Source organism: Collinsella sp. MSK.8.10 (assembly GCF_019041915.1).
In the GTDB taxonomy this organism is placed as follows: Bacteria; Actinomycetota; Coriobacteriia; order Coriobacteriales; family Coriobacteriaceae; genus Collinsella.
The window spans coordinates 1-57,671 of the sequence record NZ_JAHPYF010000006.1 but is presented as its reverse complement, the minus strand read 5'-3'; the positions used below and the strand labels follow the sequence as shown (position 1 = coordinate 57,671).

At 57.8% G+C, this 57,671-nt stretch carries 50 protein-coding genes and 1 tRNA gene (1 of these 51 running past the window's edge); 26 read left to right on the top strand and 25 right to left on the bottom strand.

The genetic code is table 11. The annotated features are described in order from the left end of the window. The 4 genes from KTF55_RS07415 to KTF55_RS07400 form a co-directional block, all read left to right on the top strand. A protein-coding gene (locus KTF55_RS07415) for a radical SAM protein (protein ID WP_195404845.1) crosses the window boundary here: on the top strand, positions 1 to 913 show its 3' portion. 176 nt of this gene lie to the left of the window's left edge; the window shows 913 of its 1,089 coding nt (coding positions 177–1,089); its start codon lies off the left edge, out of view; the stop codon is at positions 911 to 913. After that, positions 914 to 1,117 (top strand): hypothetical protein, encoded by a 204-nt coding sequence (locus tag KTF55_RS07410; RefSeq protein WP_195404844.1) that lies wholly within the window; start codon positions 914 to 916, stop codon positions 1,115 to 1,117. After that, on the top strand, positions 1,114 to 1,455 hold the full coding sequence (locus KTF55_RS07405; RefSeq protein WP_217108213.1) for a hypothetical protein: 342 nt from the start codon (positions 1,114 to 1,116) through the stop codon (positions 1,453 to 1,455). The genes KTF55_RS07410 and KTF55_RS07405 overlap by 4 nt, the downstream gene beginning before the upstream one ends. A gap of 272 nt (positions 1,456 to 1,727) precedes the next feature. Beyond that, positions 1,728 to 3,365 (top strand): ABC transporter ATP-binding protein, encoded by a 1,638-nt coding sequence (locus KTF55_RS07400; RefSeq protein ID WP_195404842.1) that lies wholly within the window; start codon positions 1,728 to 1,730, stop codon positions 3,363 to 3,365. A gap of 36 nt (positions 3,366 to 3,401) precedes the next feature. Here KTF55_RS07400 and KTF55_RS07395 read toward each other — a convergent pair whose 3' ends face one another. From KTF55_RS07395 to KTF55_RS07375, 5 genes are all read right to left on the bottom strand, one after another. Further along, complete coding sequence (locus KTF55_RS07395) at positions 3,402 to 3,650, bottom strand: hypothetical protein (protein WP_217108212.1); 249 nt, start codon at positions 3,648 to 3,650, stop codon at positions 3,402 to 3,404. A 277-nt stretch (positions 3,651 to 3,927) separates the two neighbouring features. Beyond that, complete coding sequence (locus KTF55_RS07390; RefSeq protein WP_217108211.1) at positions 3,928 to 5,118, bottom strand: IS256 family transposase; 1,191 nt, start codon at positions 5,116 to 5,118, stop codon at positions 3,928 to 3,930. A 202-nt stretch (positions 5,119 to 5,320) separates the two neighbouring features. Next, on the bottom strand, positions 5,321 to 5,638 hold the full coding sequence (locus KTF55_RS07385; protein ID WP_226790639.1) for an integrase core domain-containing protein: 318 nt from the start codon (positions 5,636 to 5,638) through the stop codon (positions 5,321 to 5,323). After that, positions 5,545 to 6,252 (bottom strand): DDE-type integrase/transposase/recombinase, encoded by a 708-nt coding sequence (locus KTF55_RS10155; protein ID WP_217108209.1) that lies wholly within the window; start codon positions 6,250 to 6,252, stop codon positions 5,545 to 5,547. Before KTF55_RS10155 ends, KTF55_RS07385 begins: the two co-directional genes overlap by 94 nt. Further along, complete coding sequence (locus tag KTF55_RS07375; protein WP_217108208.1) at positions 6,231 to 6,533, bottom strand: transposase; 303 nt, start codon at positions 6,531 to 6,533, stop codon at positions 6,231 to 6,233. Before KTF55_RS07375 ends, KTF55_RS10155 begins: the two co-directional genes overlap by 22 nt. A 100-nt stretch (positions 6,534 to 6,633) precedes the next feature. Between KTF55_RS07375 and KTF55_RS07370 the strand changes: the two genes are divergently transcribed. Beyond that, positions 6,634 to 7,671, top strand: coding sequence for a hypothetical protein (locus tag KTF55_RS07370; RefSeq protein ID WP_217108207.1), 1,038 nt, complete (start codon positions 6,634 to 6,636; stop codon positions 7,669 to 7,671). A 192-nt stretch (positions 7,672 to 7,863) separates the two neighbouring features. Here the strand turns inward: KTF55_RS07370 and KTF55_RS07365 are convergent. Then, positions 7,864 to 7,939, bottom strand: a tRNA-Thr gene (locus KTF55_RS07365). 157 nt (positions 7,940 to 8,096) lie between these two features. Here KTF55_RS07365 and KTF55_RS07360 point away from each other — a divergent pair. Next, entirely contained in the window at positions 8,097 to 8,576 is a 480-nt protein-coding gene (locus tag KTF55_RS07360) for a PTS sugar transporter subunit IIB (RefSeq protein WP_217108206.1), read from the top strand. Positions 8,577 to 8,660: 84 nt separating this feature from the next. Here the strand turns inward: KTF55_RS07360 and KTF55_RS07355 are convergent, their stop codons facing one another. Further along, complete coding sequence (locus KTF55_RS07355) at positions 8,661 to 9,713, bottom strand: aldose epimerase family protein (RefSeq protein WP_217108205.1); 1,053 nt, start codon at positions 9,711 to 9,713, stop codon at positions 8,661 to 8,663. Between the two features lie 205 nt (positions 9,714 to 9,918). On the opposite strand from KTF55_RS07355, the gene KTF55_RS07350 reads away from it, so the two are divergent. Beyond that, positions 9,919 to 10,683, top strand: coding sequence for a DeoR/GlpR family DNA-binding transcription regulator (locus KTF55_RS07350; protein WP_217108204.1), 765 nt, complete (start codon positions 9,919 to 9,921; stop codon positions 10,681 to 10,683). Positions 10,684 to 10,955: 272 nt separating this feature from the next. On the opposite strand, the gene KTF55_RS07345 is transcribed toward KTF55_RS07350, so the two are convergent. Beyond that, a complete protein-coding gene (locus tag KTF55_RS07345; RefSeq protein WP_217108203.1) occupies positions 10,956 to 11,693 on the bottom strand; it encodes a GntR family transcriptional regulator in 738 nt (245 codons plus the stop codon). Between the two features lie 54 nt (positions 11,694 to 11,747). Beyond that, positions 11,748 to 12,647, bottom strand: a complete 900-nt coding sequence (locus KTF55_RS07340) for a hypothetical protein (protein WP_006234814.1) — start codon at positions 12,645 to 12,647, stop codon at positions 11,748 to 11,750. Between the two features lie 377 nt (positions 12,648 to 13,024). On the opposite strand from KTF55_RS07340, the gene KTF55_RS07335 reads away from it, so the two are divergent. Together KTF55_RS07335 and KTF55_RS07330 are read left to right on the top strand one after the other, a co-directional pair. After that, positions 13,025 to 14,719 (top strand): PTS lactose transporter subunit IIBC, encoded by a 1,695-nt coding sequence (locus KTF55_RS07335; RefSeq protein ID WP_217108202.1) that lies wholly within the window; start codon positions 13,025 to 13,027, stop codon positions 14,717 to 14,719. Between the two features lie 162 nt (positions 14,720 to 14,881). Continuing rightward, complete coding sequence (locus KTF55_RS07330) at positions 14,882 to 15,277, top strand: hypothetical protein (protein ID WP_226790635.1); 396 nt, start codon at positions 14,882 to 14,884, stop codon at positions 15,275 to 15,277. A 110-nt stretch (positions 15,278 to 15,387) separates the two neighbouring features. Here the strand turns inward: KTF55_RS07330 and KTF55_RS07325 are convergent, their stop codons facing one another. The 4 genes from KTF55_RS07325 to KTF55_RS07310 form a co-directional block, all read right to left on the bottom strand. Then, positions 15,388 to 15,693 (bottom strand): type II toxin-antitoxin system RelE/ParE family toxin, encoded by a 306-nt coding sequence (locus KTF55_RS07325; protein WP_117583553.1) that lies wholly within the window; start codon positions 15,691 to 15,693, stop codon positions 15,388 to 15,390. Next, positions 15,683 to 15,949, bottom strand: a complete 267-nt coding sequence (locus KTF55_RS07320) for a type II toxin-antitoxin system Phd/YefM family antitoxin (protein WP_217108201.1) — start codon at positions 15,947 to 15,949, stop codon at positions 15,683 to 15,685. The genes KTF55_RS07325 and KTF55_RS07320 overlap by 11 nt, the downstream gene beginning before the upstream one ends. Before the next feature lie 378 nt (positions 15,950 to 16,327). Continuing rightward, complete coding sequence (gene lacG / locus KTF55_RS07315) at positions 16,328 to 17,749, bottom strand: 6-phospho-beta-galactosidase (protein WP_217108200.1); 1,422 nt, start codon at positions 17,747 to 17,749, stop codon at positions 16,328 to 16,330. A 77-nt stretch (positions 17,750 to 17,826) separates the two neighbouring features. Next, positions 17,827 to 19,605 carry a PTS lactose transporter subunit IIBC gene (locus tag KTF55_RS07310; protein WP_217108199.1) on the bottom strand — a complete coding sequence of 593 codons (1,779 nt, stop codon included), beginning with the start codon at positions 19,603 to 19,605 and terminating at the stop codon, positions 17,827 to 17,829. Between the two features lie 285 nt (positions 19,606 to 19,890). On the opposite strand from KTF55_RS07310, the gene KTF55_RS07305 reads away from it, so the two are divergent. Further along, on the top strand, positions 19,891 to 20,892 hold the full coding sequence (locus KTF55_RS07305) for a LacI family DNA-binding transcriptional regulator (protein WP_217108198.1): 1,002 nt from the start codon (positions 19,891 to 19,893) through the stop codon (positions 20,890 to 20,892). Between the two features lie 184 nt (positions 20,893 to 21,076). Here the strand turns inward: KTF55_RS07305 and lacG (KTF55_RS07300) are convergent, their stop codons facing one another. Together lacG (KTF55_RS07300) and KTF55_RS07295 are read right to left on the bottom strand one after the other, a co-directional pair. Further along, positions 21,077 to 22,516 (bottom strand): 6-phospho-beta-galactosidase, encoded by a 1,440-nt coding sequence (gene lacG, locus KTF55_RS07300; protein WP_022094685.1) that lies wholly within the window; start codon positions 22,514 to 22,516, stop codon positions 21,077 to 21,079. A gap of 66 nt (positions 22,517 to 22,582) precedes the next feature. Further along, positions 22,583 to 24,349, bottom strand: a complete 1,767-nt coding sequence (locus KTF55_RS07295; RefSeq protein WP_217108197.1) for a lactose/cellobiose PTS transporter subunit IIB — start codon at positions 24,347 to 24,349, stop codon at positions 22,583 to 22,585. Positions 24,350 to 24,706: 357 nt separating this feature from the next. Here KTF55_RS07295 and KTF55_RS07290 point away from each other — a divergent pair, with 357 nt between their 5' ends. The 7 genes from KTF55_RS07290 to KTF55_RS07260 all read left to right on the top strand — a co-directional run bounded on the left by KTF55_RS07290 (position 24,707) and on the right by KTF55_RS07260 (position 30,946). Beyond that, entirely contained in the window at positions 24,707 to 25,711 is a 1,005-nt protein-coding gene (locus tag KTF55_RS07290; RefSeq protein WP_217108196.1) for a LacI family DNA-binding transcriptional regulator, read from the top strand. 213 nt (positions 25,712 to 25,924) lie between these two features. After that, positions 25,925 to 26,263 carry a PTS lactose/cellobiose transporter subunit IIA gene (locus KTF55_RS07285; RefSeq protein ID WP_006234827.1) on the top strand — a complete coding sequence of 113 codons (339 nt, stop codon included), beginning with the start codon at positions 25,925 to 25,927 and terminating at the stop codon, positions 26,261 to 26,263. 285 nt (positions 26,264 to 26,548) lie between these two features. Then, positions 26,549 to 27,550 (top strand): hypothetical protein, encoded by a 1,002-nt coding sequence (locus KTF55_RS07280; protein ID WP_217108195.1) that lies wholly within the window; start codon positions 26,549 to 26,551, stop codon positions 27,548 to 27,550. Positions 27,551 to 27,855: 305 nt separating this feature from the next. Then, positions 27,856 to 28,284, top strand: coding sequence for a galactose-6-phosphate isomerase subunit LacA (lacA, locus tag KTF55_RS07275; RefSeq protein WP_006234830.1), 429 nt, complete (start codon positions 27,856 to 27,858; stop codon positions 28,282 to 28,284). Positions 28,285 to 28,347: 63 nt separating this feature from the next. Then, positions 28,348 to 28,872, top strand: coding sequence for a galactose-6-phosphate isomerase subunit LacB (lacB, locus tag KTF55_RS07270; protein ID WP_006234831.1), 525 nt, complete (start codon positions 28,348 to 28,350; stop codon positions 28,870 to 28,872). 203 nt (positions 28,873 to 29,075) lie between these two features. Beyond that, positions 29,076 to 29,957: an aldose 1-epimerase family protein gene (locus KTF55_RS07265; RefSeq protein WP_195521882.1), complete on the top strand. Its 882-nt coding sequence runs from the start codon at positions 29,076 to 29,078 to the stop codon at positions 29,955 to 29,957. 53 nt (positions 29,958 to 30,010) lie between these two features. Then, positions 30,011 to 30,946, top strand: coding sequence for a hexose kinase (locus tag KTF55_RS07260; protein WP_217108194.1), 936 nt, complete (start codon positions 30,011 to 30,013; stop codon positions 30,944 to 30,946). A 358-nt stretch (positions 30,947 to 31,304) separates the two neighbouring features. On the opposite strand, the gene KTF55_RS07255 is transcribed toward KTF55_RS07260, so the two are convergent. Continuing rightward, positions 31,305 to 32,933, bottom strand: coding sequence for a UDP-glucose--hexose-1-phosphate uridylyltransferase (locus tag KTF55_RS07255; protein WP_226790633.1), 1,629 nt, complete (start codon positions 32,931 to 32,933; stop codon positions 31,305 to 31,307). Further along, complete coding sequence (locus KTF55_RS07250) at positions 32,924 to 34,129, bottom strand: galactokinase family protein (protein ID WP_217108193.1); 1,206 nt, start codon at positions 34,127 to 34,129, stop codon at positions 32,924 to 32,926. The genes KTF55_RS07255 and KTF55_RS07250 overlap by 10 nt, the downstream gene beginning before the upstream one ends. Before the next feature lie 383 nt (positions 34,130 to 34,512). On the opposite strand from KTF55_RS07250, the gene KTF55_RS07245 reads away from it, so the two are divergent. Beyond that, a complete protein-coding gene (locus KTF55_RS07245) occupies positions 34,513 to 35,499 on the top strand; it encodes a LacI family DNA-binding transcriptional regulator (RefSeq protein ID WP_217108267.1) in 987 nt (328 codons plus the stop codon). A gap of 129 nt (positions 35,500 to 35,628) precedes the next feature. Continuing rightward, on the top strand, positions 35,629 to 36,789 hold the full coding sequence (locus KTF55_RS07240; RefSeq protein WP_226790631.1) for an FprA family A-type flavoprotein: 1,161 nt from the start codon (positions 35,629 to 35,631) through the stop codon (positions 36,787 to 36,789). 74 nt (positions 36,790 to 36,863) lie between these two features. Here the strand turns inward: KTF55_RS07240 and KTF55_RS07235 are convergent, their stop codons facing one another. Further along, positions 36,864 to 37,667 (bottom strand): DeoR/GlpR family DNA-binding transcription regulator, encoded by an 804-nt coding sequence (locus tag KTF55_RS07235; protein ID WP_217108191.1) that lies wholly within the window; start codon positions 37,665 to 37,667, stop codon positions 36,864 to 36,866. A gap of 335 nt (positions 37,668 to 38,002) precedes the next feature. Here KTF55_RS07235 and KTF55_RS07230 point away from each other — a divergent pair, with 335 nt between their 5' ends. Next, positions 38,003 to 38,860: a class II fructose-bisphosphate aldolase gene (locus KTF55_RS07230; RefSeq protein WP_022095149.1), complete on the top strand. Its 858-nt coding sequence runs from the start codon at positions 38,003 to 38,005 to the stop codon at positions 38,858 to 38,860. Between the two features lie 224 nt (positions 38,861 to 39,084). On the opposite strand, the gene KTF55_RS07225 is transcribed toward KTF55_RS07230, so the two are convergent. From KTF55_RS07225 to vsr, 3 genes are all read right to left on the bottom strand, one after another. Next, positions 39,085 to 39,708 (bottom strand): HAD family hydrolase, encoded by a 624-nt coding sequence (locus KTF55_RS07225; RefSeq protein WP_217108190.1) that lies wholly within the window; start codon positions 39,706 to 39,708, stop codon positions 39,085 to 39,087. A 56-nt stretch (positions 39,709 to 39,764) separates the two neighbouring features. Then, on the bottom strand, positions 39,765 to 40,694 hold the full coding sequence (locus KTF55_RS07220) for an AraC family transcriptional regulator (protein ID WP_158566328.1): 930 nt from the start codon (positions 40,692 to 40,694) through the stop codon (positions 39,765 to 39,767). A gap of 497 nt (positions 40,695 to 41,191) precedes the next feature. Then, positions 41,192 to 42,181 carry a DNA mismatch endonuclease Vsr gene (gene vsr / locus KTF55_RS07215; RefSeq protein ID WP_217108189.1) on the bottom strand — a complete coding sequence of 330 codons (990 nt, stop codon included), beginning with the start codon at positions 42,179 to 42,181 and terminating at the stop codon, positions 41,192 to 41,194. A 148-nt stretch (positions 42,182 to 42,329) separates the two neighbouring features. Here vsr and KTF55_RS07210 point away from each other — a divergent pair, with 148 nt between their 5' ends. Continuing rightward, the gene (locus KTF55_RS07210; RefSeq protein WP_302052953.1) at positions 42,330 to 43,115 is read left to right on the top strand and encodes an ABC transporter ATP-binding protein; all 786 of its coding nucleotides are present in this window, start codon (positions 42,330 to 42,332) and stop codon (positions 43,113 to 43,115) included. Further along, complete coding sequence (locus KTF55_RS07205; protein ID WP_217108188.1) at positions 43,105 to 45,327, top strand: ABC transporter permease; 2,223 nt, start codon at positions 43,105 to 43,107, stop codon at positions 45,325 to 45,327. The genes KTF55_RS07210 and KTF55_RS07205 overlap by 11 nt, the downstream gene beginning before the upstream one ends. Positions 45,328 to 46,088: 761 nt before the next feature. Here KTF55_RS07205 and KTF55_RS07200 read toward each other — a convergent pair. The 4 genes from KTF55_RS07200 to KTF55_RS07185 all read right to left on the bottom strand — a co-directional run bounded on the left by KTF55_RS07200 (position 46,089) and on the right by KTF55_RS07185 (position 52,367). Beyond that, positions 46,089 to 47,120 carry a 3-deoxy-7-phosphoheptulonate synthase gene (locus tag KTF55_RS07200; RefSeq protein ID WP_217108187.1) on the bottom strand — a complete coding sequence of 344 codons (1,032 nt, stop codon included), beginning with the start codon at positions 47,118 to 47,120 and terminating at the stop codon, positions 46,089 to 46,091. Positions 47,121 to 47,698: 578 nt separating this feature from the next. After that, positions 47,699 to 49,555: an ABC transporter ATP-binding protein gene (locus tag KTF55_RS07195; RefSeq protein WP_217108186.1), complete on the bottom strand. Its 1,857-nt coding sequence runs from the start codon at positions 49,553 to 49,555 to the stop codon at positions 47,699 to 47,701. Next, positions 49,555 to 51,921 carry an ABC transporter ATP-binding protein gene (locus tag KTF55_RS07190; protein WP_217108185.1) on the bottom strand — a complete coding sequence of 789 codons (2,367 nt, stop codon included), beginning with the start codon at positions 51,919 to 51,921 and terminating at the stop codon, positions 49,555 to 49,557. Before KTF55_RS07190 ends, KTF55_RS07195 begins: the two co-directional genes overlap by 1 nt. Then, positions 51,918 to 52,367 (bottom strand): MarR family transcriptional regulator, encoded by a 450-nt coding sequence (locus KTF55_RS07185; protein WP_217108184.1) that lies wholly within the window; start codon positions 52,365 to 52,367, stop codon positions 51,918 to 51,920. The genes KTF55_RS07190 and KTF55_RS07185 overlap by 4 nt, the downstream gene beginning before the upstream one ends. Before the next feature lie 290 nt (positions 52,368 to 52,657). On the opposite strand from KTF55_RS07185, the gene KTF55_RS07180 reads away from it, so the two are divergent. From KTF55_RS07180 to grcA3, 4 genes are all read left to right on the top strand, one after another. Beyond that, entirely contained in the window at positions 52,658 to 53,407 is a 750-nt protein-coding gene (locus tag KTF55_RS07180) for an SDR family NAD(P)-dependent oxidoreductase (RefSeq protein ID WP_217108183.1), read from the top strand. Between the two features lie 108 nt (positions 53,408 to 53,515). Beyond that, on the top strand, positions 53,516 to 54,535 hold the full coding sequence (locus KTF55_RS07175; protein WP_138340124.1) for a 2-keto-3-deoxygluconate permease: 1,020 nt from the start codon (positions 53,516 to 53,518) through the stop codon (positions 54,533 to 54,535). 465 nt (positions 54,536 to 55,000) lie between these two features. Further along, positions 55,001 to 57,052, top strand: a complete 2,052-nt coding sequence (gene pflB / locus KTF55_RS07170) for a formate C-acetyltransferase (protein ID WP_055310750.1) — start codon at positions 55,001 to 55,003, stop codon at positions 57,050 to 57,052. Between the two features lie 85 nt (positions 57,053 to 57,137). Beyond that, a complete protein-coding gene (gene grcA3 / locus KTF55_RS07165; protein WP_006234861.1) occupies positions 57,138 to 57,389 on the top strand; it encodes an autonomous glycyl radical cofactor GrcA3 in 252 nt (83 codons plus the stop codon). Positions 57,390 to 57,671 lie beyond the last annotated feature (282 nt).

Genomic DNA, 57,671 nt, shown 5'->3' with positions numbered 1-57,671 from the left:
AATGGCAGACATGTCGCTTTACAGCATGTGTTTCTGTGGAGGAGAAACCTTGTTGCGCAGTAAAGATATCTTGCGCTGCCTTCCCATATTGCGAGATGGGAATGTTGCAGCGAGCCTGGTAACCAACGGGCTTCTCCTCACGGAATCCCTTCTCCGAGATTTAGAAGATTCCGGACTCAAAAGCATCCAATTTAGCCTAGACGGCATTGGGTCAGCTCACGATAGGCTGAGGGGACATGAGAGAGCCTTCGAAATCGTCGAAGAAGCAGTTGCCACCGTACTCAACCATTCCGATTTGCACCTTGCTATCGCATTTACGCCCACGTCGTTCAACACCGAACAGTTTCCCGATGTCATCTCACTATTAGATGAGATTTTCACCAAATCTAACAGGCCGAAGAGGACGCCGGGTGACTTTATCGAACTACGTGTCCAACCCCTCATGGTTTTGGGCCGTGCGCGAAAGAACACATTTATTAGACCGGACTATTCCCAATACCGTACGTTGATTCACGCCATTCAAGAGGACGACTTCCTTCGGAAGCACCCGAATGTCCGACCGCAATGGGGCGACCCCGTCGACCATCTAATTCGCTTCTCTGACAACCGATATCTATTAGATCAGGTTTCAGTGCACGCAAACGGCGACATCGTCGTTTCTCCGTATATCCCGTTAGTGGTTGGCAACATCAGAAACCACCCTCTTGAGGATTACTGGAACAACGGACTTAGCTCAATTTGGTCCACAAAACTGGTTCAAGACCTCTGTAACCACATGTGGACCATTGACGACATGGAGCGTATGTCCGACACAATTTGCGATATAGATATGGGAGGTGATCTACACGTTGACCTGATTGATGATACCGCGGATGAACTGTTGAACTCATCGTTGAAGGAGATGTTGGGTTAAATGTACGAGAAGCCCGTAGTAGACAACATGAATCCGACCAGAGCATCGACTCTTGGAACGGAAACTTGGTTCGACATGTATTACATCGTGTGGGGAGCAAATGTGGCGGTCGGAGTCACCGCAGTTGGAGCCTATGAACTGGTCCTCATCACTTTTGCCGCAGCACTTCCCCTCAGCGAGCAAGGTGGCCAAGACGAGCAATGAGTCCTGAAGCGCTAAGATCATCCATTGGCGGCATGGTAGGAGGAATCTGCTTTCTCGTTGTCGGGGTGTTAATGGTAAAGACCGGCAATCCCGGCCTGATTCACAGTTACCATATCGCTCATATTCCAAGCGAGAAGATTCCTCTTGTTGCCAGATTGGTCGGACTCGGAATAGCGTTGACGGGAGCCGGTCTCGTTCTCGCGGGCATCATTGCCTTTGCGTCCCAAATCCCATTATCGGCATCGGCGGCTTTCATTCTGCCGCTCATCATAATCTTTGCCGGTCTTGGCGTCTCCTTGCTAACGATCGTAGTGTTCACATTTCGACCATGGTCATAATGGATTTCCTATTGCATGAAACTTCAGGCGCATGCCCAACAAACAATGCAAAAAATTACAGCTTTAGTCGGACGGCTGTTTTATTTTTCAGCCGTCCGACTGCCGTGCGCGGCCTATTGATCGAACATAAAATTCCCGTTTCTATGAGGATCCAGCTCGCAAAGACTCTCTATGGAAGCGCTCGTGCCGATTAGTCGCCGCTTCGTTTCCACCGAACCGCGGTGTAAGGTGTCATCAGTTGGTATTTCATACCTGATAGATTGGGGCCATTCTTGATTCGGTACGTCTTATCGAAGTTTAGTAAAACAAAGGGTGCTTTCACGTTCATTGCCATCACGACGATTGGAATCGCCCTTTCCTATGCCGCACCATATGTGAACGGAAAGTTCTTAGATTTCCTTCTTGCCAATCGCAGCGAGAAGGATGCTGTGCTTTTTGCGCTCCTCGTAGCTTCAATAGGGGTCTTTTCTGCCTTATTTTCATATTTTGCAGGAACGTTATCTATCCGTATATCCACAAAGCTTTCTTTTGACCTACTCAGGGAAACCGTCTTGCGCTTTGAGCGAGTTAATTTTCTGACGAACCGAACAACCGACTCAGCCTATACGACGCAAAGGATTTTCACTGACTCAGGTGTTGTTTCTTCTTTCGTTCTAACAAACTTTATCAGCGCTCCCCTGTCTGTTGTCGCCATTCCTTTCGTGTTGCTCGTCATATGGTCGGTTGATCCACTCCTCGCACTATTCTCCATCCTCCTTCTTGTGGCATATCTCTTCGTTATTACCGGATTGCGAAAGCTTCTATATAAAGTCATGTACGAGAAGAAGGAGGCAGATAGCGCTTTCTATGCCGTAATAGCATCGCAGTTGAATCAGATTCTCAACATTCAGTTAACGTCTTCATACAATAAAAGCGAGCTAGCACTTGACACCGGATTTGAAAAGTATTTTCCAAAGGTCTTGCACTCGGGAAAGCTCTCATTCTCACTAACATCGATTGACAGCCTTTTTGCTGCCGTGTTTCAAGCGATAATACTCATCGTATCCGGAGTGCGAATCATCAATGGAACCATGACGATAGGCGAATACACCATCGTCGGTGCATATTTTGCCGTCCTATTTAAAACCTTGAAAAACACGATGAACCTGTTCAAGTCCTATCAGGATGCCAAGGCTTCGTGGGACAGGATGAGCGCCATGGGAAAGGTAGGACCGGAACCAGAGCAAGATCAGACAGGTTTAGTCAAGATTGACACAATAAATCGCATTTCTGTTTCCAAGTTGGATTTTACGGTACCCCTTCCAGACGGATCTCCCCGAAAGGTTCTTGACGGATTTTCCTTCGATTTCTCCGGCCCTGGAACATACTGCATAACCGGAGAAAATGGAAGAGGAAAAACGTCGCTCCTTTACCTGCTCCTTGGGCTGTATCCATCGGCAGGCAAAGTAACATACAACGACATGCCGATTGAAAAATGCAATTTGGATTACATACGTTCAGACACGATATCGTGCTGCCCCCAACCGTGCTTCGCTCCAGATGAGACGGTTCGGGACCTGTTGGATTATTTCAACACCCCATTTTTTACAAAGCACCAGCATATGAATGAGCTACCGTCGTTGACAACCAGCATAGAGGGCTTGCTTGAGAAACGTTGTCCTGAACTTTCGGGTGGTGAGCTGCGCCGTGTATACTTGTGGTCGGCAATTTCCCGTAATCCATCAGTCTTGGTGCTCGATGAGCCTACAACTGGATTGGATGAAACAAGCCGAGCCGAACTCGCTTCGTATGTCAGAAACAACAAATTGAAACAGCTCATTATCATTGTTTCACATGATAATGAGCTGGCAAATGCAGCGGAAACGATCGTCAGTCTAGATAACGCGTCACACCGTTGCGCAAATCGATAGGACCGCATCGAATCGCAGCAATTGCAGAAGGCTAAGCTATAAAGATTGCCCTTTACCCATGCGTATCTCAAGGCCTTCGATGATGATCCTTGATACCGTGGTGTTGTGTTCCGCCGCGTAGGTGCTCATCTCTTGCTTCTGCTCTTCCGTAACCCAAAAGGTGATGCACTCCCCTTTCTTGCGACTTGTCGAATCCTCTTTGTTTCGTGTGTCTTGATTACCCATGAGGGTCATGCTCGCCTCTCCAACGGGCATGACGCGGCGAGTTGGCTTCTTAATTGCCACCGTAAATCTCCTTATCCTCCTCGATGCTCTCCTTCACCTGTTTGAGTAATCGTCCTCTTTGACACCGGCGATATTGCGCTTACGCACCGTCCGCTCACATCCCGAATATTCCCGTCGGCACCGTCCCCCTGGTACGTTCTGGCTGTCCATGCAGCCGAGACCAAGGAGGTACAGCATGGCGAGAAGGATAAGGGCCAGGGAGGCCCTCAGGCGCCGTGCGTGGTACCGTCAAGATTCTTTCGCAAATTGATCGAGGCGGCCTCGGCCCCGCCTTGCTCTAGCCCTCCGCCTTCTTGCCCAGCTCGTCCATCTCCTCCAGCTTCGACATGTCCAGGTACCTCCTCTTGCCCCATTCGTGCTCCACGATGTACTTCAGCCTCGCCGTCACCGGCATCAGGGCCGAGTTGCCGTCCGGGAAGGTCCCTACGACCCTCGTCCTCCGCCTGATCTCGCGGTTGATGCGCTCGATACCGTTATTAGTCCGGATTCTGCGCCAGCGCTCCGGCGGGAAGTCCGTGTGGGCAAGCGTCTCGGAGAAGCCGTCGCGCACCGTCCTTGCGGCCGCGCCGAGCCTCATCCCGTCCAGCTCGCCCGCCACCTCCGCCGCCTTCCTCGAGCACGCCTCGCGCGACTCCTGCGCGTGGATCGCCTTCAGCATGCGCGCCGCGGCCTTCCTCCTGGTCACGGGCACCCTTCCCAACACGTTGCGGTAGAAGTGGACCGTGCGGCGCCGGTGGCGTGCCCCGGGGAACGCCTCCCCGGGCGCACCGAGCATCCCCGCGCACCTGTCGCCGGCGACGAGCCGCGCGCCGGAGAGCCCGCGCCCCTTGAGCCATGAGAAGAACTCGCGCCACGAGTCCGCCGACTCGGTGTAGCCCTCCGCGCAGCCGATGACCTCCCGGTCGCCGGCGGAGTTGACGCCGATGGCCACCGGAACGGCCGCGTTCTCGTAGGACCCTCCCCAGCCGCGCTTGAGGTAGATGCCGTCGACGAAAACGTAAGGGCAATCGCCCTCGAGCGGCCTCTGGCGCCAGGCCTCGATGGACGCGAACGCCTTCTCGTTGAGGTTGGAGACGGTGCCGGGGGACACGGGCGCTCCCCAGAGGAGTTCGGAGACGTCCTCGATTCTCCTGGTCGAGACGCCCGCGAGGTACATCTCGACGATGGCCTCCTCGACCGAGGTCTCGCGCCTGCGGTGGCGCTCGATGACGGCCGTCTGGAAGGTCGCGCCGCGCAGCTTCGGCACGCTGGGCTCGACCTCTCCGGCCCCGGTGACGAGCTTTCTCGCGTAGTGGCCGCTGCGGTATGCCTCCCGGCCCGCCGTCCTCTCGTAGCGCCCGGCCCCTGCGAGCTCGGACGCCTCCTCGTCGAGCGGCGCGTCGGGCGTCTCCTCGACGGTCCTCCTCACCAGATTCTCTATGTCCTTGCGCAGCGACTCCTCGTCGGCTGTTACGATGTTCGCAGACACGGCCCGTGCCCCCTTCGTCGTTGATTTGTTGTTTAGCCGCTAGAAATCATATGACGGGGCGCGGGCCGTGTTCCGCTATGCGGTTGTCAATTTGCGAAAGAAATTATGCGTCACCCCGTGCGTCCGGCCTGTCGCAGAACGCGATAGGCCGCGCGGCGCACATTGACCTGTGTCAAGATTTCGGACACGGAATTGAGAGGAATCATGCTGCCATAGGCATCGCGTCGGGCTTGGGATCGGGCCGCTCGAAGAAGGCGGGCTTGGGATCGGTCCGCTCGAAGAAGTCGGCCATGGCTTCGGCCGGCACCCTGTAGCCTATCGAGGAATGCGGCCTCCGCCTGCTGTAGTACGCCTCGATGAACTCGACGACTGCGTGCCTGGCCTCGGCCCCGGTGGCGAATCGCCTGCGGTAGTGCATCTCGTTCTTCAGCGTGGCGAAGAACGACTCGGCGACGGCGTTGTCGCGGCAGCTTCCCGTGCGGCTGCAGGAAAGCCGCACGGGAAGCTGCCGCGCGCCCATTCGGCCGGAAGCCTGCTGGCGTGCTGCGCGCCGCGGTCCGTGTGGAATATGGCGTTGCCCGCCACGTATCCTCGCGATTTGGCGGATTCCAGCGCCGCCGCCGCGATGTCGGCGGTCATGCGGCCCGACAGCGACCACCCGACCACCATGCGCGTGTTCAGGTCGATCGCGGTCGCCAGGTGCAGCCGGCCCTCGCCGGTGCGCAGGTAGGCGATGCCGCCCACGAGCTTGCAGGTGGGGACCGGGCTCGTGAAGTCGCGGCGCACCAGGTCGGGCCTGGGCTCGGCCTTGGGGTCGGGAATCGCGGCGCGCTTGCGCCGGTTTGGCGTGCAGCCGCGTATGCCCAGCCCGCGCATCAGCCTGCGCACCCGATACGGGGTCAATCCGGAGAACTCGGCGGGCAGGAAGCACTCCGCGAACCTCGCGCCGAACCTGCGGTCCGACTCCAGCCAGACGCGCCCCACGGCCTCGCGCTCGGCCGACCGGTCGTCTTCGGGGCAGCCGTTGGAAAGCCACGAGTAGAAGCCCGACCTGCTCACGCAAAGGATCCTCGCCATGGGCGTGATTGGGTATTCGGCCTTCTCCGCCAGCATCAGCCGGTAGCGCGCGGCCACCCCTGCTCTCTGGCGAAGAAGGCCGCGGCTTTTTTCAGGAAGGCGCTCTCCATCTCGAGCTCGCGTATGCGCCTCCTGGCCTCGCGCGGCTCGCGGTCCTCGGCCTTGGGGTCGGGCCCGCCGGAAAGCTCGCGCCTGCGGTCCTGCACCCACTTGTTCACCGTCTTGGAATCCAGCCCGAGCTCGGCGCAGCACTCGGTGATGGGCCTGCCCGTCGAGATGATGTAGCCGGCCGTCTCGCGCCTGAACTCGTCGGTGTATTTCGCCGGCTGGTTTGCCATGGCTCGTCCTTTCGTCCGTTGCCCTGCATTCTAGGGGAAAATAGGTTCCTCTTGAACGCGTGTCCGAAAAGACGATACAGGTCATTGATTGGAAGGCTGTATGGACGTCAGGCTGCTTGGAAAGAAAAACGTGGGCGAGGGCCTTGGGGTCGCTGTTCTCGTTGATTCGGCTTTTGCAGAGTTAAAAGACAAGAGCGATGAGCAGTTGGCGGAGGCCCAGAGATTTTTGATTGACTTTATGAAAAAAGTTGCTCGGCTAAAGGGAGTGAGAATTGATCGGCCCCATTTCCTCCGCTCGGAGCTGAGGAGGAAGGGTGTCCATAAAGATGTCGTCGAGTTTGCCGTGGAAACGACCCCCGTTACCGCCGGAATCGATGTGGGCCTGATCGATAGAATTGCTAGAGAAGTAATTGATTTTGAGGCAAAGAAGTCAACCGCCTTTTCCTTTGCAGCGGGTCTTCCCGGAGGTGTCGCGATGGTGGGCACCATTCCTGCCGATATTACGCAATACTACGTGCACGCATTCAGGATTATGCAGAAACTGGCATACCTGTATGGCTGGCAGACCTTTTTTGAAGAATGTGACGACGTTGATGACGAGACTCTCTGCGAAATGGCAGTGTTGCTCGGTGTGATGATGGGTGTAGGCAGCGCGAATTCGATGCTAACCGTAATCGCCAAAAACGCCCAAGAGGCGGTCGCGAAAAAGGTCGCTCGCCAGTCGCTAACCAAGACCAGTTGGTATCCGATCCTGAAGAAGCTCTTGAGCTTCATGGGTATCAAGATAACAAAGCAGACGGTGGGGGATGCCGCTGGCAAGGTAGTTGTGGGCGTCGGTGGCGTAATCTCTGGTGCTATCACCTTTATGGGTCTTTCAAAGGGGTCGGCGCGCTTGTGTAGGCAGCTTAAGTGCTTGCCGCAGGCAAACGAGCGGATTCCTGGCACTGGGTACTATGAAAAGGATGAGGCCGCGGTTGCCAAGAAGAGGATTGACGAAGCGGAACCCCTCTTTATCGAAAAGTTCGGATTTACTCCCATGTTCTACGGCTCTATTGTTGAATATGCTGACCGGCTGGAGGAGTCACTGGCGACTGGAGAAGCGAAGCTGGATGCATATAATCCGGACGTTCTTCTCTGATACTCAGCGGAATTAGGCTATGCGTAACAGGATTGTTGTTCGATCTAATGTGAACGTTGGATGATGCTAACTATTTATGGAAAACAGTTAAAAAAGTTATTCACCCCTTTTTCACTCCTCGGAGAAGGAGGAAAGAGACGCGAAAACAAAAAAGCCCAGAAGCAATTACGCTTCTGAGCTGCACTAATGCAATGGAGCCAGCGACCGGGCTCGAACCGGTGACCCCCGCTTTACGAGAGCGGTGCTCTACCAACTGAGCTACGCTGGCGGCCATATGATGACGCAACTGAGGCGTCAACGGCTGTCTATGATACGGGACATCGCACATCCGCGCAAGGGTTCTGACGGCTTTTCTCACTTTAAATGCACTAATATTGGAGACGTGATGTCTTGCTCTTACGGGTCTCAAAGAGAATGGGGCAGCGATGGCTCAACCCAAGATTCTTCTCACACGCATCGATGACCGATTTATTTACGGGCAAGACGTTGAGCTGTGGAATGAGGCGACTGGTTCCAACCTTGTCCTGATCGTCAACGATGAGATCGCGGCGGATTCGCGCCAATGGGCACCCATGAGGGTGGCGGCGCCAGAAGGCGTTTGGACGCGGTTTTTCTCGGTGCAAAGGACTGTCGACATCATTTATACCGCAACGCCGCGCCAATGGATTCTTATCATGGTGGCGTCGCCCACGGATGCGCTCGCACTGGTTAAGGGTGGTGTGCCGATCACCAAGATCAGCATTGGCCATATGCAGGCAGGGGAGGGCAAGCACCCCATAACGCCCGCAGTCGCCGTAGACGGCGCAGATGTCGCCTCCCTCAAAGAGCTGCAAAAGCTCGGCATAGAACTAGAAATTCGCTACCTCCCCAGCTCCAATCCCGACCCCATCCAACTAGTCATTTAAGAACGTCCCCAATGACTAGGTAGCAAAGCGCCCGTCGGCGGTGGTGCCGGCGGGCGCTGCTGTGCGATATGTCGCGCTGTGGGCTTAGTGCCTCATAAAGTGGTATTCGATCACATTGCTGTAGGGGTGACCCGGGCCCACAATGCCCTGCGGGAACAGCGGCTGGTGCGGCGTGTCAGGGTACATCTCTGCCTCGAGGGCAAAGCCGGCGCCCCAGCCATAGTTGGCATCGTCCTTGGCGTGCTCGTCGCCCAGCCAGTTGCCGGTGTAGAGCTGCACGCCCGGGGCGGTGGTGTAGTAATCCAACTCACGACCGGTCCACATCTCCTCGACGTGCATCGCGCGGCGCAGATTACGGCCGTACTGATAGCCATCGATGCACAGGCAGTGATCGTAGCCACGGGCCTGCTTAATCTGCGGGTCGTCGGCTTCCATGCCAGGAGCGACGGGGCGCAGCTCACGGAAGTCAAACGGCGTGCCTTCGACCGGAGCGATCTCGCCGGTGGGGATGTTCTGCTCGTTGATGGGCAGGTAGTGGGCAGCGTTGGCAACAAAGAAGTGCTCGCAGTCCATGCCGGCGTTATGGCCGGCAAGGTTAAAGTACGTGTGGTTGGTCATGGACACGTAGGTGGCGCGGTCGCTCTCGCAGCCATACTCGATGCGAAAGACGCCGGTGCGTGTAACGGTAAACACGGCCGTAAAGGTGCGGTTGCCGGGAAGGCCCAGTTCGCCATCCTCAAGCGAGGTGGTCATGCGCACGGCGTTATGGGCCTCGTCGAGCTCAACGTCCCACACGCGTTTATGCAGACCGTGCTCAAGATCGCTGTGCAGGTTGTTGGCGCCCTCGTTGGCGGGCATATGCCAGTCCGTGCCGGCGATGGTGATCGTGGCGCCCGCGGTGCGGTTTGCCACGGGGCCGATGGTCGCGCCAAAGCAGGCGGGGTTGTCAAAGTAATCCTCGAGCTTATCGAAGCCCAGCACCACATCGCGCACGTTGCCGGGAATGTCGGGCACGTCGATGCCCAACACGGTGGCACCATAGTCCATAATGCGAACGCAGATCTCGGGCCCGTTGAGGGTGTAACGATGAACGGGGGTACCGCACGGCGCGGTGCCGAAAAGCTCGGAAGTGATCATTTGGTTCCTAACATCGAGGTATTTCCGACAAACTGTAGCGCGAACAGGCGAGATTATCACTACACCCCACTAAAGCAGGGGATATTTTTCTCAAAAAAGTGATGATTGGAGCTGTGCGGGCGTTCATTTTTGACGCGCGCGAGTCTGATACAATTTGTTCGTTATTGTTTGAATTGACGTGAGCGTGGAACAGCGAGGACTCATCGTGATTAAAGCGGAGCGACAGGATAAGGTTCGGCAGCTGCTCGAGGAACAGGGAACGGTCTCGGTCAAGGAGATTTCGGATGCGTTAGGTGTCTCGGATATGACGATCCGCCGTGACCTTGAGGAGCTTGCGAGCCTGGGCGAGATCGAGCGCGTGCACGGCGGAGCCCGCAGTGCGCAGAGCCGTCCACACGCTATGCTACGCCATGAGTATTCGCACAGCGAGAAGCGCACGAAACATGCCGAGGAAAAGTTGCAGATTGCGCGCCGTTCTGTGGAGCTTATCGAGGAAGGCTCGACCATCTTTTTGGGCACGGGCACCACGGTTGAGCAGATGGCCTCGATGCTGCCGGCGTTTCGCCTGCGCATTGTGACCAATTCGCTTTCGGTGTTTAACCTGCTCGAGGCGCGCGAAGACTGCGAACTGTGCCTGGTGGGCGGCGTGTACCGTCGCCGCACTGCCGCCTTTGTGGGCCCCACGGCCGAGGACACCTTGCGCGCGCTGGGAATCGACGCAGCCTTTATCGGCGCAAACGGCATTTTGGACGGCGACGTGTCTACGTCTAACATGGAAGAGGGCCGCATCCAGCAGCTCGCCTTTAGCAAGGCCGACTCGCGCTATCTGATCGCCGATTCCAGCAAGATTGGCAAGCGCGACTTCTACACCTTCTGCCGTCTGGACAGCCTGGACGCCGTGGTGTGCGAGCCGGGCATCGCCGCCGAAGATCGTGCCGCCATCGAGGAGCATACGCAGGTCATTTGCTAGCTAGCGCTACGGGATTGCCAACGGGCGATGCGGGAGGACTTTTACCTCCTGTCATTGTGGAAACCAGCGCGTCAGCGCTACGCGATATGACGTGCAAATGAGGACTCCACTATCAAATCGTCTCAACCTGTGACATCTAGACGTCCAAAACCGGTCTTAGTGTTACAGATTGAGACAATTCGGCGGGGTCTACCTTGTTTGTCTCGATCTGTAACGGTTAGGACTTAAAAACTCGGCTACGTGTTACAGATCGAGACAAAAGAAAAAGAACATTAGGACTTGAAAATAAAGTTTTGATAAGGGATTCGCCCAGTTAAGACGGTGCGGCAGACAATTGAGATTAGTTTGCCTCCGGAGTCGTAAGCATAATGAGTCAGTTCGATGACCGGAAGTTTTGCAACACCATAATTACTGGCTTCGGAATCGCTAAGCAGACGTGCTCTATAGCTTTCCCTAACAGATTGGATAGACTTGGACAAGTCGTCCATGATTCTGCTAAATGCCTGAAAATCTAACTGGTTATTCGGAACGCGCGACTTTGAAATGAAGAACGTATCAGCGCCTATGAAGCTGCCTTCAAGTTCGTAGGTCAATTCAAGACGCTGAATTTCATCGCGACTTTGACATCCAAATTGTTGGAGCATCATTACGGAAATTGGACGACCTGATGTGAGGCCGCCGAAATGTTTGGTGATGGCATCCGGATCAACGCCATCGCAATGGCTTGCAAAGTCAAAGTCTAAAAGTGAATTGAGCTCGCTAACGCGTTTCGGTGCAACAAACGATCCCTTACCTTGGATTCGATAGATACTTCCACGACGCTCCAGCTCACTCATGGCAAGTCGGACGGTTGTTCTGCTTACGGCGTATTCGTCGCAGAGTTCCATTTCTGTTGGAAGTTTATCGTCTGCTTCATATTCATCGACGATCTGCTTGAGCAGCGCGTCGGTGAGCTGTAAATAGAGTGGCCGTTTTTCGTGTGTATCGAGCATTAGAGCCTCAGTTTGCATGTTGGTTATACCTGATGGTTGCCTCAGTCGGGATGTAACGTGGGCAAGGTAACCTTAACGTATCACAGAGCGGCTCAGCATGACGATCTGATGCCTGTATCCACGAAGGGCTTGTCCGAGCGTGAAGATATTCTGGGGTAGGCAAATACCGTTCATGGAGTCCCCGATATGTTGGAGGTCAGCGCCGGCTGCTTTTGCTGCAAGGCCTATTTTCTTAATGGTCTCGCTGTCGCAGGAGTCTTGACTCGTCCCGTTTGCCGCCATGACGAGAACCTTCTCTTCAATTGACTTGCCTACGTTGTGGGATCGTACAAAGTCTACGATGGCGCGCAGGTCTGCTTCTTGGAAGCAAGGGACGGTGTAGGGGGCTGGCACGAGAAGGATATCGACGCCGAGGTCAACAAACTTGCGCGCAATTTCGAGCGTCATGACAGGTTCTGCAACGCCCGCTCCATGCATTTTTCCGGCTATGACCAGGCCATTGAAATGCTCTTTGGAGAGTTTAATCGAATGGGCGATTGCATCGTTGGAGACGCCGGTTCCAGGGTTGCCCGTCAGGCAGATAAAATCAAATCCGAGTTCGTTAGCCTTTTCTAAGGTCTTGGGAGAGACGCGACGACCCATGGGGATTTCCGTTCGGGATTCAGACATCTCTGCCTCGTTATCAACTGGCTCCAGATTGACGCCAATGGGCCTTCCGCATGCTCGCTTCACCCAAGTGACCGGGTTTTCATTGAGATCATCTGGAATACCGGCAATAACTGGATCGAACACATCGAGCGCGTTAAACAGAAGCAGGTCGGCACCTGCGGCACGTTCGATTTCTGCATTAGTAACGCCGCCGAGAAATTGGGAAGAGGGTACGTTTTCCGCCATGATGGTACGTCCCTCGGAAGCCAGAATTGCCTGTTTTAGATCCATGGGTGACGTGGCGGCAAAATCGGATGCGGACATGTTCAGTAATCGTTTGGGCATTGTTACTTCCTTTGACTAGAACGACAGGCTTGTGACATTGTCTCTAATATTGTTACAACAATATATTCAATATGTTATATCCAATCGGTGAACGGTTGCAAACTTATTGTACTGCTCGGAAAAAATAGCCCCTAGCTGGGAAAACCTTAAATTAATCAACTACCGTTCACCGAATAAGTATTTGAATTCTTGACATATCGACAAAGCGGAAAAAGAATTGGTTATGACAAATCGCGCAAATGATATTACATTTCGCACAAGAACGTATTCACTTACATAAGTGGATACAAACGGGGACGACGACGGTTGAGTCCGGATAAATCGTTGTGTGCCCGGGAATCATGAAAGGATGTGTTATGGACGCTATCGTCAAATTCCTTGAAAAACACCAGCCCCTCTTCGACAAAATCTCGAGGAACATTTATCTGGTGGCGATTAAGGATGGCTTTCTCTCGAATATGCCAATTGTGCTGTTCTCGAGCCTGTTCCTTCTTCTTTCGACGCTCCCTGCCTATGTAGGCATCACGCTTCCGTCTGAGGTGCTGGATTTCTTCAATAAAATCTATGCATATACCATGGGACTTCTTGGCATTATGGTGGCCGGCACCACGGCGAGCTCACTTGCCATGTCGATGAACCGTCGCATGCCTTCGGGTAAATCTCTCAACCCCACCTCGTGCATGGTTTGTGCCATGTGCGGCATGCTCTTGCTATCGGTGACAAACGATGTTGTCTCGATTGGCGGAGCAGATACATCTGTTTTTGAAACCGGCTATATGGGAACCAAGGGTTTTCTCGCTGCGTTCGTAGCCGCATTCTTGACCGTTAATATCTATAAGGTGTGCATTAGCCATAATGTGACGATCAAGCTTCCCAAAGAGGTCCCTGGCTCTATTGCGCAGAGTTTTCGCGATATCTTTGCATTTGGGTTTTCGATCCTTGCGTGCGCTTTTATCGATCTTGCGAGCCGCAAGCTGCTTGCTGTGCCGTTCGCCAATTTGGTATCCGCTCTCATCTCGCCGCTGTTCTCCGCGGTCGACACCTATCCTGGCATGGCGCTTATCGAAGGCGCGGTCGCGCTTTTCCAATTTATGGGTATCCACGGTGCTTCGGTTGTCATGAGTCCGATCAATGCTGCGCTCTACGGCAATACCGTTACCAATCTTGAGGTTTTCCAAGCAGGTGGACACCCGTCAATTGCTCTCACGCAGGACTTTACAAGCTTCATCGGCGGTCTGGGCGGTTCTGGCTGCACGTTCATCGTTCCTATTATCCTGATCATGTTTATGCGCTCCAAGCAGCTTAAAGCCATGGGCAAGGCATCGATTATCCCGGTGATTTTTGGAGTTAACGAGCCCGTTCTCTTCGGTATGCCGATCGTTCTCAATCCCTATATGTTCGTGCCCTTCCTAGCGGCTCCTATGGTCAACGCCATAATCGGTAAGTTTTTCATTGACGTAATTGGAATGAACGCCCCCATGTATACCATGCCGTGGGCGCTTCCCGGCCCAATTGGTGCGTTCCTCACCACGGGTCTCGATCTGCGTTCTCTCGTATTGATGGCAGTGCTGTTGGTCGTTGACTTTGTGATTTACTATCCGTTCTGCAAGGCGTATGACCATCAGCTTTGTTTGGAAGAGTCTGCAAAGGAGACTGCAGGAACCTCGGATGCAGATGCTATTGCCGCACAGGAAAATGTCGCAAAAGCTCTCGAGGCGGTAAAGGACAAGGCGGAGCAGATCCGCGTGCTTGTGCTTTGCCAGGGTGCCGGCACTTCGACTCTCTTGGCAAATGCTCTTCGCGAAGGTGCCGCTGCTAAGGGTATCGATCTGGTTTCTCAGTCCGGTGCGTACGGAAGCCACTATGAGACGATGAATCAGTACAACGTGATTGTTCTGGCGCCCCAGGCACGCATGTACTATGACGCTATGAAGGCCGATACCGATCGCCTTGGAATTAAACTGCTCACCACAAGGGGCAAGCAGTATATCGACCTTACCAACGATCCCGAAGGTGCAATTGACTGGATCGTTCAGGAGCTGGCCAAATAGTAGATGCACTTCGTCGTTGATCCGTCGGTGTATGGTACGGCCCCGCAGCTTATTGAGCTGCGGGGCCGTATTTCGTTGAGTAGCTAATTGAGACAATGAGCGCAGCCGTCGTGAGATCGCATTGGCGCTCTCCGAGTCACCGACAAGCTGCCTTCCATCTATGTGACCAATTCGCTTTCGGCCTTTAGCCTGCTCGAGGCGCGCGAGGATTGCGAGCTGTGCCTGGTGGGCGGCATGTACCGCCGCCGCACCGCCGCCTTTGTGGGGCTCACGGCCGAGGATACCCTGCGCGCACTAGGGATTGACACGGCTTTTATCGGTGCCAACGGCATTCTGGACGGCGACGTGTCCACGTCCAGCATGGACGAGGGCCGCATCCAGCAGCTCGCCTTTAGCAAGGCCGATACGCGCTACCTCATCGCCGACTCCAGCAAGATCGGCAAGCGCGACTTCTACACCTTCTGCCGCCTGGACAGTTTGGACGCCGTGGTGTGCGAGCCAGGTATCGCCGCCGAGGATCGCACTGCCATCGAGGAGCACACGCAGGTCATCTGCTAGCTAACGCTGCAGACGATACTTCTGTTCTCTGCCGGCGCGGGGATTATCGCTTCACAATGACGCGCAGAATGACATGCATATGCGCTCGGGCCAGGTATTCAGCTTGTGGGCTAGACCAGGCGGGCGTAGTCCTGTGACTGATGAAAGATGTGGGCGATATAGATTGTTTCGTGCTCAAACTTGTATAGACACACGTAGTTGTTGACGGGAAACGATCGGTAATTACGTGCCGCCAGCTCTTGCATGTGCGAGAGGGGACGTAGGAGTGGCTGCTCGCGAAGCAGATCAAGCTGATATTCAAACTCAGCGACAAAATTGCCTGCTGCGCGCGGATTCTTGAGAATCTGGGCAAGGTATCCGACGATACTCTCGTACTCATATCGCGCGCTTTTGAGTATGACGACGTTATAGGTCATATTTGTCTCGTATCGCGGTCGCGAAGGAGTCGTAGTCGCTGTAGTCGCCTTGCGATATTTCGTCTTCTGCCAACATCATACGAGACAGCAGTTTTGCCTTGGCGATTTCTTCTTGCATGAGGCGATACTGGTCGCTGCTGATGCAGTGCATGGCCTCGTAGCCGTTCTTGGTAACGGTAACGTCGCGCTCAGACTCAACAAGTGCGGTGAATGTGGCAGTATCCTTCATATCTCGGACGGGCACACAAGCGGACATGGGAACCTCCTTTGCGTCGTGACATAATTGTACCACGGTGTGTCCAAGCGACCGGTACCGTCGGATCGTCTCGATCTGTAACAGGTAGGGACCAAAAACTCGGCTAGATGTTGCTGATCGAGATTTTGTCTATCCAGCCATCACCTTTGTCTTGATCTGTAACAGTTAGACGGCTAAAAGCGAGTTAGATGTTACAGATTGAGATATTTCTGTCCGGGCGTTCTGCTTGTCTCGATTTGTAACAGTTAGGGTCGAAAATCCCTGCTAGATGTTACAGATCGAGACAAACGGCCTGCTCGGGCCGAGCCAAAACAAAAAGGCCGCATGCGAACCCGTGGAGGGATTCGCATGCGGCCGACAGGGGGTATGCGGCGGAAACTAGGCCATAAGCAGGCCGGTCTCCGCGACGTTCTTGTACCAGTACGCGCTCGCCTTGGGATAGCGCTTCTGGGTCTCAAAGTCGATGTAGAACAGGCCGTAGCGCTTGTTATAGCCGTTGGTCCAGGAGAACTGGTCCTGCAGCGACCACACAAAGTAGCCGTCGACGTTCACGCCGCCGTCGATTGCCTTGAGGATCCACGCGAGATGCTGACGCATGTAGTCGATACGAGGGGCGTCATCGATAAAGCCATCCTCGAAGTCGTCCTTATAGCCCATGCCGTTCTCGGTGATGTAGATCTTCTTGTAGTTGGGGTAATCGTTCTTAATGCGGAGCAGCAGGTCGTAGAGGCCCTCGGGATAGATGATCCAGTCCCAATCGGTGGTGGGTATGCCTTCGCGCACGCATGACTCGCCCACGCCCTTGAGGAACCAGCGCGAGGAGCCCTTGTCGCCGGTGCCATTGTGGTTGATGTCGTTTTCGCCCTCGGCGGCACGCAGGAACTGGCACTTGTAGGTGTTGACGCCCAGGCAATCGTTGTAGGGGAGCGCGGCGGTCAGCGCGGCGATGTCCTCGTCGCGGACGTCGAGCTCGCCGCCGGCGATATGAGCCAGCTTGGTCGCAGCCTCCATGGTATCGGCTGCATAGTGGCCGCGGAAGGTGGCGTCGAGTACCCAGCGGTTGTTGATGACGTCGGCCATGCGAGCCGCCTCGCAGTCGGCAGCGCTGTTGGGATCGAGGGGATACTTGGGCTCCAGGTTCTGGACAATGCCGATCTCGCCCTCAAAGCCGCCCTCATGGAAGGCGACGACAGCCTTGGCGTGGGCCACCATCATGTTGTGCATGAGCTGGAAGGCCTTGTCCAGGCGGTACTTCTCGCCGTGCGGCCAGTTGCCGACGATAAAGCTGCCCTCGGCGGTTGCGGGAATCTCGTTAAAGGTAAACCAGTGCTTGACCTCGGTGAACTCGGCAAAGCAGAACTTGGCGTACTCGACGAAGGCATCGATCGTCGTGCGCGTCAGGAATCCCTCGCCGCCGTCCTGGTAGAAGACCTCGGGCGTATCGAAGTGATCGAGCGTGACATAGGGGATAACGCCAGCTTTGTTGCAGGTGGCGAAAAGCTCGTGATAGAAAGCGACGCCCTCGGGGTTAATCTCGCCGGTGCCACTGGGGAAGATACGGCTCCAAGCGATGGAGACACGGATGCCGTTGATGCCGAAGCGCTGGCACAGGTCGATATCGACCGGATACTTGTTGTAGAAATCGCTTGCGGGGTCGGGGGAGAAGCGACCCTGGGCAGCCAGGAAATCGTCCCAGGGCACTTTGCCCTTGCCGTGCGTGCGGGTCTCGCCCTCAACCTGGTAAGCAGCGGTGGCGCCGCCAAACACAAAGCCGTCGGGGAACTGCATGGGGTTGGTCATGAGTCATCCTTTCAGTGGGATACGGAATAGGGGGAAGTGCCCGAACTGGGGATCCGGGCACCAACAGAGGGAGGAAGCTAGTCGAGGTTCTCGCGGAGCCACTTGATGGCGCCAGCGGGGTCGCGAGTAAGGTCGATATATTCCTTACCGCGGGGAGCGAGCAGCTTAATGCCCAGACGATCGGTGTCGGCCTTCATGTCGTTGTAGTAGCTACGAACCTGCGGGGCGAGCACGATGACGTCGTACTGATCCATGATGGCAGTGTGCTGACCATAGGCGCCTGCGGAGGAAGCGATGTTCTCTCCGGTCTGTGCCGCACCTTCCTTGATGGCGTTGGCGAGCATGGCAGAGGTGCCGGCGCCGGCGCACAGGACGAGGACCTTCAGGCCGTCGACATCCTTCTTGGCGGATGCATCGGCAGCGGGCTCGGGCTGATCGGCGACAGGCTTGCTGTCGGCGGCGGCAACAGTCGTCTCGACGGAAGCGGTAGCCTGCTCGACAGCGGGCGCAGGGGCGTTGGCGGCGATGGCAGCGGCACCATCGGACTCGAGACCCAGCTCGGCGGCGCGCTCGGCCTCCTGGTCGCAGAGCAGCTTATCGTATGCCTTCAAGAACGGCAGGTAGATGATGGCGTCCAGCAAGATGATGATCGCGACAAATACCAGGGCGATAAGCTGGAAGTTCGTGGTGATGAAGATGCCGATGGGGGCAGGGGTAGCCCAAGGCACCACGAAGGAGAAGCCGTTCATGCCCACATTGTCGATAAAGAACTTGGCAACACTCACGTTGACGCAACCGGCGGCAACAAAGGGGATGAGCATGTAGGGGTTAAGGATCATCGGCGCGCCAAAGAGCAGCGGTTCGTTGACAGCGAAGGCAACAGGAACAATCGAGGCCTTACCGACGGCCTTGAGCTGCTTGGACTTCATAAAGAGAATCAGCAGAAGCGGCACGATGAACGTGGCGCCGGTGCCGCCGAACTCACCCACGAGCGACATGTTAAAGGTGAGGGAGTGGGCGGGGTGGCCGCCTGCCAGCAGAACCTGCAGGTTCTCGGCCTGGTTGGCAAGACGGATGGGGTCGATGCCCGGCTGGACGATCGAGGGGCCGTGGACGCCGATGAACCAGAAGAACGCGGTGGCTGCCTGGATAAGGATAAGGCCAGGATAGGTTTCTGCAGCGGTAAAGAGCGGGGAGAGCAGCTTGATAAGCAGCTCGGAGAACGGAACGCCCATGAGGTTGCGCACGATGACATCGATGATGCCGCAGATGATGACGGCACCGCCAAAGGGGATAATGTCGCGGAAGTTCTGAGCGATGGCGCCCGGGACCTCCTTGGGCAGCTTAATGGTCAGATCGCGCGAGACGCAGAATTTGTAGACCCACACGGTAATGAACGCGGCGATATAGGCCGAGAACAGACCGCGCGTACCCATGCTGGTGCAATCGAAGACCGAAAGTTCGGAGCCGTTGAACTTGGTGGTGAACTGCGTGACTGCGAGCAGCAGCATGCTGCACTGGGCGGCAACCATGGTGGAGCCGTCGTTGAGCACCTTGCCGGCGGGCATGCGACGGTTCATGGAAGCCGTAAAGTTCTTGGCAGTGGTGCCGGCAACCATGATGCCCATGACGCCCATGGTGAAGTTGTACAGCTTGTTGCACCAGTCGATGAGCGGCTGGGGCAGCGTGATGCCAACGACGCCAGGAAGGGTGGCGATCAACAGAAAGATCGAAGAGGTGAGGACGATGGGCATGCACCCAAGGAATCCGTCCTTAATGGCCTGGAGGTAGACGTTCCTCGAGATCTTCTCAAAGAACGGTTGATGCTTTTCGAGCATCTTTACGATGGCGTCCATAGAGCTCCTTTGCTACTTGATGCGCGATGCATGTGGATGGAACTGGTCGTCGATGGATGGTCAGGACTGCCCGGAAACCTTCCTGCTTAAGGAAGGCATTGCGAAATGACAACGTTGTCATTTCGTTAATGACAACGTAAGACATTTTTGGAAGAGCAACAAGGATTTACGGGTGAGTGGTCGATATTGTCCGGTAAACGGTTGATTTGTCAGTCAGGCAGGTAGTGTATGCTAGAACGCAAAATAACAAGCGATGCAAGACCGACTGGAGAAGTAGTGGCAACGATGGACAAGAAAAATGTCTCAATGAATGATGTGGCAGTTGCCGCGGGTGTTTCTCTCAAGACGGTTTCGCGTGTGATCAACGAGCCCGATAGCGTACGAGAGTCGACACGCGATAAGGTCCATGCGGCCATGGAGGCGCTTGGGTTCCGGGCGAATTTTGCCGCGCGTTCACTCAAGTTGGGCCGTTACGGGTGCATCGGCGTCGTGCTGTTTCACTTGTCGGGCGGCGCCGTGGACATGATTGACGGTATCGCCGATGCCGCCGAAGAGCGAGGCTTTGCTCTCACGATGATCAAAAAGCGGGCGGGGGAGAAGATGACCCTTGCCGAAGCGGCGCGTAGGATGTCGCAGCTTCCCGTCGACGGCATGATTTTCAACCTGCGCCAGATGGTCGATGACTTTGATACCTTTGAGGCACCGAAAGACCTCAAGACGGTGATTATCACGCCGATGGAGCATCCTGCCTGCTCTACCGTTAGTGACGATCAAGAGGGTGGTGCGCGCATGGCGTGCGAGTACTTCTTAAATCGTGGGCACAAGAACGTATACTTCGTCTCTGGTAAGAAAGAGGCGCTGTCGAGCCAGTGTCGTATGAAAGGTTGGCGTGCGGCACTCGAGGCGCGTGGCATTGAGCCGCCCGAGCCTCTGCAAGGCGATTGGAATGCGGATAGTGGCTATGCCGCGGGCCTTGTGCTTGCCGATAAACCCGATTGCACGGCGGTCCTCGCTGCTAACGACTGCATGGCAAACGGCGTGATGATGGCTCTACGTGACAAGGGTCTGAGTGTGCCCGATGATGTGTCCGTGATCGGCTTTGACGATGAACTCTACAAGACGATTCCCAACTCGATTCTGACGTCGGTGAAGTTTCGCCACCGCGAGCTGGGCGTCCGTGCGCTTAACGAGGTCGTCGCAGGTCTGGAAGCCCCGAGCTCCAGAAGCCGTACGCTTGTCTCGGGTGTGCTGGTCGAGCGTTCCAGCGTAAAGGACCTGCGGGCGTAGACGTGCTTCGCTCGTTTGTCTCAATCTGTAACAGTTTGGACCCAAAATCTCGGCCAAATGTTACAGATCGAGACAGACGGCTTTCGACCCGCCCAAAAAAGGCCGGGGGCGGCGCGCCGTGTGACGTGCCGCCCCTGGCTGAGAAATGGGGACAGGTTATGTGGGCAGGCGACCCCGCCAGCCGCTAGTCCAGACGACGGGTCTGCGCCACGTGCTTATACCAGTATGCGCTTGCCTTGGGCGTGCGCTTCTGGGTTTCAAAGTCAACGTAGAAGAAGCCGTAACGCTTGTTGTAACCATTGGTCCAGGAGAACTGATCCTGCAGGCTCCACAGGAAGTAGCCACCCACGTTGACGCCCACCTCCATGGCCTTGAGCAACCAGCGCAGGTGCTGCTCGATGTAGTCGATGCGCGGCTGATCGTCCACAAAACCGTCCTTGTAGGGGTCCTTGTAGCCCATGCCGTTCTCGGTGATGAAAATCTGCTTGTAGTTGGGGTAGCGCTGCTTAATGTAGACGAGCAGATCGAACAGGCCCTCGGGATAGATGATCCAGTCCCAGTCGGTGGTGGGGATGCCAGGCTTGTTCACATGCTCGCCAATACCCTTGACGCGCCAGCGGCCAGTGCCCTTCTCGCCCGTACCGTTGTGGTGCAGGTCGTTCTCGCCGTCGTAAGCCTTCAAGAAGCGGCACTGGTAGTTGTTAACGCCCAGGTAGTCGTTGTAGAGCGCGGCCTCGCGCATAATCTCGAGGTCCTCGTCCAGGATCTCGATGGTGCCGCCCGAGACGGCAGCCAGGCGGTTGGCGCACTCGAGCGTATCGGGCGCATAGTCGCCGCGGAAGGTGGCGTCGAGCAAAAACTGGTTCTGCAGCACGTGCTCGTTGTTGGCGGCTTTGATGTCGGCGGGGTCGTTCTCGTTGAGCGGATACTTAAATTCCAGCGACTGAATGACGCCGATCTTGCCCTTAAAACCGCCGTTGTGGAAGGCCAGTACTGCCTTGGCGTGGGCGAGCATCATGTTGTGCTCGCACTGGAAGGCCTCGGCCAGATGTGCCTTAACGCCACCGGGGAAGGTGCCCTCGATGTAGGTGTTGGAGGCGTCGGCCCAGATCTCGTTAAAGGTGAACCAGTAGGTCACCTGGTCGGCGTACTCCTTAAAGCAGAAGGTGGCAAAGTCCACAAAGGCGTCGATGGTCTCGCGGTTGAGGAAGTCGCCCTTCTCAAAGAGGGGCAGCGGCGTATCGAAGTGATGCAGCGTGACAAACGGCTCAACGTGGTGCTTGTGGCACTCGGCGAAGAGGTCGTGGTAGAACTGGACACCCTCGGGGTTGATTTCGCCGGTGCCGTTGGGGAAGATGCGGCTCCAGGCGATGGAGAGGCGGATGCCGTTGATACCGAACTCCTCGCACAGCTCCAAGTCGACGGGGTACTGGTTGTAGAAGTCCGAAGCGGGATCGGGGGAGAAGCGCCCCTGGGCCTCCAGGAAGTCGTCCCAGGCAACCTTGCCCTTACCGTGGGTGCGGGTCTCGCCCTCTACCTGGTAGGCAGCGGTGGCGCCGCCAAAGACAAAGTCCTCGGGAAACTGCGCAGGCGGGTTGGTGACGCTAGCGGGGTTAACGGACATGATGATCCAATCGTCTAAATCGAAGGGCCAGCCGGTCTTGGATGGTCGGCTGGCCCTGAGCGTTACTTACTTCGAGAGTTGCTCGCTTACGAAGGCGAGAGACTTGTCGCCGTTCTGGGAGAGCTCGATGTACTGCTTACCGCGGCAGGCGACGCATTTGTTGCCCACGCGCTCGCAGTCCTTCTGCAGGTCGGCCAGGTAGCTTGCGGCCTGCGGGGCCAGGACGACCAGGTCAAAGTCGGGGAGCATGTCAACGTGGTTGCCATAGGCCTCGGCAGCGGTCTCAAGATTGATGCCGCGCTCTTTGGCAGCCTTGGCCAGCGCGTTGGCGAGAAGGCCCGAGGTACCGCCGCCCTGGCAGAGCACGAGCACGCGCTTGCCGTTGAGGTCGCTGGCGGTCGTTGCCTCGGTGGCGACAGCGGCGGGGGCGTCGGCCTTCACGGCCTCGGCAGCAGCGCCGGCGGCAACGCTCTTGGCGTCAGCCTTGCCCTGGAAGGCATCGTTGAGCTTGGCGGCCTTCTCGGCGTTCTTGGCGGCGAGCTCCTCCTCGGAAATCTCGGCCTCCTCGGCGCACTTCTGGGCGTCGTAGGCACGGAAGAACGGGTAGTACAGAACGAAGTCGACGACCAGGATAAGGGCGAGCATCACAAAGGCGAGCGGCTGGAAGCCCAGGCCCATGATGGTGCCGATGGGGCCGGGGACGGTCCAAGGCAGAGTGTACATAAAGCCGTTCATGCCCAAGAAGTCGATAAAGATCTTGAGGATCCAGATGTTGGCGATCGGTGCAAAGACAAACGGGACAAAGAAGACGGGGTTGAGCACGATGGGCGCGGCGAACAGCAGCGGCTCGTTGACGGCAAAGCAGACAGGGACGATGGCGGCCTTACCGACGGCGCGCATCTCCTGGGACTTAGCCAGGAAGCAGAACATAAAGACCAGGACGAGTGTGGCGCCGGTGCCGCCCATGCAGACGACGAAGTACTGGGCACCCTGGGTCAGGACAGCGGAAGCGTGCTGGCCAGCCTGGAACGCAGCTAGGTTGTCGGTCATGTTGGCAACGAGAGCGGCGGCGATGGCGGGCTCGACGATCGAGGGGCCGTGGACGCCGACGAACCAGAAGAGGCTCATGGCGCCGTAAATCACAGCGAGGCCGATATAGCCGTCGGCAGCGGTGAACAGGGGCTGGAACACCTGGATGACGCCCTGGGCAAAGCAGAAGCCAAAAGCAGCGCGGAAGACGATGTCAAAGACCCAAAAGACGGTAATGCAGACGGAGAAGGGGATGATGTCCTTAAAGGTCTGCGAGATGTTGGGCGGAACCTGCTCGGGCATCTTGACGGTGATGTTGCGCTTAATGAAGAACTTGTAGATGATGCCGGTCACAAACGCAGCGATAAAGGCGGTCAGCAGGCCCTTGGAACCAAGGTAGGTGGTGTTGAAGCCGCTGGCGGCGTCCGTGGCGATGGTGTCGCTCGAAAGGAGCAAGAAGCCGATGATGGCCGCGCACATGCATGAGATAAAGTTAATCTGGTTATTCTTGGGCAGGTCGCGGTTCTGAGCGTCGGCGAAGTGCTTGGCCGTGGTGGCGGCGCAGGCGATGGCCAGGATGCCCATGGAGTAGTTGTAGCACTTCCACAGAGCGTTGTTGATGTCATCGGGCCAGTAGAAACCCCAGATGTTGGGGACCGAGGCTACCAGGCAGAAGATGGACGAAAAGATGATGATGGGGATGACGGAGATAAAGCCGTCGCGGATCGCCTTGAGGTACTTGTTGCGGGCGATCGCGTTGAAAAAGGGCTGGCCCTTTTCGATGATGGCGATGAGTTGCTCCATGCAATGCTCCTAAGAGTCGGTGGGTTAGCAACGATGGTAGCTTTTGACGTTCGGTTGCTAAAATGTTGACGTTGCCATTTTGTGACACAAAAAAGGACGCGAACCGGTGGTTCCTGTGCCTGCGAACCGTCGATTCCTTACGCGTAAACGTTTGAGCCGCCCGGTGGCTCTGTGTTTGCACAATGGCAACGTTAACATTTGGGCGACAAAAGCCGTTCGGGGAAGCAAAAATGTCGGTGAACGGTAGGTTTTGGGTGGTGAGCGTATGGTGGGGGAGGCGTTAGATATACTTGAAGACGTTTCATTTGACTGCGTAGGGTGCCACTAATGGCATCGTTGACATAGAAAGATCGACCTATGGCCGCTGTTAAAAAATCGGTATCCGTCAAAGACGTGGCGCGCCTCGCGGGCGTCTCGGAGCAGACGGTCTCGCGCACCGTGCACGATTCGCCCAGTGTGCGCCCCGAGACCAAGGAACGCGTGCGTGCCGCCATGCGCGAGCTGGGGTATCGCCCCAATTTTGCCGGTCGATCGCTGCGCCGTGGCAAGTTTAAGACCGTCGGCGTCGCCATGTTCAACATTACCGGTACCGGCAACCTCGACCGTATGGAGGGCTTTGCCGCCGCGGCCGACAAACATGGCTATGCCATCACCCTCACTAAAGTAGATGGACATCCCTATACCCTCGAGAGCGCATCGTCGCGTATGAGCGCGCTGCCGGTAGACGGCATGGTCGTGATCATGAATCGCATGCCAGCGGACTTTGGCACCTTCGAGCCGCTGCCCGGCATGCAGACGGTGCTCGTTACGATGCTGGAGCACCCGCTCTGTTCAACGGTCGATAACGACCAGTTCGATTGCTCGCGCCAGGTGGTCGAGTACTTGCTGGGGCGGGGGCACAAAACCGTGCACTTTATCTCGTGTCCCGAGCGCTCGCTTTCGGGCATGCGGCGCGAGGAAGGCTGGCGCGAGACATTGCGCGCGCATGGAATTGAGCCGCCGCGACTCGTCCGTGGGGATTGGACGGCACAGAGCGGATATGCTGCCGGTCAGGCTCTGGCGGAAGATCCGACCTGTACGGCCATTTATGCTTCCAACGATGCCATGGCATACGGCTGCATTCGCGGGCTCGAGTCATGCGGAAGGCGTGTGCCCGAGGACGTGAGTGTGGTGGGTGTTGATGACAGCCTGGGCGATATCGTGCCCGACCGTCGCCTGACCACGGTGCGCTTTGACAACAAGCGCGTCGGCATGTGGGCGGTCGACAAGATTGCCGACGCCGATGGGGGTGCGTCTGGCGTGGAGCACATGCTGATCCCCGGTGTGCTAGTAGAGGGCGATACGGTGCGCGATTTGTGTTAGGGTGCGGTCCTGTTGGGTTGCCGATAATTGTGTTTGATATTGTTCAGATTGGTTTAAAAACCGTTCACGGGCGAAAAGTGACCGTTCATAGCTCGAAATTACGTTTTGAGCTGTTCTTTTTTGTTTGAATGTTATTGTTTCTGTCATACACAACGCAGCGCGTATGCCCGGACGCGATGCTCTCCATTGGTTCATATGTGAAAGGAACGCAACATGGCAACCAAAGAAGAAATCTCGATGGTTGGATTCGAGATTGTCGCATACGCAGGTGACGCCCAGACCGATCTGCTTGCAGCGCTCGATGCTGCTCGCGAGGGTGACTTTGAGAAGGCCGAACAGCTGCACAAGGATGCCAGCGATGCACTTATCGGCGCCCACGACACGCAGACCAAGCTGCTTTCGCAGGAGGCCGGCGGTGGCGAGATGGAGATGACCTTCATCATGGCTCACGCTCAGGACACTCTCATGACCACTATGATCCTGGAGAAGCAGACCCGCTTTACCATCGATGCCTACAAGCGCATCGCCGAGCTCGAGGCCAAGCTCGCCTAACGAGCCCTCACAACCAAGTCCCCTTTCAAAAGCTCTGCCGCTACCCGCGGCAGAGCTTTTTCTGTCCTCCTCCAAGTTGCGGTGAAATGGGGACTGAATAGGGGCCGGCGGGCGCAAAACAATCCCTATTCCACCGCAACTCATCCCGAGATAGTCATTGAGGACGTTCTTAAACGACTAGTCGTTGGGGGCAGTCTTGGAGCTTCTGCACGCCCTCCCGTTCGGTTTTTCGATGGGTGGGTATACTTCCATCCGCAATGCAGGCCGGAATGAGGAGGTGTCCAAATGCCGGACAACGGATTGATTCAAAAGACAGATGCGCACGAGATGGCTCATGGGCGTCCTGTCCAGATAACCGAGCATACGACGGTAACCGAGCTGCAGCCCAGCCTGTCCGATGTCGTGTGCGCAAACAAAAAGCTGCAGATTGGCTTTATCGTTGCGCTCGTGGTACTGGCGCTGTTGTCGGGCTTTGTAGCTCGTCCGCATTTTGCCGATACCAAGACTTGGGACTCCACCATCGAGGTCATCGATCAAAAGAAGGGCAATGTTTTGGCGCTCACAACCTCGTGCGTCGCCCTATCTGCGGGTATCACTGCGCTGCCGGGCGATACAGGAACGCCAGTTGCCGAGCAGCTCGCGCAGCTTTCGGGAAACTTGGGTATCGTGCTTGCCGTGCTCTACCTTGAAAAATATCTGCTGACCATTTTATGGTCGGTCGGGCTGGGCATCCTGATTCCGTTCTCGCTCGTACTCTTCGCGGTGTCGCTTGGCATTCACGGACGCTGGAGCACGAGCGCAGTCATTCGCCGCGTGGCAACGCGTGTGCTGGTGGTCGCCATGATCGGCATGGCGCTTGTACCCGCGAGCGTGTGGGTATCGCAAAAGGTCGATGAGACGTATCAGGTGAGTATCGAGCAGACAGAGCAAAAGGCGACTGAAGCGAGCAAGACGAGCTCCACAAAGAGCGAAAAGAAGTCTGAGACTACGGAAAACAAGAATGTACTTGAGCAGCTGACCGATGGGGCATCGAGTCTACTTACATCGGTGACCGACAGTGCCAAGCAGATGACCGACGAGATCGTGCAGCAGGTGACCGATCTGATTGAAGGCGTCATCGTGATGATCGTGACTTCGTGCGTTATCCCGCTGCTGGTGCTCGTGGCGTTCCTGTGGCTGGGCCACGTGCTGCTGGGGATCGATATTTCCGGCCCGGCGAACTATTTGACGGGTCGTTTCTTGAGCGCTCCGTCCAAGCACGCCAAAAAGGGCGGGCAGTCCGAGTAGCTAAAACAGCTGTATATACCGGGGAATACCGCCGAAGGGCGGCGAGACACGTTCTCGGCCGCCCTTTTGTTTGTTGAATACGCGGTCGCTACGTCCGCGCCGGGCTCAAACGGCCAGCAATCATCCGTAAACGGTATTTGTCAAAAAAGAACAAAGATAAACAAATAATTCTTGCAGTTGATGTTCGAATGTGTTCAAATAAACATGAACAGTGAAGAACCGCACATTCAGATGCCCGGACCTGAACGCGATTCAACACTTCCAAACAGAAACTACGCACCTGCGTATCTCTCAAGGAGGATGTCATGAGGGTTGTAATCGCTTCCGATGCCGACGGTATGTCGATGAAGGAGTCCATCAAGGAGATGCTCATCGCTGACGGTCACGAGGTCGTCGACTATTCCGAGACCCCTGCCGCGGACTTTGTCGATTCCGCGACCGCCGTTGCCAAGGACCTGCTGGAGCACAAGGATTCCCAGGGCTTCGCATTCGATAAGTACGGCGTCGGCTCCTATATGGCCGCCGTCAAGATCAAGGGCATGGTCGTCGCCAACATTTCCGACGAGCGTTCCGCCTACATGACCCGCGAGCACAACGGCTCGCGCATGGTCACCATGGGCCCGGGCGTTGTGGGCACCGAGGTCGCCAAGAAGATCGCCCGCGAGTTCCTGCGCGCCCAGTACGCCGGCGGCCGTCACCAGATCCGTGTCGACATGCTCAACAAGATGGCCTAACGAGAGCCACCGAGAACTCGAACTTCTACCTCAACTTGTGAATTCAGACGAAAGGACGTTCTGATGAAGAAGACCATCGCAATCGGTTGCGACCATATCGTTACGGACGAGAAGATCTATCTGGCCGACCGCCTGGAGCAGGCTGGCTACAAGGTGCTCGACTGCGGCACCTACAGCCACACCCGTACGCACTATCCCATCTACGGTAAGGCCGTGGGCGAGGCTGTTGCCAGCGGCAAGGCCGACTTTGGCGTGGCCCTGTGCGGCACCGGCATCGGCATCACCAACGCCGTCAACAAGGTTCCCGGCGCCCGCTGCGCCCTGGTCCGCGACATGACCTCTGCCCTGTATGCCCGTCGCGAGCTCAACGCCAACATCGTGGGCTTTGGCGGCAAGATCACCGGCGAGTTCCTGATGGCCGATATCATGCTTGCCTTCCTGGAGGAGCCCTACGAGAAGACTCCCGAGCACGATGCCCTGATCGCCAAGATCGATGCCTGCAACAAGGCCGACGCCGAGGCTCAGGCTGACCCGCACTTCTTTGACGAGTTCCTGGAGAAGTGGGACCGCGGCGAATACCACGATTAGCGGGTATCCGGCGTAATTAACTAGTCCGTTGACGGCTCGCGTTTCTGTAATGGGGCGCGGGCCAGTTTTCTATCAGCCCAATTGGCTTGGCGGGCTTGGCGTGCATTGTTCTTTTGCGTGCGGCGCCGCCTCATTACCTTTGTGCTAAAGGCACGGCGTTCGCAATGGATCGTGCAAGATGATATGTGAAGGAGAAGATTCCCATGGAGTTTGTTCTTGATAACGGTTCTATTCGTGTGGCACTGAGCACGGCTGGCGGATCGTTCACTTCGATTAAAGCCAACGGCCGTGAGTACCTGTGGCAGGGCGACCCGGCGGTGTGGTCGGGCCAGGCACCCATTTGTTTCCCGATCTGCGGCGGCCTTCGTGACGGTCGCGCAATGACCATGGGCGGCCGCGAGGTCAAGCTCGCCCGCCACGGCTTTGCTCGCAAGCAGGAGTGGAAGCTCGAGGAGCAGAGCGACAACATGGTTGTGCTGAGCTTAAGCTCTGCCGACCATGCCGAGTTGCTCGAGCAGTACCCGTATCCGTTTAAGATCGTTGCTCGTTACACGATCGATGCGGAGAAGGTGGCCGTGTCGTACGAGGTGACCAATGAGGGCACCGAGGACATGCCGTTCTTTGTGGGCGGTCACCCTGGCTTTAAGTGCCCGCTTGACGAGGGCGAGTCCTACGACGACTACGAGCTCCGTTTTGAGCAGCGCGAGGCCGCCGAGCTCTGTACTGCCGTTCCCTCGACGGGCCTGATTGATGTTGAGCATCGCAGCAAGAACCCGATGGTTGGCCATGACCTGCCGCTGACCCACGAACTCTTTGACTTCGCAGAGACCATCTTTGACGTGCTCGAGAGCCGCGTGGTTACGCTTACCAAGAAAACCGAGGACAAGGGCGTGCGCCTGACGTTCCCCGATATGCCATACCTGATTGTGTGGAGCAAGCCCGAGGGCGACTTTGTGGCCGTGGAACCGTGGGGCGGCCTGTCCACCTGCTCCGACGAGGACGATATTCTGGAGCACAAGCGCGGCTGCCTGGTGGCCAAGCCGGGAGAGACCGTCACCCGCGGCTTTGAGATCGAGATCCTTTAACGAGCTATCGTATGTTTGGGGCGGGTTATGCCGCCCCGGAACAGGAGTTCAACATGATTCTGACCGTTACCATGAACCCGTCGATTGATACGCGCTATCAGCTCGACAAGCTGATCATCGACGATGTTAACCGTGTGACACCCGAAAAGACCGCTGGCGGCAAGGGCCTCAACGTGAGTCGCGTGCTGCTGCAGCTGGGTGACGACGTGCTCGCGACCGGCCTGCTCGGCGGCCACATGGGTGCCTATATGGCCGAGCTTATGGATGCCGACGGCGTCAAGAACGACTTTGTGCCTATTGCTGGTGAGACGCGCATCTGCCTGAATATCCTGCACGAGGGTAATCAGACCGAGCTGCTGGAGAGCGGCCCGCAGATCGCCCCGGCCGAGCTCGAGGCCTTTACGGCCAAGTTTGCCGAGCTTGCAGCGAAGGCGGACGTCGTGACGCTTTCGGGCTCGCTGCCGCGTGGCGTCGATGCCGGCTACTATGCCGAGCTCGTCAAGATCGCCGAGGAGGCGGGCGCCAAGGTGCTGCTCGACACTTCGGGTGCATCGCTGGAGGCCGCGCTGGAGTCCGACGCTAAGCCTGAGCTCGTAAAGCCCAACCTGACCGAGATTAACGGCCTACTGGGTACGTCCTTTACGACCGATGATGTCGATGCCCTGCGCGAGGCGCTTGCCGCCGATGACCGTTTTGCCGGTATCCCCTGGGTTGTCGTTTCGATGGGCGCTGCCGGTTCGGTTGGCTTCCATGAGGGTCGCGCGTTCCGCGCCAAGACGCCCGCGATTGCGGCTGTGAACGCAACGGGTTCCGGCGACTCGACCATCGCTGGCTTTGCGCATGCCATTGCGGCTGGTGCCGACGACGTCACGGTGCTCAAGACCGCCAATACCTGCGGCAAGCTCAACGCTATGGATCCCAAGACCGGTCACCTGGTCATGGACCGCTGGGACGAGATCTACAACAGTGTTGAAGTAACGGAGCTGTAGGGTTACGCGGTTTTACCAAACCGCGCAACCAGCCGACGCTGCAAACCCGCCAGAGCGGCAATCTGCCTTTCAACTGCGGCGGCATGACCAGAAGGTCAATGCCGCCTTGTTTCAAGGCACCTTGCTCGCTCTGGCGGGTTTTCGCTGTCGTTGCCAAAACATCGACGTAGCCCTGGTCGCAAGTAGTCGTTGGGGACGTTCTTAAATGACTAGTCAAACAAGAACGTCCCCAACGACTAGTCATTTAAGAACGTCCCCAACGACTAGCTAATAAAACGGCGCCCGTCGGCGATGTTGCCGGCGGGCGCCGTTGTTTTGAAGACGAAATGATCCGTTTTCCTCCGTCCCCAAGGGATCGTTACAGCGAGTCGATAAAGCGCTGTTGGGCGGCGCGTCCTGCTTCGTCCCACTTAAAGACGCCGGCGTTGTCGAGCACGTGGCCAAACACCACGCCGACCTCCTCGTGCAGGATATCGATGGCGTTGTCGGCCGTAAGCTCGTCGGCGCGGCGGGCAAAGACGTCCTCAGCCCATGCGGCGTGGCTGCGGCAAAGATCATCGCCCTCGAGCGCACCGGCAAGGTCGTAGCTGGCATCGACCTTGGCTGCCAGCAGATGCTCACGGACAGCGCCAAGCTCGGGAACCAGGCGCGGCGGCAGAATGGCCAGGCCCATGACCTCGATCAGGCCGATGTTCTCCTTCTTAATGTGGTGGTACTCGGCATGCGGATGGAAAACGCCCAGCGGATGCTCGTCGGTCGTGATATTGCAGCGAAGCGCCAGGTAGGCCTCGTAAATCTCGCCGCCGGCATTGCCGCGGGAATCGACGCGGCGGATGACGGGCGTCACGGTGTTGTGGGCCACGCCGTCGGCCGTGTGTGCGATAACGCCCACCGACTCATCGGTCCACTCGCGCCAGGCGAGGATAATCTTCTCAGCAGCGTCGAGCAGCTGAGCGCGGTCATGCGAGCGCAGACGCAGCACCGAGAGCGGCCACTGCAGCACGGTACCGCCGACCTGGTCAAAACCGGGCACGCTAAACTGCGAGACCTCGGCGGCGTGCATCATGGGGAACTCGTGCGCACCGCCCTGGAAGTGGTCGTGCGAAAGAATCGAGCCGCCCACGATGGGCAGGTCGGCGTTGGAGCCAATAAAGTAGTGCGGGAACAGGTCGACAAAGTCGAGCAGACAGGTCAGACCCTTGCGGTCCACGTGCATCGGGCGATGCTCGGAGCTCATGGCAATGCAGTGCTCGTTAAAGTACGCGTACGGGCTGTACTGGAAACCCCAGCGCTCGCCGTCGAGCTGGATGGGGATAACGCGCAGATTCTGGCGGGCGGGGTGAGCGCCGCCGTCGGCTGCGGCGGAGCGTCCGGGATAGCCCTCGTTTTCGATGCAGAGCTGGCAGGCGGGATACTTCTCGCCCGTGTTCTTGGCTACACCTGCCGCGGCGATATCGCGCGGGTCCTTCTCAGGCTTGGACAGGTTGATAGTGATCTCAAGATCGCCCCAGTTGGTGGGGGTGCTCCATTTGATGTTGCGCGCGATGGCGGCACGGCGCACGTAGCCGGCGTCGCAGCACAGGCCGTAGAACCAGTCGGTTGCGGCGCGGGGCTCGTTGACGCCCATACGTCCGTTGAACTCTTCGTTTACAACCGAAGGCCTCGGCATGAGCGCGCCCATGATGCGCATGGCGATGCGGTCGCGGCCCGACGCCGTGTCCTCGGCGGTGCCGTTGGCAACGGCGGTCTCGGAAAGCGCGGCAAGCGTGCCTTCAAGGTCAAAGTCGGGCAAGGTATCGGGGTGCAAGAGCGAGAGTTTCTCAACCTGGAGCGCCCAGGCCATATCGAGCGCGGGCCCCGTAGCGCCGATGCACTCCAAAATGGTGTTGTATGCCCAGATGCGGTCGTCCTGGCCGATCATCGATCGGTGGATGGCGTACTCGATCAGGTTCTGTGCGGCCTCGCGCACGTCAGTCATTACAGCCATGCCGCGTAAGCCCCCTTGTCAGAGATGGCGTAGTGACGGGCAGAGCCCTCGCCCAGCCAGCCGTTCATCTTGGCAATGAAGGTGTCGACCAGGTCGAGCGGCACGAAGGCCTGGATGGTGCCACCAAAGCCGCCACCGTGGATACGGACGGCGCCGCGGCCGTCGAGCACGTGCTCGGCCAGCGCCAGGGCATACATGGAAGGCTGCTCGGAACCCAGCTTGGCAACAACATTCTGCAGGTACATGGCAGAGCTGGCGCCGGACTCGCGCGTCAGGACCAGGAACTGGTCGATGTCGCCGGCGTTCAGAGCTGCCCAGCGCTTGTCGACCAGGCCGTTCTCGTACCAGTAGTGAACGGCGCGCAGGCAGGCACGGTCGCCCAGTTTGGCGCGCAGCTCGGGGAGCCTGGCGTCAAAATCGGCAACGTCGACCTCGCACAGGCGTGCCTTGCCAAACTCGGCGGCAACGTCCTGCATCTCGCGCGGAACGGCGGCGTAGTCGTCGGTGGCGGCCACGTGGTCGGCACCGACCTTAACGAGCACGAGCGCATAGCCGTGATCCTCAAAGTTGAGCTCGAGCTTCTGGGTTTTAGGCTGAGCCTGGTCCTCAAAGTCCATGTAGGCAAGGCCGCCCAGGCACACGGCGGCCTGGTCCATCAGACCGCAGGGCTTGCCGTAATAGTTGTTCTCGGTGCGCTGGCTCATCTGCGCGAGCGCGACGGGCTCGATGGCGGGTGCGCCCCAGAGGGTTTCCATGGCGCGACCGTACGCGGCCTCGACGGCGGCAGAGCTGGAAAGACCGCCGCCCGAGGGGACGGAGCAGGTAAAGGCAAAGTCGAAGCCGTGGGGCTCAACGCCAAGGGCTGCAATCTCGTGGGCCATGCCGCGGACGAGGCTTGCGGACGTGCCCTTCTCGGACTCCTGAACGTCTAGCGTGTCGAGCGCGATTTCAAACGTGGGATAGCCCTCGTCGGCTACGCGAACCTTGTTGGAATCGGTTGCCACGGCGATGCCGTCGACGGCGACATCGAGCGAGCCGGCGATAACGTGGCCACCCTCGTGGTCGGTGTGGTTGCCGCTGATCTCGGAGCGGCCGGGCGCGTGCACATAGAGCACCTGGCGATCGCCGATGGGCCCAAACTCCTCCTCGAACAGCTTGGTGAGCGTGGCGAGTGTCTTTTCGTCGGGGGTGGTCATGGGAGTCCTTTCCTTGGCGCATACTGACGAGTTTTCCGTCGTAGTGAGTACGTTAACAATCTGAAGCGGCGTGAACTCAGCATCTACGATGCCGCACGTTACGGGCTATGTTAACGTACTCATAACACAACGCTTATCACTTTTTGAGAATCTGGTAATCGGTAGAAATTCAGCCGTGAACGGTATTGCCGTATGGACTTATAGAGCAGAAGAGTTGCGGATTGAAAAAGTAGAGTACGTTAACATGCGTCCGACGATAGCGGGCCTCGGCGCGGGGTGTATTTCTGCCCGGGCCGGCATGCACGCTATTCAGATCTCGCAACGGTGAAGGTGATCCTGTGGCAAGGCGCCCGTCCAACGATACAGGTACGCGTCCGGTCTCCATGGCCGACGTCGCCCGCGCTGCTGGCGTTTCGCAGCAGACGGTTTCGCGCGTCGCCAACGGCTTGCCCAACGTTAACGAGCAGACGCGCCAGCGCGTGCAGGCCGCTATGCAAGAGCTCGGCTTTCGTCCGAGTTATGCCGGTCGCTCGCTGCGCGACGGCCGCTACCATTCGGTCGGTCTGTGCGTCAACGATGTCACCAAGTTTGGCAACCTCTCAATGATCGACGGCATCGCCAGCGCTGCTCGCGAGCATAATTGCGCCATCACGCTGGTCGAGATGTCCAAGACCGAGGAGTTTTCGCTTGCCGAGGCCACGCGTCGTATGGCCGCGCTGCCTGTGGACGGCATCATTATCGGCATGAGCCGTATGGCGCCCGATTTTGAGACGTTTGATCCACTGCCGGGCATTGGCACGGTCATCGTTACCATGTACGCGCACCCGCGGGTGACCACGGTAGACTCCGATCATTACGGCTGCTCGCTCTTGCTTATGGATCATCTGTTTGAGCTGGGACACGAGCAGATTCGTTATATCGGCGGCCCGTCGTTCTCGGTCGATGAACAGTTTCGTCGCGCCGGCTGGCAGGACGCGCTCGAGCGTAGGCGCATTAAGCCGCAGGCGCCGCTCGAGGGCGATTGGTCTGCCAACAGCGGTTACGAGGCCGGCAGGTACCTGGCCGAGCACGACCGCACCATGACGGCGATTTACGCGGCAAACGACCAGATGGCAAACGGCGCCATTGCAGCGCTGCGTGATAGCGGTCTGCGCGTGCCCGAGGACGTGAGCGTGGTGGGCGTCGATGACTCGCTCGACGACTTTGTCGCACATAACGAGCTCACGACCGTTCGATTTGACTTGCATCAGCGTGGGCGCGAGGTGTTCGAGCATGCGGTTCCCGAGGCGGGTACGGCGGGCAAAACCGTTGCCATTCGTATTCCCGGCCAGCTCATCATTCGACATAGCACGGCGATACCGCGCTCATAGTTTGTGCTGGTAAACGGCGATTTATCGTATTTCAATAACAATCGGTATGGATGCCGGCAGATAACAGCTGGGATACTGCCGAGTGTTATGATAGACGGGTTCTTTTGTCTATCTAGGAGGCTTTGCCTGATGGAGATCACCAAGGATATCCGCTACATCGGTGTCGACGATCACGACATTGACCTGTTCGAGGGCCAGTACGACGTGTCCGAGAACGGTATGGCATACAACAGCTACGTTATCTTGGGCGAAAAGATCGCTGTCGCCGATTCAGTCGATGGCGGTTTTGTCGACGAATGGCTCGGCAACCTCGAGGCCGCGCTCGATGGCCGTACGCCCGACTACCTGGTCGTCCATCACATGGAGCCCGATCACTCCGCCGGTATCGCCGCCTTTATGGAGCGCTATCCCCAGGCACAGATTGTGGCCAGCATGGGCGCCTTCCGCATGATGGTCAACTACTTTGGCACCGACTACCCCGAGCGTAAGATAGTCGTCAAAGAGGGCGACGTGCTCGACCTGGGTGGCCACAGCCTAACGTTTGTCTGCGCCCCCAACGTGCACTGGCCCGAGGTGATCTTCTCCTACGAGTCTACCGACAAGGTGCTCTTTAGTGCCGACGGCTTTGGCAAGTTCGGCGCCAACGACATCGAGGACCCGGAAGGCTGGGCCTGCGAGGCGCGCCGCTACTACTTTGGCATCGTCGGTAAGTTCGGCAAGTTCGTGCAGGCCGTGCTCAAGAAGGCCGCCGACCTGGACATTCAGATTATCTGTCCGCTCCACGGCCCCGTGCTGACCGAGAATCTGGGCTATTACCTCGACACCTACAACACCTGGTCGAGCTATCAGCCCGAGGACGAGGGCATCACGATCGCCTATGTGAGCGTGTATGGCCATCTGAAGGCTGCTGTTGAGGAGCTCGCTTCTGCGCTCGAGGCTCGCGGCCAGAAGGTTTCCGTTTTTGACCTGGCACGCGACGATATGGCCGAGGCCGTTGAGGATGCGTTCCGCTATGACCGTCTGGTGCTCGCCTCCATCACCTATCAGGGCGAGATCTTCCCGTTCATGAGCACCTTTATCCATACGCTTGCCGAGCACGCCTATCAGAACCGTACGGTGGCACTCGTCGAGGCCGGCTCTTGGGCGCCCACCGCTGCCAAGGTTATGACCAAGGAACTCGAGGGCATGAAGGACATCACTCTGGCGCAGAACAAGGTGACCGTGCTGGGTTCGCTCAACGACGCCTCGCGCGCTCAGATCGAGGCCCTCGCCGACGAGCTTTCCAAGTAGCGACACGTTCACTTTTGACGCTCAGCCATCACAACCACCACAAAGGGGACAGGCACCTTTGTGGTGGTTTTTGTTTAAGCGCCGGCGATGACGAGATTTGGGCGGGCGTCGTCGGCGGTCTCGGCGATTGAGGTGGCGACGGCGCCATCGGGATCACGGTCCATCACGATGGTGTCGACATCGGTCAGCTTGGCAAAGCGGTACATGCCGCGTCCGTTAACCTTGCTGGCGTCCATGAGGGCGACGCTTTGACGGGCGGCACCGACCATAGCCGCTTTGGTCTCGGCCATCTGCGGAAAGTCGGTCGTAAAGCCGCAGCCGGGAACAAAAGCTCCAGGGCACATGACGGCAAGGTCGGCGTGGACCATTTGGAGCGCCTGCATGGTAAGTGGGCCGTACAGATAGCGATGACCTTTGCGCAGTGCCCCGCCCAGCATGACGACATCGACCGAGGGCATGCTCTCGTCGATGTAATCGGCAATGGTAATGTCGGCCGTGATGACGGTGATGCCATCGTGCTGGTCGAGGAGCCGGACAAACTCGAGAGCGGTGGTGCCCGAGTCGACGAGCAGGGTGTCACCGTTGCCGACGAGTTCAATGGCGCTTTGTGCGATGGCCTGCTTGGCGGCAACATTGACGTTGATACGGCGATCCTGGGTGGATACGGTCAGTCGCTTCTGGAGCGACACAGCGCCACCATGCGTGCGGCGCAGCTTGCCGGACTCGGCGAGCGCGTCTAGGTCGGCACGGGCGGTAACGGAGGACACACCAAAGGTCTGGGCGATTTCTGCTACCTGCACCGAGGCATTATGCTCAAGCATCTCCATGATGGCGGCACGACGCTCATCGGCGAAGGCTCGGGTTGTTGCATGGGCCATAGCTGCTCCATCCTCAACTGAAATTTGCAGGAATTGTGTTGAGTCCATTTTCGTTCATTTTCTTTTTGAGTAAGAAAACGCCTTTCGATTACTTATCTTTTCTATAAAAGAAAGATGATTCGCTTGAAAACTGCAATGTCGTATAGAGGGATCCGGCGCGAATCCCTTCCGTTTGCTTTTCAAAAACGAGTGTCTTGACCTGTGTGCCGGTGATATCTCATACGTGCGACGCCGTCGATTTTCATACAATGAGCGCAGCAAAACGCAAGGTAAAACGCCTTGTGAACAACTACGCCCGATGTCCAGATGCGGGCGAGGGAGAGGAGCAAACGCTCATGGCACTTGTTACCACCGAAAAGATGCTCAAGGACGCTCAGGCCGGCCACTACGCCGTCGGCGCGTTCAACGTCGAGAACCTCGAGTTTGTTATGGCCGTTCTGGCCGCTGCCGAGGAGACCAAGTCCCCCGTCATCATGCAGACCACCCCGGGCACCATCAAGACCGCTGGTCTGGACTACTTCTACGGCATGGTCAAGGCTGCCGCCGAGCGCGCTTCCGTGCCCGTCGCTCTGCACCTCGATCACGGCGATGGCTATGACCGCTGCATGCAGGCTTTCCGCACGGGCTACACCTCTGTCATGATCGACGGTTCGCACGAGTCCTTCGAGGACAACATTGCCCTGACCAAGTCCGTCGCCGATGCTGGCCGCGCCATGGGCGTGCCCGTCGAGGCTGAGCTCGGTAAGGTTGGCGGCAAGGAGGACGACGGTCCCGCGGTTGAGGGCGAGAGCCCCTACACCGATCCGGCCGAGGCCAAGGAGTTCGTCGAGCGTACCGGCTGCACCTCCCTCGCAATTGGCGTTGGCACCAGCCACGGTGTGTACACGAGCGATCCGCACATCGAGCAGTCCGTGGTCAAGGCCATCCGCGACGCCGTCGACGTGCCGCTGGTTCTGCACGGCACCTCTGGTGTGCCCGATGAGCAGGTTGCCGAGGCTGTGAAGAACGGCATCTGCAAGGTTAACTACGCCACCGAGCTGCGTCAGGCCTACACCAAGGGCTTCATGGCCTACATGGCCGAGAACCCCGCCTGCTTCGACCCCAAGAAGCCGGCCAAGGAGGGTATGCGTGAGATCACCGAGCTGGTTAAGATCCGCATGACCAACCTTAACTCTGTGGGCAAAGCAGAGTAACAGCAAGGGTACTCTGATCCCACCGGACGGCTTGGGCGGGTCCCGTACTTAGTTTCCAAAACGTTCTCGCGCATGAAGGCCCCCGTTGTCTCGCTTCTTCGAAGCGTTGGCAACGGGGGCCTTCGCGCTGCGGAATGATTTTGGAAACTAAGTACGGGACCCGCCCAAACCGTCCTGCTCAATCGCCCTTGTGGCGTTGGGGCTGAAAGGGTGGGGCGCGGGGGTTACTTGGTTGTTAGGGTTAGCAGGTCGTTGGGGGTTTTGAGGTTGTAGGTGGCGTTTGGGATGTCTTGGTGTGATCCCCATGCCGCTCTGGCAAAACTGACTCCTGCCGAAGTTGCGCATTGTTCGTCGTAGACGGTGTCGCCAACGTAGACGACGTTGCCAGGATTCGCGCCCGTACGCCGGAGATATTCGAGCATGGGAGCGGGTGCGGGTTTATGTTCGGTTGTGTCTTCGACAAGGATGATGTGCTCAAAATACTTATCGAAGCCAAGGGGTGCAATTTCTTCTGCGTATTCGTCGCGCGCGCGTGAGGAGACGATGCCAAGTTTGCAGCCGTTGTCGGAGAGTGTTGCGATAACTTCGTGCAAGCCGGGAAACACGCTGATGGTGCTTTTAAAGCTGGCAGCAACTTGGCACCAGCGATTCAACGTTGCCTGCGAGTAGATCCCAAGTTTCTCAAGGGCGTTCTTGCCGGGTATTCCGAGGGCAAATTCAAGCTCGTGTCGGGGAAGCGTTTTGCCGGTTTCTTCTTGGACAATCTGGCCAAGCGATGACAGCACGCTTTCTTCTGTATCTGCCAATGTCCCATCAACGTCAAACACGATATAGTCAAAGTACTTCATATAGTAGCTCCTATCCGTTGTTTGCCTGCAAGTTTGATGCAGTGACAGAAGAAGGGCTAGCGGGATTTCTGCCTGGTACTATCGAGATTCTGCCTCGCTGCTCGATAGCTCGAAGGAGTGCATCCCATTTGTTCTTTAAATACCTGGCCAAGATGGCTTGCTGTCGCAAAGCCGCATTGGCGCGCGACTGTCTGGACCGTTCGCGTGGTGTGTGCCAAAAGTTCGCAAGCACGGTTTACGCGGTATGCGCGCAGATATGCCGCCGGGGTCGTTCCTGCGCAAGCTTCGATAATGCGGTAACACTCTCTTTCGCTTACGCCGGCTGCAGATGCCATCTGGGGCACATCTATAGCGGCTGCATAGTTTGCGCGGATATAGTCCAGGATTGCCTTGAACTGTACGTCGCGGTTGGTCATCCAAGAGGCGTTGTCGGAGGAAAAGAGCGGTTCGGCCTTGGCGTAAATCTGAATCCAGAGCTCTGACAAGCTATTCCGAAGTGCCATCTCGTTCTGCGGCCGTTGAAGGTCGTGGTTAAAGGAACTCTTTAGCAAATCGATAAAGGGCATATCGTCGGGGTTGGTGGGCGACCATTTGAGCACATCGACGCCTCGACATTGCAGCAATGGGTTGATATAGCGCTTTTGAAGGCGTCCCGCGGGATCGCCGAGCATCGACGGCTGAAAGATATGCAACATTTGAATGGCTGGTGCCGAATTGGGTGATTGCAGCGTGCTGTGCAAAACGCCGCCGTTGATAAAGCCGGCGGACCCTTCCTCAAAGCGTACGTGCTCATGAGCCGCGCGCGTTCGATAGTCAATCGCTCCCTGCTCCATGTAGAAAAGCTCAACTTCGGAATGCCAGTGCCAGGGGACGGAATTGCCCGGATAGCGAGCGAATTCTGCGCGTTCGGCAATATAGGGCCAGTCTTCGGCGGTCTCGGGAAACGCTTCCTCGCGTCCTCCGCGGTGCAATTCTATGTGATCCATGTTTCGCATGGCATCAGTATAAAGCGCGATGGGCTTAGATTGCTCTTGCCTGTTCGGGGAACGCCTTGTCTAGGGATGCTTGGAGCTTTTCGAAGGATGCTCGTAAGTTGAGGCTCTGATCGGCTGAGCGCTTGGTTTTTGTGGTGGGGGAGTCGAGGAGGCCGTCTCTCTGTGTCGGGGGGAAGGAGAAAAGGTCTGCATGTTTTAGGGATGGCTGCTGTGCTGCGTCATTGGAAGAATGCATGCTTATGCGGCCTCCTCGATGTCCACCAAAAGGTTGCGCACAGGGTGTGCTGCTAGGTCCCGTGCGTTGGCTGTATTATGCCGCGGCTGCCGCAAAGAAGCGCTAAAGAAAGGCTTAACCTGGTTTGGTGTTACGATGAAACCGCAGGTCAAGGCTATTGAGTAGTACTCTTGAAAGGTTTTGAGCTTAAGGGCTTTCTAAGGTTTGTGACGTGGATGTGGCGCGGACGTGCGGAGCGTGTGAATGCTCGCTGTTAGCGCTGCGGTTCTGCGGCACGCACCTGCTCGATGACCTTTTCCATCGTGGAGTCGATGCGGTCCTTTTTGAGTTCGCATTCCCAGATGGTTATGGGCGTCCAGCCCATTTGAGTGAGTGCCGCCACGGCAGCGCGATCGCGCTCGACGTTGCGACGGAACTTTGCCTCCCAAAACTCAACGTTGCGCTTGGGCTGGCTGGGGTTGCACTTGGGGCAGCGATGCCAAAAGCAACCGTTGACGAAGATGGCGATCTTGCGGCCGGGGAAGGCGATGTCGGGCTTGCCGGGAACCTTCCATTCCAGGCGATAGCCGGTGAGGCCCGCTGCGCGCAGGCGCTGGCGAACGAGCAGCTCTGGCTTGGTATTGGCGCGCTTGTTGCCCTTCATGGACTTTTTGATGGCGGCGCGACGGCGGACCAGTTCGCGCTCGTCAGCGGAGAGGTCCGAGGTATCGATGCCGTCCAGCAGGCCAGGCTTGGGGCGTTTTTTGCTACGGCGCTTAGGTGCGCGCTTGGGTTTGGTGGCGGGCTCATCGGTCGTGGTGGCCTCGGCGTCGTTGACAGCGCCGTTGGTCTCAAGCCGATCTTCCTTCAACTCAATCAGCGCATCGATAAGCCCTTTGTCGGCGGGCATCCATTTCACCGTGGCAAGCGAGGTGCGCGGAATCCAACGGATATCAAGCTGACGGTCATGCTTCTGGGGCTCGTCGGATTCATCGGCGAGCGAGCAGTAGTAGCACTCCATCGAGAGATGAAAATCGGGGTAGTCATACTCAACGGTGTAAAAATCGCGCAGGTTGGTGACTTTGACCTGCAGCTCTTCCATGAGCTCGCGGCGTACGGCGTCTTCGGGTGTCTCGCCGCGCATGAGCTTGCCACCGGGAAACTCCCAAAGTCCCTGCATGTCGCCATAGCCGCGCTGCACGGCAAGCAGCTTATCAGATCCATCCTTGCGAATGATCCCAGCGGCAACATGAACAGTCTTCAACAGGAGTCCTCTCTCAACATCAACGCGTGGCAGGCTAGCTACCCGTACCTTACACAACGGTAAGGCAAGCGTAAGCCATATCGATGGTAGCCGACTCGGCTTCTTGCGACTATAGATGCCGTAGACTAATCGCAAGAAAGGACTCGGTATGCAAACCACGCACATGGCGACCCCGGTACTGGAGGTCGCGCATCTCGAAAAGGTATATGGAGCGCTGGGCAACGTGACCCGCGCGCTCAACGACGTCAGCTTTACCGTCAACCGCGGCGAATTCGTTGGCATCATGGGCGCCTCGGGCTCGGGCAAGTCGACGTTGCTCAACTGCGTGTCGACCATCGATAGCGCCACAAGTGGCACCATCCGCATCAACGGCCAGGACGTGACGCGCATGAAGCAGGCCAAGCTTTCGCAGTTCCGCCGCGAGGAGCTCGGCTTTATCTTCCAGGACTCCAACCTGCTCGATACGCTCACGGCACGCGAGAACATCGCCCTGCCGCTCACCATTGCCCGCACAAACTCGGCAGAGATCTCGACCCGCGTGCAGGATGTGGCCGCGCGTCTGTCTATCAGTCAGGTGCTCGACAAGTACCCCTACCAAATGTCCGGCGGCCAGCAGCAGCGCGTCGCCGCCTGCCGCGCGCTCGTCACCGACCCCACCATGATCATGGCCGACGAGCCCACCGGCGCCCTCGATTCCAAGAGCGCCCGCCTGCTGCTCGAGAGCCTGGAGGCCCTGAATCGCCGCCTGCGCGCCACGGTGCTCATGGTCACGCACGACAGCTTTGCCGCCAGCTACACGAGCCGTGTGCTGTTTATTCGCGACGGCAAGATCTTCACCGAGTTGCGCCGCGGCGACACCGACCGCCGAGAGTTCTTCGACCGCATTATGGAGGTCGTTGCCATGATGGGCGGTGAGGGCTCCGATGCTCTGTAAACTCGCTTGGGGCAACGTCCGCCGCGCCGGCCGCGACTACCTCGTCTACCTTTTGACGCTCACCCTGGGCGTCACGGTCTTCTATGCCTTTAACACCATCTCGATGCAGGTCGACATCGCCGGAATCGATGAAGAGGGCTTGGCGCAGGTTATGGGCAGTATACTCGGCGACCTGACGTACTTTTTGGCCGGTGTCATGGCCTTTTTGATGGTGTACGCCAATAACTTCATCATGAAACGCCGCAAGAAAGAGTTTGGCCTGTACCAGGTGCTCGGCATGGGGCGCGGGCGCGTCGCCACGATCATGGCGCTCGAGACCGTGATAGTGTCGGTCGTGGCCTTTGTCGCCGGCATTGTGCTGGGCGTGGGACTCTCCCAGCTCATGACGTTCTTTACGGCCTCGCTCTTTAAAACACAGATCGCCAATTTCCACTTCTTTTTCTCGGTGCATGCGTTCAATCTGACCCTTGCCTGCATGCTCGTAATGTTTGTGCTCACGCTACTGCTGAACCTTCGCGCCGTGCGTCGTACCAAACTCATCGAGCTTATGGGTGCCGAGCGTCGCAACGAGAGCATCAAGACACGCAACCCCTGGATCGCGATTGCCATCTTTGCCGTGGGCGCGGTGCTTGTGGGCGTGGCCTATTACCGTCTGCTACGTGATGGGTTCCCGCTAACCGCGACGGACAGCAAGCTGCAAGAGGCCATGAACCAGTTTGGTATTACGACCGCTATGGTTACAGTTGGCACCTTTGCCCTGTTCTGGGGACTCTCGGGCATGCTCATCAAGCTGCTGCAGAGCCTGCGCGGCGTGTATTGGCGCGGCCTCAACATGTTTACCGTGCGCCAGCTTGCGGCCAAGGTCAACACGGTGTGCTTTTCGATGGGCGTCATCGCGATGCTCCTGTTTTTGGCCATCACCTCGGTGACGTGCGGTATGTCGATTGCCAACGTGATGAACGAGAATCTGGAGCGCTATAATCCGGCCGACATGTCGCAGACGTATGTCTATTACACGCCCGATACGCTCGACTTCTACAAAGAGTCTTTCAATCCGTCTGAGGCCGATCGAATGGTGCTGGCCGATAGTACGGTCGATTTGTACTCCGCATGGCACGGCGATCCATGGCACGGCGATCGTAAGGGCAAGTCGGCGGACAACAACGACGAGACCGGCAAGAAGGTCAGTATCGCCGATGTTGCCGGTGAGCATGTGCAGATCGATTCGTATCTGAGTTACCCGCTTGGCGGCTCGGATCCTTCGGTGACTCCAAGTGAGATGTGCAAGACCATGGGCGAAAAGCTTCCCAAGGCGTTCGGGGGTAGCAATGCCGATACGATGGGTCTGTTTGTGACGCCGGCGAGCCAGTACAACAAACTGCGTCAGATGATGGGCGAGGAGCCGGTGCACATCGGTCACGACCAGTATCTGCTCACGTGTGATATGGGCGGCGAGCTGGTCGACCTGTACACCAAGTATATGGCTGGCGGCCATGCCCTTACCTTGGGCGGGCATACGCTCAAGCCCGCAACCGATAAGTCGGACGAAGATACGGCGGCCATCGCCAACTCGGCGATGGGCAGTAATCCGGGTACCGTCGTCGTTGCCGACGAGCTGTTGTCCCAACTTAATCTGCAGCCGTATTCCAGTAGCCTGCTCGTTAACTACAAACAGGGGATGGATACGACCGAGGCAGACGAGAGTATTAAATACACTGTGCTCGACAATCTGCTCGTTGACGGCAAGGAGCCGGGGTCGTGGGGAACCTTCATCACACGCTCCGAGATGTACGCGCAAGCAGCGCAAATGAACGGTCTTATTAGCTACCTAGCCATCTACATCGGCTTTGTATTGGTCGTTGCATGCGCGGCGATTCTGTCGATCCAGCAACTCTCCAACGTGGCCGACGGCAGCCGCAGCTATCGTGTGCTGGCACAGATCGGCTGCGACGACCGCCAGATTCGCCATTCGGTGATGGCGCAGCAAGCGGTATTCTTCCTGTTCCCGCTGGCAGTGGGCCTGGCGCACTCCTTTGTGGCACTTAAGGTGATCATCGAGCTGGTGAGCATATTCGGAAATATGAGCATCGGTGGCACCGTGGGCCTCACCTGTGCAATCTTCCTGGCAGCCTACGGCGGCTACTTCCTGGTGACCTACCTCATGAGCACCGGCATGGTGCGAGCCGCCATCGCCACCCGCTACAGCGAATAGCAAGCGGGCAAAACCGTCGCAAAATTAGAGGCGTATGACCGCCGCGAAGGGACCAGGGGCCCTTTCGCGGCGGTTTTTGCCAATCTGGTGCGTCTCAGATACAAGTGAGTAGACTTTTTTGAACCTGCCGAGCACATCGCGACAAATGATCTATAAAACTGCAGGTCAGAGCTGTGGCGTTTTAGGGCGTGCTCGGCCTTCTGCAAAAAGCCTACTCACTTGGTTTTTCTGCTAGAAGACCGCCACGAGGGAAGGCAACTCCCTTACGTCGGTTTGGACGTTTGCCCAGATAAAACCTGCCAAAATAAACCTGTTCCTTTTTGGCAGGTGGTTTCAACTGAACGGCGGGCCGTGCGGCTTGGGTGTGCGGGCTCACAATCTGGGGAAACCGAACAGATTGGGGGCTTGTATGATCGATTCGAAGGGAAACGTGCGACCCGAGGGCATGTTTAACAGGGCACGCCTGGCCCCCGAAGCCCAGCTCGCATACGATACGCGAGGGCTAGTCGTTGGGGGACGTTCTTAAACGACTAGTCAAACAAGAACGTTCCCAACGATTACCCAAAAGGAGCGTCTCCAAGTGCCAGCTCTGGCAACGACGCAGGTAGAAAAACGTCAGCGAAAACCCGCCAGAGCGAGCAAGGTGCCTTGAAGCGAGGCGGCATTGACCTTTTGGTCATGCCGTCGAAGCTGAAAGGCAGATTGCCGTTCTGGCGGGTTTGCAGCGTCGAGCAGTTACGCGGTTTGGTAAAACCGCGTAACTAAATACGTTCCGCGATCTCGTGGATGAGGTAGTCGGTCTTTTCCCAGCCCAGGCACGGGTCGGTGATCGACTTGCCAAAGACGCCGCCGTCGACCGGCTGGTTGCCGTCCTCCAGGTAGGACTCGATCATAAAGCCCTTGACCAGCTTAGAGATGGACTCGTTGCGGCGGCAGCTGTCGAGCACCTCCTTGCAAATGCGGTACTGCTCCAGCGGGCGCTTGCCCGAGTTGTCGTGGTTGCAGTCGATGACCGCCGCCGGGTTGGCGTAGCCGGCGTGCTCGGTATAGCGCTCGGCCAGGCGCTCCAGGTGCTCGTAGTGGTAATTGGGGTAGGTACGACCATCGAGACCGATGTAGCCACGCATAACGGCGTGTGCGAGCGGATTGCCGTCGCACTCGACCTCCCAGTTGCGGAAGATGAAGCTCTGGTGCGCCTGCGCGGCGTAAATGGAGTTGAGCATAACGGTGGTAGAGCCGGCAGTGGGATTCTTCATGCCGACGGGTACCGAAATGCCGCTCGACACCAGGCGATGCTCCTGGTTCTCGACCGAGCGTGCGCCCACGGCAACATAGCTCAGCAGGTCGACGAGGTATTGGTAGTTGGACGGGTAGAGCATCTCATCGGCGGTAAAGAAGCCGGTCTCCTCGATGACGCGCAGGTGCATGTGGCGGATGGCCTTGACGCCCTCGAGCAGGTCGTCGGGAGCCTCGGGGTTGGGGTTGTGCAGCAGGCCCTTGTAGCCGGTGCCCTTGGTGCGCGGCTTGTTGGTGTAGACGCGCGGAATGATGATGAGCTTGTCCTTGACCTCCTCGGCGGTCTTGGCCAGTCGGTTCATGTACTCAAGCACCGAATCCTCGCGGTCGGCAGAGCACGGGCCGATGATAAGCACCTTGCGTGCGTCCTCGCCGGTAAAGACTTTGGCGACCTCGGCGTCAAATGCCTGCTTTTTGGCGGTAAGCTCGGCAGAAAGCGGCATTTCCTCGCGGATCTCCATGGGGATCGGCAACTTGCGTTTGAATTCCATGGCCATAGGGGCCTCCTCAATCTATAGAAAGAGCAATAAGCGTATTGTCGAATGCTCGGCATTATCCGCTGTCGCACGCTAAAGTGCAAGCCCTTGTCACCCCGAAACCTACCAAAAAGGGACAGGTTTATTTTGGTCGGTTTTATCTGGGAAAATGTCGGCACTCGCCGGAAGAGGGGGTCGGCGTACGGCACGCTGGTGCAAGTTGGATCTTCTGCGGCATACCCCGTGGGCAAAAAATGGCAAATATGAGTACTGTTGCTGGCGTAGTCTCATATCGAGCTTACAAGATAGTAGGCACAACAGCAAATATGTTCATTAACGTTGGCACACAGAAGCATGCTAACGGGCGTTTTGATTAATTTGAAGGCGTATAGAAGCCGCAAAGAGGTCATTTGAGGCGGTTTTGGCTGCTACTAAAAATGTAACAGTACTCATATTTGACCTTTTTTGGCCACAGGGTCCGGAAGGGGCTGTCAATCGGGCCCCAAGAGAGCTAATTCGAGTGCCGTGGACGAAAAAACGGGGGCGCAGGTTGTCCTGCGCCCCCGTTCTCGGGCGTTATTCGCTCCTTGCGGCCGAATTTACGCCGCCTCGTCGAACTGCGAGTTGTACAGGTCGGCGTAGAAACCGCCTTGGGCGAGTAACTCGTCGTGCGTGCCCTTCTCGACGATGTCGCCGTCGCGAATTACCAGGATCACGTCGGCGTTGCGGATCGTGGACAGGCGGTGCGCGATGACAAAGCTGGTACGGCCCTGCATCAGCGCATCCATGGCGCGCTGAATGAGTTCCTCGGTGCGGGTATCGACGTTGGAGGTCGCCTCGTCCAGAATCAGCGCCGGGCGGTCGGCCAAAATGGCACGGGCGATGGTCACGAGCTGGCGCTGACCCTGCGACAGGTTAGTGCCCTCCTCGTTGATCATAAAGTCGTAGCCACCGGCAAGCGTATGGATAAAGTGGTCGCAACGTGCGGCGCGTGCGGCGGCTTCGACCTCGGCATCGCTCGCATCGGGGCGTCCGTAGCGGATGTTCTCGCGGATCGTGCCGTTAAACAGCCAGGTATCCTGCAGCACCATGGCAAACTCGCCGCGCAGCGCCGCGCGGTCCCAGTCGCGCACGTCGACACCCTCGACGCGCAGCGAACCGCCGTCCACATCGTAGAAGCGCTGCAGCAGCTTAATGAGCGTGGTCTTGCCGGCGCCGGTAGGACCGACGATGGCGATGGTCTGGCCGGGCTGCGCCTCGCAGCTAAAGTCGTGGATGATGGTCTTGTCGGGCGTGTAGCCAAACTTGACATGGTCAAACTCCACGTGGCCGGGGCGCTTCTCAGGAATCTGCGCGTCGGCCTTCTGCTCCTCCTCGGGCGCGGCCAGGAACTCAAAGACGCGCTCGGTGGCGGCAGCCATCGACTGCATCGTGTTGCTCACATTGCCCAGCTGCTGCACGGGTTGCGTAAAGTTGCGAACGTACTGGATAAAGCTCTGGATGTCGCCGGGCGTGGCATTGCCGGTCAGCGCGAGTTGCGCGCCCACCACGACGACGCCCACGTAGCCCATGTTGCCCACCAAACTCATGAGCGGCATCATCAGGCCCGACAGGAACTGCGAGCGCCAGCCACTAATAAACAAGCGGTCGTTCTGACGGTCGAACTCCTCGATCGAGGCCTCGGCGCGGTCGAACACCTGAATGACGTTCTGGCCGGCAAAATCCTCTTCGATAATGCCGTTGACGGCGCCCAGAACCTGCTGCTGCTCGCGGAAGTACGGCTGCGAGAAGTGAATCAGCACGGTCAGGATAATCGCGGCGGCCGGCAGCGTGAGCACGGTGACGCCGGTGAGCGGCAGGCTGATCGACAGCATCATGACGAGCACGCCGATAATCTGCGTCACCGACGTGATGAGCTGGGTCACGCTCTGGTTGAGCGACTGGCCGAGCGTATCGACGTCGTTGGTGATGCGACTGAGCACGTCGCCCTTGCTGTGTCCGTTAAAGTAGCTCATCGGCACGACGGCAATCTTGGCGGCGATCTCCTTGCGCATTCGGTAGCAGATCTTTTGCGTGACGCCGGTCATGAGCCAGCCCTGGATTAGACTGCAGATAGAGCTCGCCAGATACAGGCAGAGCAAAAAGCCGAGCGTCTTGGCGATCCAGGCAAAGTCGACATCGCCGGTGCCGTTGACCTTGGCAACCAAGCCCTCGAACAGTTTGGTGGTAACCTGGCCGAGCACCTTGGGCCCCACAATGTTAAAGATGACCGAGCACACGGCAAAGGCGACGGCGGTAAACACGGCAATCTTGTGCTGGCCGATATAGCCGAGCAGCTGCCTCATGGTGCCCTTAAAGTCCTTGGCCTTTTCGCCGCGACGCATGCCGCCCATGCGGCCCATGGGACCACGCTGGCGGGTGGGCTTGGGAATCTGAGTCTTGGTCTCGTCTGCCATTAGCGCTCGCCTCCTTCCGTGACGGCTGCAATTTCTTCTTGGGTAAGCCCCAGCTCCTCGGCGGAAAGCTGCGACTGTGCGATCTCCAGGTACGCCGGGCAGCTGCGCAGCAGCTCCTCGTGCGTACCGGTGCCCACCACGTGGCCGTCGTCGAGCACGATGATCTGGTCGGCGTGCATGATGGTTGCGATGCGCTGGGCCACGACCACGAGCGCGGCGTCGGTAACGTTTTTGGCAAGCTCTTCGCGCAGGCGCGCGTCGGTCTTGTAGTCGAGGGCACTAAACGAGTCATCGAACACCACAACCTCGGGCTTTTTGGCCAATGCGCGGGCGATGGCCAAGCGCTGGCGCTGACCACCCGAGACATTGGAGCCACCCTGGCTGATGGGGGAGTCGTAGCCGCCCTCGCGCTCGGCGATAAAGTCCTTGGCCTGTGAGATGCATGCCGCCTTGTGCATGTCGTCATCACTTACCATGTCGCCGGCAAACTTGAGGTTGCTCTCGACGGTGCCCGAGAACAGGCGACCCTGCTGCGGAATATAACCGATACGGCGGCGCAGCTCGGAAAGGGTCATGTCGCGCACGTCGATGCCGTCGAGCGAAATGCTGCCGCCCGTGACATCGTACAGACGCGGAATCAGCTGCACGAGCGTGGACTTGCCCGAGCCCGTGGAGCCAATGATGCCGAGCATCTGACCGGCATGCGTGGTGAAGTTCACGCCGCTGATGACGTCGGCACGGGCATCGGGATACTGGAAGCTCACGTCGCGGAAGGTGAGCTCACCGCGCGGCGAGCTGGCCGCGGGCAGTTTGGGCGAGGCAGGGTCGTTGATGCTCGTGGGACAAGTGATGACCTCTTCCACGCGCTCGGCTGCGACCTCGGCACGGGGCAGGATGACCGAAACCATGGTGAGGATCATAAACGCCATGACGATCTGCATGGTATAGGAGATAAACGCCATCATGTTGCCGACCTGCATCACGCCGTCGGACACGCCCTGGGCGCCAAACCAGACGATAAGCACGGTGATGCAGTTCATGACCAGCATCATGAGCGGCATCATAAAGCTCATGGCGCGGTTGGTGTAGAGCTGCGTGGTCATCAGGTCGAGCGACGCCTTGTCAAAGCGCTCGAGCTCATGTTCCTCGCGGTTGAACGAGCGGATGGGCATAAGGCCGTCGAGCAGCTCGCGGGCGGTAAGGTTCACGCGGTCCACAAAGCTCTGCATCTTTTTGAACTTGGGCATGGTGAGGCCCATGAGCACGCCGACGACGGCCGAAACCGCGATGATGGCCACAGCGATGGTCCACTCCAGGCCGGTGTGGTTGGCCAGGACACGCATGACGGCGACGATGCCCATGACGGGGGCCATCAGGCACATGCGGATAAACAGGGTTGCGGCCATCTGGATCTGCTGAATGTCGTTGGTGCAGCGGGTGATGAGCGAGGCCTGGCTAAACTTGCCCACCTCGGCCGGCGAGAAGTGCATAACCTTGTTGAAGGTCTCGCGGCGCAGGTCGCGGGCGATGGAGCAGGCGGTGCGCGACGCCACGGCGCCGGTCAGGATGGTGGCGACGAGCGATACCAGGCACAGCCCAAACATCGTGGTCGCCATGCGGCTCAGGTAGGCGTTCTGCACGTCGGCGGGGTCGATGCCCTGTGCCTTGTACTCGTCCTGTACATAGCTCACGGCGCGCTGGGTGACGATGGAGCCTGACATGGAGCCCATTTTGTCTGCCATTTGGTTGGCGCCCTCGACGAGCTTGCTTTGGTCGATTAGGCCGCCTTCAACGCCCAGACGCAGGCTCTTTATGGTGATCTTACCGCCGTCGGCATCAATCTGCTTTTGCATGTTCTGCGCCGCTGCGGCCTTCTGCTGTATCTCGGCGAGCTGCTCGGGCGTCATCGCCGCCATCTGCTCGGGGGTGGGCATGGCCTGGGCGCCGCTGTTGTCTTTCTCACCGGACGTGCCCATCATGTCGTCCATGGAGCTGGCGTCAATGCCCTGGTTGAGCGAAAGGACGACAGTTTCGGGCAGGCTCATAATGTCGGCGAGCTTGCTGCCGTCGGCGCGCTCGTCCTCGGTGCCCTTGTACGTGCGAATCCCGTTTTTGTCTGCCTTGCCAAACGCAGCCTCTACCGTCTTGGCGTCCTTGGCGCTCATAAAGAGTTCGAGGTCGTCGAGCGATTCGGCGCGGATGGTGTCGGGCACGGGCGAGGCGATGCCGCCTTGCTGCACGCCCACGTCGACGATGTCGCTCATATAGGTAGGCAGTGCCAGATCGGCGTTGCAGCTGATTACGATAAGTACGATAGCTGCGAACAGTGCCAGGACATGCTTTTTAAAGAGCTTGAGAATCCTCACTCGGCATCTCTCCTTTCTTGATTGCGGTCGATAATTTCGTTGGCACGTCTAAGAAGGCGCACCATCTCTTGGGTATCTGTTTCGCCGAGCTGCTCGAGGAAAGCCGCGGTGCGGTCCTCGAATTCCCGGCGTTTGATTTCGAGATCCTGGAATCCCTTGTCGGTCACCGTGACGTGCACGCGACGACGGTCGGTCTTTGAGTGCTCGCGCTCGACCCAGCCCTTGGCTTCGAGGGCGCGTAAGATATTGGCGATGCGGGCGCTCGAGACCCAGGCGCGATCAGCGAGTTCGCTCGGCGTGAGCGAACCGCCGGCGAGTATGAGGGCGCGCATGACGGCCATCTCGCCGCCGAGGGCTTTGTCCGCAAAACGCGAAATGCGCTGATGCATGCTGCCGAACTCGGTAAGGAGCTGACGCCCAAGTTCACGGAAATCGGTATCTTCCACCGAAAACCCCTAACACTAGAAACTATTTTCGGTGAAAGATGATACCCCTGCACGCGCGCCCTATGCGGTAGATTTCTAGGCATGTCCCAAAAATCTACTTGGCCGCTAGGCAAGATTAAGAGTGCATTAAGACTTAAAATCATTCAATTGCTGAAGCGTTTCAAAGAACTACTATGCACGCGGTTAGGCGAGGGGTTGTCACCACCATGACGACTGGGACTCATATAATCGCCACGTGCGATGCTCCAACTTCCCGCAAGGAGACACCTTACATAAAGGGGGATGGAGTCATGGCATTTGACTTCACGGGCAAGACCGCGATTGTCACGGGCGGCACTCAGGGCATTGGCCTCGAGATCGCCAAGGGCATCGTCGCGGGCGGCGGACATGTCGCGCTCATCGCAAGGAACGCTGCTAAGGGCGAGGCCGCTGTGGCCGAGCTTGGCGAGGGCAACAAGTTCTATCAGCTCGATGTCGCCGATGCGCCCAAGGCGCGCGAGACCGTCGAGCAGATTTTTACGGACCTGCCGCAAACCAACATCCTGATCAACTGCGCTGGCGTCATCAGCACCAAGAAGTTCGACGAGATCGATGACACCGAGTGGCGTCGCACCATCGACATCAACCTCAACGGTACCTTCACTATGATGAACGCCGTGTACCCGCACTTTAAGGCGGCCCATGCCGGCACTATCGTCAACGTGAGCTCTGTCGCTGGCAAGATCGGTGGCGGCCTGCTCGGCACCGCGGCCTACGCGAGCTCTAAGGCCGGTGTCAACGGCCTGACCAAGGCAGTCGCCAAGGAAGGCGGCAAGTTTGGCGTCCGCTGTAACGCCGTGTGCCCGTCGCTCACGTTGACCGATATGACCTCGATTCTCTCTGACAAGAACTCTCAGCGTATCATCAACGGTATTCCTCTGGGCCGCGCCGCCCAGGCCAGCGAGCCTGCGCAGATGGTGCTGTTCTTCGCTTCCGACCTCGCCAGCTTCGTGAACGGCGAGATCGGTGACTGCGACGGTGGCATCGTTCTGGACGGGTAATACTCCGCGACGATTATTCGGCGACGGCTCCTGCGACTCGGGACCGTCGCCTTCTTTCTGATATAGGCGCATGCGGCTACGATTCGCATGCATCCAAAGGAGATATATATGAGTGAATCGACTGCGGTGGAGGCGCCGGCGGCAAAGGAGCCGTTCTTTAAGATGTCCTCCATCCCGGGCGCCAATATCTTGGTGCCGCTTCTGTTGGGCTGTCTGCTCAACACGCTATTCCCCGACCTGTTCAAAACGCTCGGCAGCTTTACGCTTGGCATGACCCAGCAGGGCGCTGGCCCGCTCGTGGGCGCTTTTTTGCTCATCGTCGGTACGACGATTTCGTTTAAGAGCGCTCCTGCCGCCGCTGCCCGCGGCGCCATCATCATCGCCGTCAAGCAGATCGTGGTCGTTGCCATGTCGCTGCTCATCCTTTATGTGTTCAACGACAACTTGTTTGGCATCTCTGCCATGGTGATGCTGGCGGCTTGCACCGGCGCCAACAACGCTATGTACGCTGGGCTGATGGGTACCATGGGCAACGAGGCTGAGCGTGGCGCTGTCGCCATCACCACGCTGGTTGTCGGCCCTCCGGTCACGATGATCGTGCTCGGCGCTGCCGGCCAGGCCCCGATCGGCTGGTCGCTCGTGGGCGCCATTCTGCCGATCGTCGTCGGCATTATTCTGGGTAACCTGTTCCCCAGCTTTAAGAAGATGATGGCACCGGCACTTTCCGCCATCATCGTGCTCGTCTTCTTTGCCATGGGCTCGACCATGACTTTTGGCCAGCTTATCAACGGCGGTCTTCCCGGCATCCTGCTCGGCGTGATCTGCTCGGTGATCTTTGCAATTCCCGTCATCGCGGTCGATAAGCTCACGGGTGGTACGGGTGTCGCAGGTGCGGCCATTTCGAGCTGCGCCGGAGCCAATGTGGCCACGCCTGCTGCCATGGCAAGCGTCAACGGGGCCATGTACGGCGGTGCGGTGCTCGCGACGGCTACGGCACAGGTTGCTGCCTGCGCAATCGTTACGGCTATTTTGACCCCGCTGGTCACCAGCTGGTGCTACAAGCATTTTGAGGGCCAGGGCAACGGCGATAGCAAGGCAACGGCCGACAAGGCCGCCGCAGCCGCCTAATGCCAAGCGGCAATCAAAGCTAAAAACTAGCCATGCCACAGGGCGGCCACGGGGGATTCCGTGGCCGCCCTGCAGTTTCTGTAGGGTCTCTGGGACACTTTACCCTGATAAAGCTGGCATAACAGCTAGAGTGAACGTCGTACAAAGGCAAGGAAAAAACCAAACAAATCGGTGAACGGTAGTTGTTCGCGCTCGCATTTCCTGCGGGTTTGTAAAAAACGCCCTTATGATATAAAAAAAGAAACATATAACAGCCCAGATGGAGAGGGTCGCTATGTTATCCTTCTCAAACGGGTGAAATCTTGGGTTTTGGGTTGTAGTTCCAAGGTGGATAAACGTTTTCCCTACACCAACGTGTGGTGAAGAACGGAAGAAGCCGGTAGTGCAAGCCGAACATTCAAGAATTCAATAAGCAGCGGTGTGAGAGAGCGCCGCATTACACGTAACTAGGAGCGTGGTTACACAATGCAGGAGGCATGGGAAGGCTTCAAGGAAGGCATTTGGACGGGAGAGGTGGACGTCCGAGACTTCATCCAGAAGAACTACACCCCCTACGAGGGCGACGAGTCGTTCCTCGCCGGCCCGACCGAGCGTACCAAGGAGCTGTGGGGCGAGGTTCTCGACCTGCTGCTTAAGGAGCGCGAGCAGGGCGGTGTCCTCGATATGGACACCAAGACCGTCACGGGTATCGTGAGCCACCCCGCTGGCTACATCGATAACGCCCACCGCGAGAAGGAGACCATCGTCGGTCTCCAGACCGACAAGCCGCTTAAGCGCGCGCTGCACGTCAACGGTGGTATCCGCATCGCTTGCCAGGCTGCCAGCCAGCACGGCTATAAGGTCGACGAGAACGTTGTCGAGCGCTACACCTTCGAGCGCAAGACCCACAACGCCGGCGTCTTCGATGTTTACACCCCCGAGATGCGTGCTTGCCGCTCGGCTCACATCATCACCGGTCTGCCCGATGGCTATGGCCGCGGCCGCATCATCGGCGACTACCGTCGTGTCGCCCTGTACGGTGTCGACTACCTGATCAAGGACAAGGAGGCCCAGAAGGCTTCCACCCCGACGGTCATGACCGCCGACAACATCCGCGACCGCGAGGAGCTGCAGGAGCAGATCCGTGCCCTCGGTGAGCTCAAGATGATGGCCGAGACCTATGGTTTCGATATTTCCAACCCTGCTACCAACACGCAGGAGGCCATCCAGTGGATGTACTTCGCCTACCTCGCTGCCGTCAAGGAGCAGAACGGCGCCGCTATGTCCATCGGCCGTACCTCCACGTTCATCGACATCTACGCTGAGCGCGACCTTGCCAACGGTACCTTCACCGAGGAGCAGATCCAGGAGTTCGTGGATCACTTCATCATGAAGCTCCGCATGGTCAAGTTTGCCCGTACCCCCGAGTACCAGGCCCTGTTCACCGGCGACCCGCAGTGGGTCACCGAGTCCATCGGCGGCATGGGTGTTGACGGCCGTACGCTCGTTACCAAGATGAGCTACCGCTACCTGCACACGCTCGAGAACATGGGCACCAGCCCCGAGCCCAACATGACCGTTCTGTGGTCGACCCGTCTGCCCGAGAACTTCAAGAAGTTCTGCGCCAAGACTTCCGTCGCCAGCTCCTCGATCCAGTACGAGAACGACGACCTCATGCGCGTCTATCACGGCGACGACTACGGCATTGCCTGCTGCGTGTCCTCCATGCGCATCGGCAAGGAGATGCAGTTCTTCGGCGCTCGCGCCAACCTGGCCAAGTGCCTGCTGTACGCACTCAACGGCGGTGTTGACGAGGTCTCCAAGAAGCAGGTCGGCCCCAAGTATCGCGCCGTCGAGGGCGATACGCTCGATTACGACGACGTTGTGGCCAAGTACAACGACATGATGAAGTGGCTCGCTGGCGTGTACGTCAACTCGCTGAACATCATTCACTACATGCACGACAAGTATTGCTACGAGCGTATCCAGATGGCTCTGCACGACAAGCACGTGCACCGCTGGTTCGCTACGGGCATCGCTGGCCTTTCCGTCGTGGCTGACTCCCTGTCCGCCATCAAGTACGCCAAGGTCCACCCCGTCCGTGACGAGAACGGCATCATCGTCGACTTCGAGACCGAGGGCGAGTTCCCCAAGTACGGTAACGACGACGACCGCGTCGACCAGATCGCTCACGACGTTGTGCACCAGTTCATGGAGTACATCCGCATGAACGACACCTACCGCAACTCCGTGCCCACGACCTCGGTTCTGACCATTACCTCCAATGTCGTGTACGGTAAGAAGACCGGTTCCACGCCTGACGGCCGCAAGGCTGGTCAGCCGTTCGCCCCGGGTGCTAACCCCATGCACAAGCGCGATAGCCACGGCGCCATCGCTTCGCTGTCTTCGGTTTCCAAGCTCCCGTTTCGCGATGCTCAGGACGGCATCTCCAACACCTTCTCCATTATCCCGAGTGCGCTCGGCAAGGAGGACCAGGTGTTCTTTGGCGATATCGACCTTGATCAGCTGGGCGAGTAACTATTGTTAGTGCTATACTAACAATAACGATTACTGATTAGCGCGCCGGTTTCGGCCGGCGCCTATCAATCGAAGGAGACACATTATGAAGGTTTCTGAAGTTTCCGAGACTCAGGCCGATAACCTGGTCCACATGCTCGACGCTTACGCCGAGAAGGGTGGCCACCACCTGAACATCAACGTCTTCAACCGTGAGACGCTGCTCGACGCTCAGGCTCACCCCGAGAAGTACCCGCAGCTGACCATTCGCGTTTCCGGCTATGCCGTGAACTTCCACACGCTCACCAAGGAGCAGCAGGACGAGGTCATTGCGCGTACCTTCCACGACAAGTTCTAAAGGGACTCAACTCCCACCGGAGACCCGGTAAGGCCTACGCACTTTGCCTCTCAAACGTCCTCGCCGCTTCGCGGCTGCGGAATGTTTGCGAGACAAAGTGCTCCCGGCCTTGCCGGGTCTCCTGCGTTGTCGTCCTTTAGGGAACCACGCTAAATTAAATTGGTGTCCTCGGACATGCAAAGAGGCTCGCTGCGCACTTCGTGCGGCGAGCCTCTTTGCGTCCTGACGCTCCTATTTGGCAAGGTGTTTTTTAGAATCCATTTTGCGCTCGGCCTCGAAGGC

Excerpts from the sequence above, each read along its gene's own strand:
- KTF55_RS07335 (WP_217108202.1), top strand. The coding sequence starts at position 13,025 with ATGGACGCTATCGTCAAATTCCTTGAAAAACACCAGCCCCTCTTCGAC.
- KTF55_RS07220 (WP_158566328.1), bottom strand. The coding sequence starts at position 40,694 with ATGGATCACATAGAATTGCACCGCGGAGGACGCGAGGAAGCGTTTCCC.
- KTF55_RS07260 (WP_217108194.1), top strand. The coding sequence starts at position 30,011 with ATGATTCTGACCGTTACCATGAACCCGTCGATTGATACGCGCTATCAG.
- KTF55_RS07320 (WP_217108201.1), bottom strand. The coding sequence starts at position 15,949 with ATGTCCGCTTGTGTGCCCGTCCGAGATATGAAGGATACTGCCACATTC.
- KTF55_RS07345 (WP_217108203.1), bottom strand. The coding sequence starts at position 11,693 with ATGCAAACTGAGGCTCTAATGCTCGATACACACGAAAAACGGCCACTC.
- lacG (WP_022094685.1), bottom strand. The coding sequence starts at position 22,516 with ATGTCCGTTAACCCCGCTAGCGTCACCAACCCGCCTGCGCAGTTTCCC.
- pflB (WP_055310750.1), top strand. The coding sequence starts at position 55,001 with ATGCAGGAGGCATGGGAAGGCTTCAAGGAAGGCATTTGGACGGGAGAG.
- KTF55_RS07360 (WP_217108206.1), top strand. The coding sequence starts at position 8,097 with ATGGCTCAACCCAAGATTCTTCTCACACGCATCGATGACCGATTTATT.
- KTF55_RS07410 (WP_195404844.1), top strand. The coding sequence starts at position 914 with ATGTACGAGAAGCCCGTAGTAGACAACATGAATCCGACCAGAGCATCG.
- KTF55_RS07385 (WP_226790639.1), bottom strand. The coding sequence starts at position 5,638 with ATGGGCGCGCGGCAGCTTCCCGTGCGGCTTTCCTGCAGCCGCACGGGA.
- KTF55_RS07265 (WP_195521882.1), top strand. The coding sequence starts at position 29,076 with ATGGAGTTTGTTCTTGATAACGGTTCTATTCGTGTGGCACTGAGCACG.
- KTF55_RS07405 (WP_217108213.1), top strand. The coding sequence starts at position 1,114 with ATGAGTCCTGAAGCGCTAAGATCATCCATTGGCGGCATGGTAGGAGGA.
- KTF55_RS07180 (WP_217108183.1), top strand. The coding sequence starts at position 52,658 with ATGGCATTTGACTTCACGGGCAAGACCGCGATTGTCACGGGCGGCACT.
- KTF55_RS07195 (WP_217108186.1), bottom strand. The coding sequence starts at position 49,555 with ATGGCAGACGAGACCAAGACTCAGATTCCCAAGCCCACCCGCCAGCGT.
- KTF55_RS07230 (WP_022095149.1), top strand. The coding sequence starts at position 38,003 with ATGGCACTTGTTACCACCGAAAAGATGCTCAAGGACGCTCAGGCCGGC.
- KTF55_RS07255 (WP_226790633.1), bottom strand. The coding sequence starts at position 32,933 with ATGGCTGTAATGACTGACGTGCGCGAGGCCGCACAGAACCTGATCGAG.
- KTF55_RS07235 (WP_217108191.1), bottom strand. The coding sequence starts at position 37,667 with ATGGCCCATGCAACAACCCGAGCCTTCGCCGATGAGCGTCGTGCCGCC.
- KTF55_RS07210 (WP_302052953.1), top strand. The coding sequence starts at position 42,330 with ATGCAAACCACGCACATGGCGACCCCGGTACTGGAGGTCGCGCATCTC.
- lacG (WP_217108200.1), bottom strand. The coding sequence starts at position 17,749 with ATGACCAACCCCATGCAGTTCCCCGACGGCTTTGTGTTTGGCGGCGCC.
- KTF55_RS07325 (WP_117583553.1), bottom strand. The coding sequence starts at position 15,693 with ATGACCTATAACGTCGTCATACTCAAAAGCGCGCGATATGAGTACGAG.
- KTF55_RS07205 (WP_217108188.1), top strand. The coding sequence starts at position 43,105 with ATGCTCTGTAAACTCGCTTGGGGCAACGTCCGCCGCGCCGGCCGCGAC.
- KTF55_RS07240 (WP_226790631.1), top strand. The coding sequence starts at position 35,629 with ATGGAGATCACCAAGGATATCCGCTACATCGGTGTCGACGATCACGAC.
- KTF55_RS07200 (WP_217108187.1), bottom strand. The coding sequence starts at position 47,120 with ATGGCCATGGAATTCAAACGCAAGTTGCCGATCCCCATGGAGATCCGC.
- KTF55_RS07375 (WP_217108208.1), bottom strand. The coding sequence starts at position 6,533 with ATGGCAAACCAGCCGGCGAAATACACCGACGAGTTCAGGCGCGAGACG.
- lacB (WP_006234831.1), top strand. The coding sequence starts at position 28,348 with ATGAAGAAGACCATCGCAATCGGTTGCGACCATATCGTTACGGACGAG.
- KTF55_RS07245 (WP_217108267.1), top strand. The coding sequence starts at position 34,513 with ATGGCCGACGTCGCCCGCGCTGCTGGCGTTTCGCAGCAGACGGTTTCG.
- KTF55_RS07310 (WP_217108199.1), bottom strand. The coding sequence starts at position 19,605 with ATGGACGCCATCGTAAAGATGCTCGAAAAGCATCAACCGTTCTTTGAG.
- KTF55_RS07290 (WP_217108196.1), top strand. The coding sequence starts at position 24,707 with ATGGCCGCTGTTAAAAAATCGGTATCCGTCAAAGACGTGGCGCGCCTC.
- KTF55_RS07250 (WP_217108193.1), bottom strand. The coding sequence starts at position 34,129 with ATGACCACCCCCGACGAAAAGACACTCGCCACGCTCACCAAGCTGTTC.
- KTF55_RS07280 (WP_217108195.1), top strand. The coding sequence starts at position 26,549 with ATGCCGGACAACGGATTGATTCAAAAGACAGATGCGCACGAGATGGCT.
- lacA (WP_006234830.1), top strand. The coding sequence starts at position 27,856 with ATGAGGGTTGTAATCGCTTCCGATGCCGACGGTATGTCGATGAAGGAG.
- KTF55_RS07370 (WP_217108207.1), top strand. The coding sequence starts at position 6,634 with ATGGACGTCAGGCTGCTTGGAAAGAAAAACGTGGGCGAGGGCCTTGGG.
- grcA3 (WP_006234861.1), top strand. The coding sequence starts at position 57,138 with ATGAAGGTTTCTGAAGTTTCCGAGACTCAGGCCGATAACCTGGTCCAC.
- KTF55_RS07295 (WP_217108197.1), bottom strand. The coding sequence starts at position 24,349 with ATGGAGCAACTCATCGCCATCATCGAAAAGGGCCAGCCCTTTTTCAAC.
- KTF55_RS07175 (WP_138340124.1), top strand. The coding sequence starts at position 53,516 with ATGAGTGAATCGACTGCGGTGGAGGCGCCGGCGGCAAAGGAGCCGTTC.
- KTF55_RS07285 (WP_006234827.1), top strand. The coding sequence starts at position 25,925 with ATGGCAACCAAAGAAGAAATCTCGATGGTTGGATTCGAGATTGTCGCA.
- KTF55_RS07355 (WP_217108205.1), bottom strand. The coding sequence starts at position 9,713 with ATGATCACTTCCGAGCTTTTCGGCACCGCGCCGTGCGGTACCCCCGTT.
- KTF55_RS07225 (WP_217108190.1), bottom strand. The coding sequence starts at position 39,708 with ATGAAGTACTTTGACTATATCGTGTTTGACGTTGATGGGACATTGGCA.
- KTF55_RS07340 (WP_006234814.1), bottom strand. The coding sequence starts at position 12,647 with ATGTCCGCATCCGATTTTGCCGCCACGTCACCCATGGATCTAAAACAG.
- KTF55_RS07305 (WP_217108198.1), top strand. The coding sequence starts at position 19,891 with ATGGACAAGAAAAATGTCTCAATGAATGATGTGGCAGTTGCCGCGGGT.